Annotated in this window: 58 protein-coding genes and 1 tRNA gene (2 of these 59 running past the window's edge); 27 read left to right on the top strand and 32 right to left on the bottom strand. The window is 66.9% G+C overall.

The window, feature by feature from the left end; genetic code table 11:
* Positions 1-1,135 carry the 5' portion of an oligosaccharide flippase family protein gene (locus WDM91_12415; protein ID MEI9995392.1) on the bottom strand. It extends 404 nt beyond the left edge of the window, so only the first 1,135 of its 1,539 coding nucleotides appear in the window; the start codon lies at positions 1,133-1,135; the stop codon falls past the left edge of the window.
* Between the two features lie 136 nt (positions 1,136-1,271).
* Here WDM91_12415 and WDM91_12410 point away from each other — a divergent pair, with 136 nt between their 5' ends.
* Positions 1,272-1,934: a hypothetical protein gene (locus WDM91_12410; protein ID MEI9995391.1), complete on the top strand. Its 663-nt coding sequence runs from the start codon at positions 1,272-1,274 to the stop codon at positions 1,932-1,934.
* Between the two features lie 3 nt (positions 1,935-1,937).
* On the opposite strand, the gene WDM91_12405 is transcribed toward WDM91_12410, so the two are convergent.
* Positions 1,938-3,065: a DegT/DnrJ/EryC1/StrS family aminotransferase gene (locus tag WDM91_12405; GenBank protein ID MEI9995390.1), complete on the bottom strand. Its 1,128-nt coding sequence runs from the start codon at positions 3,063-3,065 to the stop codon at positions 1,938-1,940.
* A 200-nt stretch (positions 3,066-3,265) separates the two neighbouring features.
* Between WDM91_12405 and WDM91_12400 the strand changes: the two genes are divergently transcribed.
* Positions 3,266-4,603, top strand: a complete 1,338-nt coding sequence (locus WDM91_12400) for a hypothetical protein (protein ID MEI9995389.1) — start codon at positions 3,266-3,268, stop codon at positions 4,601-4,603.
* A gap of 7 nt (positions 4,604-4,610) precedes the next feature.
* Here WDM91_12400 and WDM91_12395 read toward each other — a convergent pair whose 3' ends face one another.
* Positions 4,611-5,582, bottom strand: a complete 972-nt coding sequence (locus WDM91_12395; protein MEI9995388.1) for a glycosyltransferase family 2 protein — start codon at positions 5,580-5,582, stop codon at positions 4,611-4,613.
* A gap of 79 nt (positions 5,583-5,661) precedes the next feature.
* Between WDM91_12395 and WDM91_12390 the strand changes: the two genes are divergently transcribed.
* Positions 5,662-7,098, top strand: a complete 1,437-nt coding sequence (locus tag WDM91_12390; GenBank protein MEI9995387.1) for an O-antigen ligase family protein — start codon at positions 5,662-5,664, stop codon at positions 7,096-7,098.
* Here WDM91_12390 and rfbA read toward each other — a convergent pair.
* The 6 genes from rfbA to WDM91_12360 form a co-directional block, all read right to left on the bottom strand.
* Positions 7,080-7,946, bottom strand: a complete 867-nt coding sequence (gene rfbA, locus WDM91_12385; GenBank protein ID MEI9995386.1) for a glucose-1-phosphate thymidylyltransferase RfbA — start codon at positions 7,944-7,946, stop codon at positions 7,080-7,082. The two genes, WDM91_12390 and rfbA, sit on opposite strands and share 19 nt — an antisense overlap.
* On the bottom strand, positions 7,943-8,866 hold the full coding sequence (gene rfbD, locus WDM91_12380; protein ID MEI9995385.1) for a dTDP-4-dehydrorhamnose reductase: 924 nt from the start codon (positions 8,864-8,866) through the stop codon (positions 7,943-7,945). Before rfbD ends, rfbA begins: the two co-directional genes overlap by 4 nt.
* 4 nt (positions 8,867-8,870) lie before the next feature.
* Positions 8,871-9,431: a dTDP-4-dehydrorhamnose 3,5-epimerase gene (gene rfbC / locus WDM91_12375; GenBank protein ID MEI9995384.1), complete on the bottom strand. Its 561-nt coding sequence runs from the start codon at positions 9,429-9,431 to the stop codon at positions 8,871-8,873.
* Positions 9,428-10,504 (bottom strand): dTDP-glucose 4,6-dehydratase, encoded by a 1,077-nt coding sequence (gene rfbB / locus WDM91_12370; GenBank protein MEI9995383.1) that lies wholly within the window; start codon positions 10,502-10,504, stop codon positions 9,428-9,430. Before rfbB ends, rfbC begins: the two co-directional genes overlap by 4 nt.
* A 355-nt stretch (positions 10,505-10,859) precedes the next feature.
* Positions 10,860-11,111, bottom strand: a complete 252-nt coding sequence (locus tag WDM91_12365) for a hypothetical protein (GenBank protein MEI9995382.1) — start codon at positions 11,109-11,111, stop codon at positions 10,860-10,862.
* A gap of 366 nt (positions 11,112-11,477) precedes the next feature.
* Positions 11,478-11,551, bottom strand: a tRNA-Gly gene (locus WDM91_12360).
* A gap of 1,143 nt (positions 11,552-12,694) precedes the next feature.
* Here WDM91_12360 and WDM91_12355 point away from each other — a divergent pair.
* The 4 genes from WDM91_12355 to WDM91_12340 all read left to right on the top strand — a co-directional run bounded on the left by WDM91_12355 (position 12,695) and on the right by WDM91_12340 (position 15,071).
* Complete coding sequence (locus WDM91_12355) at positions 12,695-12,853, top strand: hypothetical protein (GenBank protein MEI9995381.1); 159 nt, start codon at positions 12,695-12,697, stop codon at positions 12,851-12,853.
* Positions 12,854-12,936: 83 nt separating this feature from the next.
* On the top strand, positions 12,937-13,869 hold the full coding sequence (locus WDM91_12350; GenBank protein MEI9995380.1) for a transglycosylase SLT domain-containing protein: 933 nt from the start codon (positions 12,937-12,939) through the stop codon (positions 13,867-13,869).
* A 199-nt stretch (positions 13,870-14,068) separates the two neighbouring features.
* Positions 14,069-14,512 carry a DUF1036 domain-containing protein gene (locus tag WDM91_12345; protein ID MEI9995379.1) on the top strand — a complete coding sequence of 148 codons (444 nt, stop codon included), beginning with the start codon at positions 14,069-14,071 and terminating at the stop codon, positions 14,510-14,512.
* A 181-nt stretch (positions 14,513-14,693) separates the two neighbouring features.
* On the top strand, positions 14,694-15,071 hold the full coding sequence (locus tag WDM91_12340) for a hypothetical protein (GenBank protein ID MEI9995378.1): 378 nt from the start codon (positions 14,694-14,696) through the stop codon (positions 15,069-15,071).
* A 39-nt stretch (positions 15,072-15,110) separates the two neighbouring features.
* Here WDM91_12340 and WDM91_12335 read toward each other — a convergent pair whose 3' ends face one another.
* From WDM91_12335 to WDM91_12325, 3 genes are all read right to left on the bottom strand, one after another.
* A complete protein-coding gene (locus WDM91_12335; protein MEI9995377.1) occupies positions 15,111-15,632 on the bottom strand; it encodes a GNAT family N-acetyltransferase in 522 nt (173 codons plus the stop codon).
* Between the two features lie 5 nt (positions 15,633-15,637).
* Positions 15,638-16,081: a hypothetical protein gene (locus WDM91_12330; protein MEI9995376.1), complete on the bottom strand. Its 444-nt coding sequence runs from the start codon at positions 16,079-16,081 to the stop codon at positions 15,638-15,640.
* Between the two features lie 704 nt (positions 16,082-16,785).
* Positions 16,786-17,928 carry a 2'-deoxycytidine 5'-triphosphate deaminase gene (locus WDM91_12325; GenBank protein MEI9995375.1) on the bottom strand — a complete coding sequence of 381 codons (1,143 nt, stop codon included), beginning with the start codon at positions 17,926-17,928 and terminating at the stop codon, positions 16,786-16,788.
* Positions 17,929-18,168: 240 nt separating this feature from the next.
* On the opposite strand from WDM91_12325, the gene WDM91_12320 reads away from it, so the two are divergent.
* Positions 18,169-18,741 (top strand): cytochrome P460 family protein, encoded by a 573-nt coding sequence (locus WDM91_12320; GenBank protein MEI9995374.1) that lies wholly within the window; start codon positions 18,169-18,171, stop codon positions 18,739-18,741.
* An 18-nt stretch (positions 18,742-18,759) separates the two neighbouring features.
* Here WDM91_12320 and WDM91_12315 read toward each other — a convergent pair whose 3' ends face one another.
* Entirely contained in the window at positions 18,760-21,516 is a 2,757-nt protein-coding gene (locus WDM91_12315; protein MEI9995373.1) for an ATP-dependent DNA helicase, read from the bottom strand.
* Between the two features lie 519 nt (positions 21,517-22,035).
* A complete protein-coding gene (locus WDM91_12310; protein ID MEI9995372.1) occupies positions 22,036-24,150 on the bottom strand; it encodes a HAMP domain-containing sensor histidine kinase in 2,115 nt (704 codons plus the stop codon).
* A 66-nt stretch (positions 24,151-24,216) separates the two neighbouring features.
* Between WDM91_12310 and WDM91_12305 the strand changes: the two genes are divergently transcribed.
* Both WDM91_12305 and WDM91_12300 read left to right on the top strand, forming a co-directional pair.
* Positions 24,217-25,836, top strand: a complete 1,620-nt coding sequence (locus WDM91_12305) for a lysine--tRNA ligase (GenBank protein MEI9995371.1) — start codon at positions 24,217-24,219, stop codon at positions 25,834-25,836.
* A 143-nt stretch (positions 25,837-25,979) separates the two neighbouring features.
* Entirely contained in the window at positions 25,980-26,753 is a 774-nt protein-coding gene (locus tag WDM91_12300) for a hypothetical protein (GenBank protein MEI9995370.1), read from the top strand.
* 148 nt (positions 26,754-26,901) lie between these two features.
* Here the strand turns inward: WDM91_12300 and WDM91_12295 are convergent, their stop codons facing one another.
* Complete coding sequence (locus WDM91_12295) at positions 26,902-27,531, bottom strand: helix-turn-helix transcriptional regulator (GenBank protein ID MEI9995369.1); 630 nt, start codon at positions 27,529-27,531, stop codon at positions 26,902-26,904.
* Positions 27,532-27,639: 108 nt separating this feature from the next.
* On the opposite strand from WDM91_12295, the gene WDM91_12290 reads away from it, so the two are divergent.
* The 3 genes from WDM91_12290 (at position 27,640) to WDM91_12280 (ending at position 29,682) form a co-directional block, all read left to right on the top strand.
* Positions 27,640-28,686, top strand: coding sequence for a quinone-dependent dihydroorotate dehydrogenase (locus tag WDM91_12290; protein MEI9995368.1), 1,047 nt, complete (start codon positions 27,640-27,642; stop codon positions 28,684-28,686).
* Between the two features lie 139 nt (positions 28,687-28,825).
* Complete coding sequence (locus tag WDM91_12285; GenBank protein ID MEI9995367.1) at positions 28,826-29,260, top strand: hypothetical protein; 435 nt, start codon at positions 28,826-28,828, stop codon at positions 29,258-29,260.
* A gap of 26 nt (positions 29,261-29,286) precedes the next feature.
* Positions 29,287-29,682 (top strand): DoxX family protein, encoded by a 396-nt coding sequence (locus WDM91_12280; GenBank protein MEI9995366.1) that lies wholly within the window; start codon positions 29,287-29,289, stop codon positions 29,680-29,682.
* 33 nt (positions 29,683-29,715) lie between these two features.
* Here the strand turns inward: WDM91_12280 and WDM91_12275 are convergent, their stop codons facing one another.
* Together WDM91_12275 and WDM91_12270 are read right to left on the bottom strand one after the other, a co-directional pair.
* Positions 29,716-30,150, bottom strand: coding sequence for a PaaI family thioesterase (locus tag WDM91_12275; GenBank protein ID MEI9995365.1), 435 nt, complete (start codon positions 30,148-30,150; stop codon positions 29,716-29,718).
* 2 nt (positions 30,151-30,152) lie between these two features.
* Positions 30,153-30,602, bottom strand: coding sequence for a PaaI family thioesterase (locus tag WDM91_12270; protein MEI9995364.1), 450 nt, complete (start codon positions 30,600-30,602; stop codon positions 30,153-30,155).
* 325 nt (positions 30,603-30,927) lie between these two features.
* On the opposite strand from WDM91_12270, the gene WDM91_12265 reads away from it, so the two are divergent.
* From WDM91_12265 to WDM91_12255, 3 genes are read left to right on the top strand one after another with little or no spacing between them, the layout of a single operon-like run.
* On the top strand, positions 30,928-31,587 hold the full coding sequence (locus WDM91_12265) for a TetR/AcrR family transcriptional regulator (protein MEI9995363.1): 660 nt from the start codon (positions 30,928-30,930) through the stop codon (positions 31,585-31,587).
* A gap of 10 nt (positions 31,588-31,597) precedes the next feature.
* Complete coding sequence (locus WDM91_12260; GenBank protein ID MEI9995362.1) at positions 31,598-32,566, top strand: NADPH:quinone oxidoreductase family protein; 969 nt, start codon at positions 31,598-31,600, stop codon at positions 32,564-32,566.
* Complete coding sequence (locus tag WDM91_12255; GenBank protein ID MEI9995361.1) at positions 32,563-33,243, top strand: phytanoyl-CoA dioxygenase family protein; 681 nt, start codon at positions 32,563-32,565, stop codon at positions 33,241-33,243. Before WDM91_12260 ends, WDM91_12255 begins: the two co-directional genes overlap by 4 nt.
* On the opposite strand, the gene WDM91_12250 is transcribed toward WDM91_12255, so the two are convergent.
* From WDM91_12250 to leuD, 4 genes are all read right to left on the bottom strand, one after another.
* A complete protein-coding gene (locus tag WDM91_12250) occupies positions 33,240-33,491 on the bottom strand; it encodes a hypothetical protein (protein MEI9995360.1) in 252 nt (83 codons plus the stop codon). The genes WDM91_12255 and WDM91_12250 overlap by 4 nt on opposite strands.
* A gap of 11 nt (positions 33,492-33,502) precedes the next feature.
* On the bottom strand, positions 33,503-34,609 hold the full coding sequence (gene leuB, locus WDM91_12245; GenBank protein ID MEI9995359.1) for a 3-isopropylmalate dehydrogenase: 1,107 nt from the start codon (positions 34,607-34,609) through the stop codon (positions 33,503-33,505).
* Between the two features lie 147 nt (positions 34,610-34,756).
* Positions 34,757-35,497 carry an enoyl-CoA hydratase/isomerase family protein gene (locus WDM91_12240; GenBank protein MEI9995358.1) on the bottom strand — a complete coding sequence of 247 codons (741 nt, stop codon included), beginning with the start codon at positions 35,495-35,497 and terminating at the stop codon, positions 34,757-34,759.
* A gap of 40 nt (positions 35,498-35,537) precedes the next feature.
* Positions 35,538-36,143 carry a 3-isopropylmalate dehydratase small subunit gene (gene leuD / locus WDM91_12235; GenBank protein MEI9995357.1) on the bottom strand — a complete coding sequence of 202 codons (606 nt, stop codon included), beginning with the start codon at positions 36,141-36,143 and terminating at the stop codon, positions 35,538-35,540.
* Between the two features lie 102 nt (positions 36,144-36,245).
* Between leuD and WDM91_12230 the strand changes: the two genes are divergently transcribed.
* Positions 36,246-36,674, top strand: a complete 429-nt coding sequence (locus WDM91_12230) for a hypothetical protein (GenBank protein MEI9995356.1) — start codon at positions 36,246-36,248, stop codon at positions 36,672-36,674.
* On the opposite strand, the gene WDM91_12225 is transcribed toward WDM91_12230, so the two are convergent.
* Genes WDM91_12225 through trxA form a run of 7 tightly spaced genes read right to left on the bottom strand, consistent with a single transcriptional unit; the run spans position 36,658 to position 42,034 of the window.
* The gene (locus tag WDM91_12225; protein MEI9995355.1) at positions 36,658-37,563 is read right to left on the bottom strand and encodes a hypothetical protein; all 906 of its coding nucleotides are present in this window, start codon (positions 37,561-37,563) and stop codon (positions 36,658-36,660) included. The genes WDM91_12230 and WDM91_12225 overlap by 17 nt on opposite strands.
* 31 nt (positions 37,564-37,594) lie before the next feature.
* A complete protein-coding gene (locus WDM91_12220) occupies positions 37,595-38,977 on the bottom strand; it encodes an O-antigen ligase family protein (GenBank protein MEI9995354.1) in 1,383 nt (460 codons plus the stop codon).
* Positions 38,914-39,819, bottom strand: a complete 906-nt coding sequence (locus WDM91_12215; GenBank protein MEI9995353.1) for a hypothetical protein — start codon at positions 39,817-39,819, stop codon at positions 38,914-38,916. Before WDM91_12215 ends, WDM91_12220 begins: the two co-directional genes overlap by 64 nt.
* A gap of 58 nt (positions 39,820-39,877) precedes the next feature.
* Entirely contained in the window at positions 39,878-40,231 is a 354-nt protein-coding gene (locus WDM91_12210; protein ID MEI9995352.1) for a DUF971 domain-containing protein, read from the bottom strand.
* Entirely contained in the window at positions 40,228-40,419 is a 192-nt protein-coding gene (locus WDM91_12205; protein MEI9995351.1) for a Trm112 family protein, read from the bottom strand. The genes WDM91_12210 and WDM91_12205 overlap by 4 nt, the downstream gene beginning before the upstream one ends.
* A gap of 3 nt (positions 40,420-40,422) precedes the next feature.
* A complete protein-coding gene (locus WDM91_12200) occupies positions 40,423-41,073 on the bottom strand; it encodes an LON peptidase substrate-binding domain-containing protein (GenBank protein MEI9995350.1) in 651 nt (216 codons plus the stop codon).
* A gap of 7 nt (positions 41,074-41,080) precedes the next feature.
* Positions 41,081-42,034: a thioredoxin gene (gene trxA, locus WDM91_12195; protein MEI9995349.1), complete on the bottom strand. Its 954-nt coding sequence runs from the start codon at positions 42,032-42,034 to the stop codon at positions 41,081-41,083.
* A gap of 119 nt (positions 42,035-42,153) precedes the next feature.
* On the opposite strand from trxA, the gene WDM91_12190 reads away from it, so the two are divergent.
* From WDM91_12190 to WDM91_12180, 3 genes are read left to right on the top strand one after another with little or no spacing between them, the layout of a single operon-like run.
* A complete protein-coding gene (locus WDM91_12190; protein ID MEI9995348.1) occupies positions 42,154-42,846 on the top strand; it encodes an RsiV family protein in 693 nt (230 codons plus the stop codon).
* A gap of 53 nt (positions 42,847-42,899) precedes the next feature.
* Positions 42,900-43,844 (top strand): DUF3298 domain-containing protein, encoded by a 945-nt coding sequence (locus WDM91_12185; GenBank protein MEI9995347.1) that lies wholly within the window; start codon positions 42,900-42,902, stop codon positions 43,842-43,844.
* The gene (locus WDM91_12180) at positions 43,844-45,409 is read left to right on the top strand and encodes an NAD(P)/FAD-dependent oxidoreductase (protein ID MEI9995346.1); all 1,566 of its coding nucleotides are present in this window, start codon (positions 43,844-43,846) and stop codon (positions 45,407-45,409) included. The genes WDM91_12185 and WDM91_12180 overlap by 1 nt, the downstream gene beginning before the upstream one ends.
* Positions 45,410-45,444: 35 nt before the next feature.
* Here the strand turns inward: WDM91_12180 and WDM91_12175 are convergent, their stop codons facing one another.
* Positions 45,445-46,038: a GNAT family protein gene (locus tag WDM91_12175; GenBank protein MEI9995345.1), complete on the bottom strand. Its 594-nt coding sequence runs from the start codon at positions 46,036-46,038 to the stop codon at positions 45,445-45,447.
* 281 nt (positions 46,039-46,319) lie between these two features.
* Between WDM91_12175 and WDM91_12170 the strand changes: the two genes are divergently transcribed.
* Positions 46,320-48,515, top strand: a complete 2,196-nt coding sequence (locus WDM91_12170) for a TonB-dependent receptor (GenBank protein ID MEI9995344.1) — start codon at positions 46,320-46,322, stop codon at positions 48,513-48,515.
* Between the two features lie 50 nt (positions 48,516-48,565).
* On the opposite strand, the gene WDM91_12165 is transcribed toward WDM91_12170, so the two are convergent.
* Entirely contained in the window at positions 48,566-49,084 is a 519-nt protein-coding gene (locus WDM91_12165) for a prolyl-tRNA synthetase associated domain-containing protein (GenBank protein ID MEI9995343.1), read from the bottom strand.
* 41 nt (positions 49,085-49,125) lie between these two features.
* Positions 49,126-49,989 carry a polyamine aminopropyltransferase gene (gene speE, locus WDM91_12160; GenBank protein MEI9995342.1) on the bottom strand — a complete coding sequence of 288 codons (864 nt, stop codon included), beginning with the start codon at positions 49,987-49,989 and terminating at the stop codon, positions 49,126-49,128.
* A 357-nt stretch (positions 49,990-50,346) separates the two neighbouring features.
* On the opposite strand from speE, the gene speD reads away from it, so the two are divergent.
* From speD to WDM91_12135, 5 genes are all read left to right on the top strand, one after another.
* The gene (gene speD / locus WDM91_12155) at positions 50,347-50,835 is read left to right on the top strand and encodes an adenosylmethionine decarboxylase (GenBank protein ID MEI9995341.1); all 489 of its coding nucleotides are present in this window, start codon (positions 50,347-50,349) and stop codon (positions 50,833-50,835) included.
* Between the two features lie 81 nt (positions 50,836-50,916).
* Positions 50,917-51,195, top strand: coding sequence for a hypothetical protein (locus tag WDM91_12150; protein MEI9995340.1), 279 nt, complete (start codon positions 50,917-50,919; stop codon positions 51,193-51,195).
* On the top strand, positions 51,077-51,775 hold the full coding sequence (locus tag WDM91_12145; GenBank protein ID MEI9995339.1) for an RNA polymerase sigma factor: 699 nt from the start codon (positions 51,077-51,079) through the stop codon (positions 51,773-51,775). The genes WDM91_12150 and WDM91_12145 overlap by 119 nt, the downstream gene beginning before the upstream one ends.
* Complete coding sequence (locus WDM91_12140) at positions 51,772-52,125, top strand: hypothetical protein (protein ID MEI9995338.1); 354 nt, start codon at positions 51,772-51,774, stop codon at positions 52,123-52,125. The genes WDM91_12145 and WDM91_12140 overlap by 4 nt, the downstream gene beginning before the upstream one ends.
* Before the next feature lies 1 nt (position 52,126).
* Positions 52,127-52,594 carry a periplasmic heavy metal sensor gene (locus tag WDM91_12135; protein MEI9995337.1) on the top strand — a complete coding sequence of 156 codons (468 nt, stop codon included), beginning with the start codon at positions 52,127-52,129 and terminating at the stop codon, positions 52,592-52,594.
* Between the two features lie 5 nt (positions 52,595-52,599).
* Here WDM91_12135 and WDM91_12130 read toward each other — a convergent pair whose 3' ends face one another.
* Entirely contained in the window at positions 52,600-53,685 is a 1,086-nt protein-coding gene (locus WDM91_12130; protein ID MEI9995336.1) for an extracellular solute-binding protein, read from the bottom strand.
* Positions 53,686-53,797: 112 nt separating this feature from the next.
* On the opposite strand from WDM91_12130, the gene WDM91_12125 reads away from it, so the two are divergent.
* Positions 53,798-54,971, top strand: partial view of a glutamine synthetase family protein gene (locus WDM91_12125; GenBank protein MEI9995335.1) — the 5' portion only. It continues 227 nt past the right edge of the window; only the first 1,174 of its 1,401 coding nucleotides appear in the window; its start codon is at positions 53,798-53,800; its stop codon lies off the right edge, out of view.

Below are 54,971 nucleotides of genomic sequence, written 5' to 3'. Positions count from 1 at the left end.
GCCGCAGATCGCCATACGCATATTGGATGTAATAGGCGAAGGCGTTCAGGATCACGAAGCCGTTGCCGATGGCATAGAGGCGCAGGATCGGCGCCGCCTGCTCCGCGATCGACGGGTTGCCGGTCCAGGCGCGTAGGATCGGCCCGGCGAAGAAGCACAGGATCGCGACCGCGGGGAACGCCAGCACCGATGCGACCTGGGTCGCGTCGCCGTAGAGCTGGACGGCGCGCCCCGTGTCGCGCTCCGCGACCAGCTTCGTCAGGCGCGGCAGCAGGGCCTGTCCCAAGGGGCCGCCGATCGAATTGAGCGCGCCCGCGGCGACGGCGGCGAGGGAGAACACGCCGTATCCGGCAAGCGGCAGGAGCTTGGAGAGCACGAGCTTGTCGGTCTGCGAGATCACCACCCAGATGGTCGCGGTGAAGGCGATGGTGAGCGAAAACGCGACATTCGCCCGCAGCGGCTTCCACGAGAACGGCTCCCGGGGGCCTGCCCCGAAGGCGACGAGCCTGTAGGTCATCGCGGCGAGGCCGAGCATTTCGGCGAGGGCGACGATCAGCTGATAGGCGAAGAAATTCACCGGCGAGGCGCCGAAGACGTGGAACACGGCCAGCACGCCCACGAAGCGGCAGGTGGCGATGACGATGTTGTAGCTCGCGAGCCAGACCTGCCGCTCGAAACCGGCGACCACGCCGCGATAGAGGCCTGCCACCCAGCGCAGCGGCACCGTCAGCCCCATCAAGACGATGGCCTGGGACACCTCGGCGAGCGGCAGCACCTTCACCTGGAGCCATTGCGCCGCGATCTGGTCGGAGAACAGGATCATGACGGCGGCGCCCAGCACCGAAACGGCGCCGAAGATCGCCTCCAGCGCCCGGAGATAGGAGCGCAGCGTGCCGGCGCCGATCACCCCGCCGCGGAACCGCGCAGTCTCGCGCACCAGCGTCGGCGTCAAGCCGATGTCGAGCAGCTGGAACCACGACGTCATCATCGTGAAGAAGCCGATGAGGCCGTAGGCCTCGGCGCCCATATAGGACAGGTAGACCGGCGCCATCACGATTCCGACGGCGACCAGGTAGACCTGGCTCACATAGTTCGCGGCGATATTGTATCGCAGGGTGTATTTCGGCGGCGACAAACACGAACTCCCTTGCGTGCGCCGTCCGGCGGCGCCAGGTGGACCCGCCGCGCCCGCGACCGGCGCCGCAACTGGAAACCCTACGGGAAAGTGCGATACCCTGTCGCAAACTCGCGCGACGGAGCGGATATTGCAATTGGCCATCTATGGCGCAGGCGGGTTCGCGCGCGAAATCCTCGGGCCGGCGCGGCTGCAGTGCGGCGAAGCGGGCGGGGCGTCCGGCGAAAGCGTGGTGTTCGTCTCCGACATTCGCGACGACCTCGCAAAGCCCCTCGACGATGTGCGGGTGATCGCATTCGACGCGCTCACCGGGCCTTCGCATCGCGCGCGGCAGATCGTGATCGCCATCGCGGACGCGGCGGTCCGTCGCGCCGTCGCGGCGCGTTGCAAAGCGGCCGGCATGCGGTTCCTGCCTGCCCTCAGGGCGCCGACGCACCGTACCGCCCAGCCGGAGTCCAATCTGGGCGAGGGTGCGATCTTCTGCGATTTCACCATGGTGACCGCGGCCAATGTGCGGATCGGGGCGCACTTCCACTGCAACATCTATTCCTATGTGGCGCATGATTGCGTGATCGGCGATTTCGTCACGTTCGCGCCCAGGGTCTGCTGCAACGGCAATGTCGTCGTCGAGGACGACGTCTATGTCGGGACGGGCGCGGTCATCAAACAGGGCCGCCCCGGTGCGCCGCTCGTGATCGGAAAAGGCGCCGTGATCGGGATGGGTGCCGTGGTGACGAAAAGCGTCGCGCCCGGTGCCGTCGTCGTCGGCAATCCGGCCCGCCCGATGCCGCAGCGCTGAAGGCTACCGCCCGCGTCCGGCGTCGCGCACGATCCCGGCGATCCGGCGCGCCGCGTCGTGTTCGAGCTCCGAGAAGATCGGCAGGCAAAGCACCTCCTGCGCGATCCGGTTCGCGACGGGCAGCCGCTCCGCTGCGGCCGAGGGCAGCGCGCGATACATCGGCATGCTGCTGATCAGCGGATAGAAATAGCGCCGGGCATGGATGCCGTGCTTGCGCAGCGCCTCGTACAATCCGTCGCGCGACAGCCCATAGCCGGGCTCGACGAATATGGGAAAATAGGAATGGTTCTGCGTCACATCCGCGGGCGGCGCGGCGAGACAGCGGATCCCTTCGACGCCGTGCAATTCGGCGGCATAGATCTCGGCGATCCCGCGGCGCGCCGCGATCGCCGCCGCGAGATGCTTGAGCTGCAGAAGGCCCAGGGCGGCCTGGAACTCGTTCATCTTTCCGTTGATGCCCGGCGCGGTGACGGTCACCTCGTCGGCAAAGCCGAAATTCTTCAGGTAGTCGATGCGCTGCTTGGTCTGCGCGTCCGGGCAGATGATGGCGCCGCCCTCGAAGGTGTTGAAGACCTTCGTCGCGTGAAAACTGAGGACCGACAGGTCGCCATGGGCGAGGACGCTCTCGCCGCCGCGGCGCACCGCAAAGGCATGCGCGGCATCGTAGATGATATGCAGATCGTGCGCGTCTGCGATCCGCTGGATGGCGTCGACGTCGCACGGCGTGCCATAGCAATGCACCGGCAGCAGGGCTGTCGTCCGGGGCGTGATCGCGGCTTCGATCGCGGCGGGATCCATGTTGCAGGTGCCCGGATCGATGTCGACGAACACGGGCTGGAGATTGTTCCAGAGCAGCGAATGCGCGGTCGCCACGAAGGAATAAGGCGTGGTGATCACCTCACCCGTGACCTGCAGGGCCTGCAGCGCCACCATGAGGCCGATGGTTGCGTTCGACACGAGCGCAAGATGGCCGACGCCGAGATATTCGGCGAGCCGGACTTCCAGCTGCTGATGAAACGGCCCGCCATTGGTGAGCCATTTGCTGTCCCAGATGCTCTCGAGATAGGGAAGCAGTTCCGCGAGCGGCGGAAGCGAGGGCTGCGTCACGTAGATCGGTTTGTTGTCGGTCACGCCGAAGTCCTGCCCTATGCGCCGACCGAGCGGGTCCGGAACATGTCCGTCTGGTAGCATATCCGCGCGCGCAACGTATACGGCGGCGGCAGAGGCGGCCTGTCCTTGGCAAGGAATTCCGGATAGAACGCAGCGTCGATTTGAGGCTGCTGAAGCTGCTTAACGTCAAGAACGGCGCCTCGCGGCGGTTGCATCCTTTGATGGCGGGACCCGCCGCGGCGCCCGGCTTGATGCGCCGCCTTGCGGTGGCGCCGCGCCTGGCGGCGTGGCGCCACGGACGCCGTGTCGCGCTGCCGGTGGCTGCCTTCATCGCCTCGTTGGTCTGGCCCGCGAGCCTCGCGATCGTTCTTTTCGGGCTCTTCCTGCCGCTCTACCGGATCGCGCTGCTCGTCCTGCTGCCGCTCTCCGTTGCGCGGCTTGCGCGCCTGGGGGCGAGACTTTCGGCGCCGGACCTCTTCATCGCGGGATTTGCGGTCCTGCAGGCGGTGTCGCTCCTCATCCATCATGGGCTGTTCGCCGTCGTCAGCTCGGTGGATTCCCTCGGCGTCAGGTCGCAGACCAATGTCCTGCTGAACTGCGGCACGGTCATGCTGGAAACCCTCGGGCCCTATTTGCTGGCGAGGGCGTTCATCCGGACGCCGGCCGATGTCTCCGCGGCGGCCCGGTTGTTGATCCTGATCGTCGGCGTTCTGGCCATCGTGGCCCTTGTCGAGTCGGTCTCGGGCCGGCAGTTGTTCGGCGGGCCATCCTATCTCGGCACGCTCAGCCGCTTCGGATTTCACAGGGCGGCGGGCCCGTTTCCCCACCCGATCCTCTGGGGCGTGTTCGCGGCCAGCATCTTCGCTCTCGCCCTGTCGCGCGACGTCGTTTCCTCGAGGCTGCCCGTCCGCGTCGGAGCCGCCCTGGTCGTCCTGGCCGGTGTCGCCACTTCGATCTCGTCCTCTGCCTTCGCCGTCGTCGCAGTGCAGGTGCTGCTGCTCGTCTGGTTCATCTCCACCAGGCCGTTGCGGCATCGGCTGGCGATCTTCATTGCGGGTTGCGTCGGCATCTATGTCTTCATCGATGTGTTTTCCAACCGCACGCCGGTGCAGGTCCTGTTCGACTATGCGGCGCTCAATCCGTCGACCGGCTTCTACCGCACGATCATATGGCAGGTCGGCTGGAACGATTTTCTCGGCTCGCCCATCACGGGCATCGGATACGACAATTGGGCGCGGCCCGTGTGGCTGGGCCCGACGGTCGATGCGTTCTGGCTCGTGATGCTTCTCCGTTACGGTCTTCTCGCGGTTGCGCCGTTCATCCTGGGCGTGGCGACGAGCCTGTTGCGCGCGGTGCGGGATCTGCCTTCGCCGGCACAGGCGAAGCATCTCCACTTGGCGTATTTCTGGCTCGCTTCGGTGATTTCGCTCATTATTGCCGGCTTCACCGTGCATTTCTGGCTTCAGAGCTATGTCGAATTCTTCTTCCTGCTCGGCATGTGGGGCGCTTTCGCCGCGCCGCAGACCGTAAGGCGCATGGCGCAGCCGGTCCGGCGCTGAAGCAGCGTCAGTTGGATTCGAACTTGCCCAGCATCCAGGTCTGCCGCGCGCGCCACACGTCGCGCCAGACGGCGTCGCGCCGTCCGAACAGGAGGCGCATGATGGCCGGCCGCAAAGCCAGCAGCGCGAGCGCCAGGGGCTGGATGGGCCGCGACAGGTGGCGGCGGATCAAGAGCGCCTTCGCCGCGAGAAGGCGCTTGTTCTTTCGCGCATTGTCTCTCTCGGTCGCGCCGCCGTAATGCACGATCGTTGCCTCCGGCGTGATCGCCGGGCGGGCCCCGTCGGCACGCGCCCGCAGGCAAAGATCGGCGTCCTCGCCATACATGAAGAATTCCGGCGCGAAGCCGCGCAGCCGCCGCCAGGTCTCGGTCTCGATCATCAGGAAGCATCCCGTGACGATGTCGACCTCGCGCTCGCTGTCGCGCGTCCAGCCGCCATAGGCCTCCGAATGAAACACCGGCGAGTCGGGAAACGCCTTCGCCAGTCCGACCGACCGGCACAGCAGGTTCCAAAGGGTCTGCCGCCGCCAGCACGACGTCGGATTGAGCGTGCCGTCGCCGAACAGCGTCCGTCCGCCCCAGATGCGCGCTTGCGGCCGGCGCCGCGCAAAGGCGACGAGCTCGTCGACCGCGCGATCCAGCACGACGGTGTCGGGATTGAGCAGCAGGAGGTAGCGTCCGCGCGCCCGCTCGGCCGCGAGATTGTTGGCCGCGGCGAAGCCGAGATTCGCGGTCTGCGCCAGCAGCAGGAAATCCGGAAACTGCGCGGCGATCGCTTCTGCCGACCCGTCCTTCGACGCATTGTCCACGACGATCACCTCGTAGCCGGCATCCCGGGTCTCGGCGACGACCGAACGGAGACAGGCCAGGGTCATCTCCCGCGTGCCGTAGCTGACGACGATGATGGAGACGACCGGCAGCGGACCGCCGCTATCTGGAGATCGCGTCCCGGACGTGCTGACATGCTCGGACGGACTCACGATCCCTCATACTCGGCGACGGCGGCGTCTCGGCGCGGCCGGCCTGATCGACGATAGCAAACCATTGGACAGTATACCCATGACATTTGATCAGCGCCTCGTGATTTCGCGCCGATTGGAAAATGCCGCCTTCTATCTGCTCCTGCTGGTCGTCGCGCTCGCGCCGCTGCCGTTCGGTTCCAACGGACCGGAGAGCACCTGGATCCTGTCGGGGGCGTCCGGCGCCGTCCTGCTGCTGGTCGCCCTTGCCGGCGTGCTCGATCCGGCCCGCTATCCGTCCTTCGGGGCGCCGCTGCTCGTCGCGGCGCTCGCCTGTTTTGCCGCCGTCGGCGTCTGGGCGCTGGTGCAAATGATGCCCGGACTTCCGGCGCCGCTGCCGCATCCCTTATGGGCCGAGCGCGCCAGGATTCTGGGCATCGAGGCCGGCGGGACGATCTCGATCGATCCGGACCTGACCCTCGCCGCCCTCGCCAAATCCGCGGGCTATTTCGCCATCGGAGCCGCGACGCTGTTCCTTCTGCGCGACGCATCGCGCCGGCGGACGGCCTGCACCGTGCTGGCGATGGCCGGCGGCGTCTATGCCGCCTACGGCCTGGTCACGTGGGCCGCCGGCGATTGTTGCGTCGTCTGGCAGAAGAAGACCGCCTATCTCGGCGTCGTCACGGGTCCCTTCATCAACCGCAACAGCTTCGCGACCTATCTGGGACTGGTCGCGCTCGTCCCGTTCGGTCTTCTGCTGCGGGGGCTCGGCGAGCTGCGCCGCGTCGCCGCCGCGTCCGTATTTCGTCGCTTGGCGACGCGGCTGCAACTGCTCCTGGTCGATCACTGGGCGATGATCGTCGTTCTGCTGCTGCTGGTCGACGCCTTGCTCTGCACCTTGTCGCGCGCCGGCATCACCTCGGCGATCCTCGGCGCCGCGACGCTCGTCCTGCTGGCGTCGCAGGCCGGCGTCTTCGGGTCGAAGCGCCGCCGCGTCCTGCACCTGGCGGCCTTTGCCGGCATCGTTACGCTGACGCTCGCGATCTTCGGCGGCGCGCTGCTCGGGCGCATCGCCGACGAAGGGGTCGAGGACGTCGACCGCACCCAGTCCTGGAAGATCATCGTCAGCGGGATCGAGGCGTCGCCCTGGCTGGGGCACGGCTTCGGCACGTTTCCGGAGGCCTTCCCGCTCTATCGCGACGACCGCCTCGCCTCGCGGCGCTATTGGGACAAGGCGCAGGACACCTATCTCGAGCTGGCGCTCGATCTCGGCGTACCGGCGACGGCGGTCCTGCTCGGCGGCTTCGCCGCGCTCCTGGCGCAATGCGCCAAGGGCTTGTCGCGGCGCCGGCGCGAGCGGCGGATCTTCCCGGCCATCGGCATCGCCGCCACGGTGCTGATCGCGGCGCATTCGGTCTATGATTTCTCGATGCAGATCCCGGCGGTCGCGACGACCTTCGCCTTCATCATCGCGATCGCGCTCGCCGAGAGCGGGCTCTGGCGCGGGCGGGGCGCCGATCAGTCTTCGGCGACCTGAAGCAGGTATTGGCCGTAGCCGCTCTTCTCCAGGCCGCGCGCCAGCGCGACCAGCTGCGCACGGTCGATGAAGCCCTTGCGATAGGCGACCTCTTCGGGACAGCCGACCTTCAGGCCCTGGCGCATTTCCAGAATGCGGACGAACTCGCCCGCCTCCATCAGGGACTCATGCGTGCCGGTGTCGAGCCACGCCATGCCGCGGCCCATCACCTCCACCGACAGCGAGCCGTCTTCGAGATACATGTTGTTCAGGGTGGTGATCTCGAGCTCGCCGCGGGCCGACGGCTTGATCCGGGCCGCGAAATCCGCGGCGCGCCCGTCGTAAAAATAGAGGCCCGTCACCGCGTAATTGGATTTCGGCATGGCCGGCTTCTCCTCGATCGACAGGGCGCGGCCCTCGCCGTCGAATTCGACCACGCCATAGCGCTCCGGATCGCGCACCCGATAACCGAACACGGTGGCGCCCGCGGGCCGCGCGGTGGCGCGCAGCAGCATCTCGGGCATGCCGTGGCCGAAATAGATGTTGTCGCCCAGGATGAGGGCGCTTGGCGCCCCGCCGACGAACGCGGCCCCCAGGATATAGGCCTGGGCGAGTCCCTCGGGGCGCGGTTGAACGACATAGGACAGGCGGATGCCCCATTTTTCGCCGGTTCCGAGCAGGCGGCGGAAGGCGCTCTCGTCCTCGGGCGTGGTGATGACCAGGATGTCCCGGATCCCCGCCAGCATCAGCGTCGACAGCGGGTAATAGATCATCGGCTTGTCGTAGACCGGCAGGAGCTGCTTGCAGGTCGACAGCGTCAAGGGATAGAGCCGCGTACCCGACCCGCCCGCCAGCACGATCCCCTTCATGTCCGGCCCTCCCGACGCGCGATCCCGATCTCGTCCAATACCAGCGCCAGCGAATCCTGCCAGCGCGGCCGGGCGATGCCATAGACCCGCTCGATCTTCGTGCAGTCCAGCCGCGAATTCAAAGGCCGCCGCGCCGCGGTCGGATAATCCGCCGAAGCGATCGGCACGACACGCGCCTTGATGCCGGCCGAGGCCGCGCATTGCGCGAAGATCGCCTCGGCGAAGCCGCGCCAGGTGACCTCGCCGCGGTCGGCATAGTGGAAGGTGCCGAACCGGGCCGGCGCCGGGTCGCGCAGCATCGCCCGTGCCACCGCCAGGACCGCCTGTGCCAGGCTGGCAGTCGAGGTGGGCGCGCCGTGCTGGTCGTCGACGATCCGCAATTCGTCGCGCTCCGCGCCCAGCCGCAGCATGGTCTTGACGAAATTCGTGCCGTCCGCGCTGTAGATCCAGGAGGTGCGCAGGATCGCATGCGCGGCGAGCGCCGCGCGGATCGCCTGCTCGCCGTCGCGTTTGCTGCGGCCATAGGCACCGAGCGGATGGACCGGATCGTCTTCGCGGTAAGGCGCCGCCTTCAGGCCGTCGAAGACATAGTCGGTGGAGACGTGGACGAGCCCGATACCCCGTGCGTGGCAGGCCTGCGCCAGCGCGCCGACCGACTCGGCATTGACCGCCTGTGCGACGACTTCTTCGCTCTCGGCCTTGTCGACCGCGGTGTAGGCGGTCGCGTTCACCACCAGGTCGATGGCGCCGCTTCCCAGGACGGCGTCGCGCACCTGCTCCGGCCGGCGGAAATCGGCGTCCTGCCGGGCGAGGACATGCAGCCGGACGCCGTCTTGCGCGGAGGCGGCGCGCTGCAGGGCGCGGGCAAGCTGCCCGGTCGCGCCGAACTGCAGGATCGTGATCGGTTTTGCGTCCTGCACAGGATCAGCGCGAGAAGGGCGAGGCGAGATCGGCGAAGAGCGGCAGCATCCGGTCCCGGTCCGACAGGGTGCCGCCGGCGAAATCGGGCCAGGCGATCTTCAGCGCCGGATCGTTCCAGCGGATGCCGCCTTCGGCCTCCGGCGCCCAGTAATCCGTCGTCTTGTAGATCACCTCAGTGCCGGGCTCCAACGTGCAGAAGCCGTGGGCGAAGCCGATGGGAATGAGGATCTGCAGCCAGTTCTCCGCGCTCAGCTCGACGCTGCCGTGCCGGCCATAGGTCGGCGAGCCGCGCCTTATGTCCACGAACACGTCCAGAATGCGCCCGCGCGGCACGCGCACGAGCTTGGCTTGTGCCTGCGGCGGCGCTTGGAAGTGCAGCCCGCGTACCGTGCCGCGTTCGGCGGAGGACGAATGATTGTCCTGCACGAACGCCAGGTCGATGCCGGCCTCGGCCAGGGCGCGTGCATTGTAGGTCTCGGAGAAAAACCCCCGCGCATCGCCGAACCGCTTCGGCGCGACGACCAGAGGTCCGTCGATGGCGAAGCTGCGGATATCGAGCGTCATGGCCGGCCGCTCGCGGTCTTCGCACCCAATCCGATGCGTCCCGCGTCGAAGCCGCGCGCCCGGATCGCCTCGCACCACCAGCCATTCTCGAGATACCACGCGACGGTGCGCCGGATCCCTTCGTCCAGCGTCATGCTCGGGCGCCAGTCCAGCTCGCGCTCGATCTTGCTGGCGTCGATCGCATAGCGCAGGTCGTGGCCCGGCCGGTCGGAGACATAGGTGATCAGCTCTTCATGCGGCCCGTTGCGCCTGAGCGGCACGAGGTCGTCGAGCGTGCGGCACAGCAGGCGCACCAGGTCGATGTTGCGCGCCTCGTTGCGGCCGCCGACATTGTAGCTCTCGCCGATCCGGCCCCGCTCGAGGACGGCCAGGAGCGCGCGGGCATGGTCCTCGACGAACAGCCAGTCGCGGATATTGGCGCCGGCGCCGTAGACGGGGATGTCCCGGCCCTCGACCGCCGCGAGGATCACGACCGGGATGAGCTTCTCCGGAAACTGGTAAGGCCCGTAATTGTTCGAGCAATTGCTGACGACCACCGGCAGGCCATAGGTGTGGTGCCAGGCGCGCACCAGCATGTCGGAGGCGGCCTTGCTCGCCGAATAGGGCGAGCTCGGCGCGTAGGGCGTGGTCTCGCAGAAGAAGCCGTCCTCGCCGAGCGAGCCGAAGACCTCGTCGGTCGAGACGTGGTGGAAGCGGAAGCGCGCCTTGCGCGCGCCGGACAGGCTCTCGAAATGCCGCCGCGCCGCTTCCAGCAGGACGAAGGTCCCGTTCACATTGGTCTCGACGAAGGCCTTCGGCCCGTCGATCGAGCGGTCGACATGCGATTCCGCCGCGAGGTGCATCACCGCGTCGGGATCGTGCGTCTCGAACACCCGCCGCACGCCCTCCGCATCGCAGATGTCCACCTGCTCGAAGGCATAGCGCGGACTGGGAAGGACCTCCTTGAGGCTGTCGAGATTGGCGGCATAGGTCAGCTTGTCGAGATTGACCACGTGATGTTCGGTATCGCGCAGGCAATGGCGCACCACTGCCGAGCCGATGAAGCCCGCTCCGCCGGTGATCAAGAGGCGCATACTGTCCCTTCACGCATCGCCGATTGCCCCGCCGTCCTTCGACTGCGGGAACGCCGGACGATGATCGGATAGAAACGAATCCCGCACAACCGGGGCGTTTCTGCTCAAAAACCCGTCACGGAGCTGACATGCACGTCGCGATGCCGGCACCCGAGGGATGCGCTAGGGTCCGTACGCAACAAAAATAGGTGTCATGACCCGCGAATGCGGGCCACCCGGGTGAACCCTGCGAAATCCAACAACAGTCAGTCTGATTTTGTAAAACGAATTGCAGCCTGCAGAACCCAACTGGATGGTCCGCATTGGCGGCCCATGACACGTTGTTGCCTAGGTTGACGCCAATCGAATCCGGACCCTAATACAACATCCAGAACGCGGCGATGCAGGCGATCCAGAACAGGCCGCAGCTGACGACGACGAAGCGCAGCGATGTCCGGATGTCCCATTGGGGCGGCGACAGCGCATCGACATCCAGAGCCGGGATCAGTTCCGACAGCCGGTGTGTGGGTCCGGCGTCGCCGCCGCGCAGGCTGGACGCCGCGAGGCCGCCATAGGCCACGGCGGGCGGAAAGGAGGATTGGGACAGGACGTTCGCATTCTGCGCCATCGGTTGATTCTCGACCGGAGGACTTCGAAGGTTCCCAGGTTCCCAGCAAAACGTTAACGGTGCATAAACGGGTAACCGCGGCTTGCTGCAGCGCAGCAAGCCGTCATGTCGGGAGTTTCCCCGAGAGCCATCGCGCCGTTCGTGATTGGGCGTCCGCGGCGCGGTCGACCTCCTCGATCGTCGGCCGGTGCCGGATGGGTGTTCTGGATCGCGCACGGGCTCGCCTTGGCGCAGCCTGCTTGATCACTTCGGCAAGTGGGTTCGATCTATCGGCAGTTCCGGCGCCGGACGCCGGCGGGCATCTGGGACGTGCCGCCGGCGGCCCCAACTCGCATGGAAAATCGAGACTAAGCTATTGAAAGAAATTGGAGCGGGCGAAGGGAATCGAACCCTCGTATGAAGCTTGGGAAGCTTCCGTTCTACCATTGAACTACGCCCGCGAACCGCGACGGATAGCACAGTTTCGAGGCGGTTCGAAGCAGGAATGCGCCGCGTTTCGCCGACTCGCCGGGTGGACACCGCAGAGTCGATCCCCTTGCATTGGCGCGCATGGAAAGGCGTTGCCGCCCGGCACATTGTGCGGCGTCTATGGCATCGCGCCCGGATCGGGCATCGGCCGACATCGGCGCGATTCTCGCGCACTGGCATTCCATGGGCCTGCTCGCATCCGTCGGCGCACCCGATGTCGAAGCCGCCCCGCCGTCGGACAGGTTCGATCCGGCCGGCGCGGCATTGTGGTCGGCCTGTTTTTTGGTTCGCGGGCACCGGTTTCAGATGGAAGTCTCCGACCCCGTTGTGTGGCGTTACATCGCGCGAATTCTGCATCCCTATCGCTGCACCGGGTCCGGCAAGGCGACGGTCGTGTCGGTCCGCGGCGGTTCGGCGCTGACGCCCGGCATCGACGGCATGGAGCGCCTTCGGACCGCGGAGCGAACCGCATCGGCAGATGCTCACCGGCAACGCGCAATCTCTGCTTCCTGCGGCGAACGCATTTCGCGATGCCCGAAGCGTGGGCGGCGCGGGTTTCACGGTCAAAATTCCCAGTCCGACCGACCGCTTCGTCCACGCGCTCGCGCATACCCAGATCCAGGACAGGAATTATTTCTGGCGGACGCCTGCTCTCGGCCAAATGCTCGAACTGGCCATGTTGATGCAGCGTGCCGGAGAGCCGATCGATTGGAATCGGCCAAGCGAAAGGTTTCGAGCTGAAGGAAGTTCGAGATCCTGCAGCACACGCTCGAAATGGTCTCCGGTCTTTTTCATATCGGGCTTCCACCGGAGATCGGCTCCTCCGGACGGGATTCGCTGGCCGCGGTTCGCGATCGGCTCCAAAAGACGTATCTGTTTCCGATCCGTCTGTTCGCGAGACATGCGAGCGACGTCGTGGGCCGTCCCGGAAAACTGCTCAGCTTCTCGATCCTGAAACGCGACGTCTCCTGTTGTCCGAGCTTGCCGAAACCTATCGGCGCTCTCGCCGGACCGGGCGCGCTCTGCATCGGCGCGGCCTCGATGCGACCGTTCGGAGCCCTCCGGCGTTATAGCCTGGAGATGCGGGCACTCGCGGCCCGCGGGAAGGGAGCGCCATGCAACTCGTGGAGATTTTGGCTGGGCTGGTCTTGGCCGTCATCCTGTTCGTGGTCCTGAAGATTTTCGGCTTGGTGCTGAAATTCGCGCTCATCGCGGCCGTGTTGGGCTTTCTTGTCGGCATCCTGCTTCCCCGCCTGTTCCGGCGCGCCGGCTGACCCGCCCGGGCCGCTTGATCGGCCCCCGCTGCGTTACTACGTTTGGCGCGGGGCGTTTCGCGGCAATTTCGGATCGAGCGCGCATGTCATTCGGCGCCTGGAGCCTGCGAGACCTGCTGCGGCATGCCACGGCCCTGCCGGTTGCCGTGGTCCTGTCTGCCACGCTGACCGCCCTGCTCGCTGCCGGAGTGCTTTCGCTCGCGGTCCTGCCGCGCCTGCCACTGCATGGCGCCGGACCGCACGCCGTCCGCCACGCTCCGCCCGGACATCTCGCGTTGCGCCATCCGCCGGCCACGAAACCGATCCCCAAGCCGCAGGCCAAGCCCGCGGCGCCCTCCGCCTTCGCGCTCGAGCAGGCGATGGGCTATCGCGAATTGCTCGACCGCTGGACTCCGCTGATCCAGGAAGCCGCGCGCCGCTACAAGATCTCGCCGCAATGGATCCGGGCCGTCATCGTCCTCGAAAGCGGCGGCCGCACCATGCTGGCGGAGAACCGGCCCATCGTCTCCATCGCCGGCGCCATGGGCCTGATGCAGCTCATGCCGGAGACCTATCGCGAGATGCGGATCGCCAACCGCCTCGGCGCCGATCCGTTCGACCCGCACGACAACATCATGGCGGGTACCGCCTATCTGCATCTGCTTTACGGTCAGTATGGCTATCCGACCATGTTCGCCGCTTACAATGACGGTCCCGGCATGCTCGAGGCGCACCGTGCGCTCAGCCAGCCCGTGCCGGAGGAGACCGCCAATTACGTCCGCGACATCGCTTCGATCCTGTCCACCGGCGTGCGCCACCGCGCGGGCGGCAAGGCGGCCCTGGCGCGGCTCACCCGGCCCGACGGGACCGCCGTACTGATCGATGCCGGTGCCGTGGTCTCGATTCGCGCCGCGCTGCCCGGCGAATATGCCCCCGGCGTCCAGTCCGTCATCGCGGTCGGCCGCCTGCGCCAGGGCGTCCGCGAGGATGCGCGCGCCGCCACGGCCATCGTTCGCGGCCATGGCGGGCTGATCTGATGCGTGGCTGCGGCGCGAGAGGGCCGGCATGTCGAAGTTCCCGTGCACGATATTTTGCGACAGGTCTTCCATGACAAACCGTTAATCTGCCAAAATACCGCCTAGAATCCGGCCTAGCCTGGGTTTGTCGTTGTTGTTGTCTCAACTTTCGCCGCTGCCTGGGATATGTTCCTGGCCGTGCCATTCGAGGGGGTACCCAATGTCATCACGATCAAAATTCGGCCTTGCAGCGATTCTGGGTCTGGCAGGTCTCGGCCTGGTCGGGCTCTCAAGCCCTGCCAGTGCTGCCAGCGTCGTCACGCTCCGTGCCTGCAATCACACGAGCGATACCGTTCTGGTGGCCGGCAGCTTCATTCCGGTCGGCGCGTCCGACTGGCGCAACAAGGGCTGGACGCGCGTCAGCGCCGGCGCTTGCGAAGACATCTTCAAGACCGGCAACCGCACCTTTTACGCGCGCGCCGAGGTGAAGGGCGATTCCGAGCAATATTGGGGCAGCGACATCAAGCAATGCGTCGAATATCCCGGTCCGTACGACTTCTTCACGCGCTCGGAAGACACGACCTGTCCGGAGGGTGAGCCCGCCGACTTCACGACCTTCCATTCCGACGGCCGCGCCGTCTATGTCTGGAACCTCAATCCCTGACCGGATGCCGTCCGTCTGAAGCGCAAGGCGCGTCCGGCCACCGGACGCGCCTTTTGCTTTTTCGGCGCCCTCGCATTCGGTTCAGCTTGGGTTCATGCAGCGATCGTCATGGTGATCCTCAGAAAGGCGCAATGACGCGCCGCTGCGGAAAGACCCCGCATTATCGAAGGGCATGAGCATCATGAAACGCATCATCTGCGCCGTACTGGCGCTTTCGCTTCTCGGCACCACCGCCGCCGAGGCGCGCGGCTGGGGCGGCTATCACGGCCACTATCATCATGGCGGCCGCGGCGACGTCGCGCTCGGCTTCGGCCTGGGCTTCCTCGCGCTGGGCATCCTCGCGGCAGAGAGCGCGCATCACGACCGCTACGACCGCGATCGCGACTATTACGATCGCGGCCGCGGTCCCGACGGCGCCTATGACCGGGACGGCGACCGCGGCGACGGCGCCCGTACTTATGATCGCGGCCGCGACAGCGGCTATGACCGCGACAACGGCGCGCCCGGCCGCAATGATCACGGTCCGGCCGACCGCCATGACGATGGCGGCGACGAGTAGTTGGATCGGCGCCCTGTCCTCCGGGAGAGGGCGCCGCCTCTATGTCCGGTCGAGCCCGTACAGCACGCAGTCGCGCCGCACGCCGTCGCGCAGGACGTGCCGGTGCAGCATCCCCTCATAGCCGAAGCCGAGCGCCTCGAGCAGGCGGCGCGACGGCTCGTTCCCCGCGTGGACCCGCGCCCATAGCCGCTCCAGTTCGAGATCCGCGAAAGCATGGCGGATCACCCGCGTCATCGCCTCGCGGGCATAGCCTTGGCCCCAGGCGGAGCGGCGGAAGAGAAAACCCACCTCGGCCCGCCGGTGGTGCAGGTCGATGTCGCTGAGATCGCATTCGCCGATCGCGGCGCCGCGCGGCGTGAGCGCTGCGACCCACCATTGCGTCGCGCCGCCGTCGATCTCCGCCGCATGGGCCCGGATGACGTCTCGCACCGCGTCCACGCTCGTCTGCGCCGGCCAGTCCCAGTAGCGCATGACCTCGTCGTCGCCGCGCGCCGCGAAGACGTCGGCCGCGTCGTTGAGCTGGATCGGCCGCAGGTGCAGCCGCCGGGTCTGCAGGTTCATCGCACTCAAAGATGCCCGTTGAAGGCGAAATGCGAGAACGCGCCGCTGGCGGGATCGTACTCGACTCCGAACGCGAGCGCGCCGCCGTCGCAGATCGAGATCGGCGTGCTCCGCCAATCGCCATGCACGATCGCGTTGCGCGCGCCGTTCACATAGACGATGCGCCGGCCGCCGACGACCAGCCCGCCATATTGCCGATAATAGGCGCCGGGCTGGACCTGCTGGGCCGCCAGCGTCCGCGCCAATCCGGGTTCGAGCCGCGCGATGTCGCCGGCCGCCGGCTGCCAGACGCCCTCGGCCGACGGGGTGCTGCGCGAGCACTGCCGCGCCAGCAAAGGGGCTTGGGCGGCGGGGAAAATGACCCCCCAATTCGGGTTGAGCGGCGTGGTCCCGGCCCAGGCGGCGGCGCAGAGCAGGGCGGCGGCCACAACGGCCGAAACGATTCGCATACGGAAGACCTTCGCTTGGGGCCCTGATCGTAGCGCGGAACAAGGCCGGAATGCGCCCGGGACCGGTCGGTCCGGTCAAATTGAAGCGAAGGCGTGGTCCGAAGCGAAGCTGTTGGGGTAGGGCTGAAAATCATGAGGCGGCCGGCACTTCCGCGCCCCCCCGGGGCCGACAGGCCCCCATCGAATAAAGCGAAGGCGTGGTCCGGAGCAAAGCTGTTGGGGTAGGGCTGAAAATCATGAGGCGGCCGGCACTTCCGCGCCCCCCCGGGGCCGACAGGCCCCCATCGAATAAAGCGAAGGCGTGGTCCGGAGCAAAGCTGTTGGGGTAGGGCTGAAAATCATGAGGCGGCCGGCACTTCCGCGCCCCCCCGGGGCCGACAGGCCCCCATCGAATAAAGCGAAGGCGTGGTCCGGAGCAAAGCTGTTGGGGTAGGGCTGAAAATCATGAGGCGGCCGGCACTTCCGCGCCGTAGCCGCCTCACGCTGCCCCCTTCAATGCGGACCCTAGTAACCGCGAGGCTTAGCCCCCAAGCCGTTCGGACCCGCGGCATAGGTACATTGACGGGTCGGGCGGACGACGCAACGGCCTTGCATGGCTGTCATGCGCATAAAATCCGCGTGTTGATTTGCAGCAACAATATTCGTGACCCCGCCGTCAGGAAGTTCCCGGAAAACCGGCGTAGTTTAAAATGCTTCGAGACTGGTCAGGGCAGTTTGAAGTGCTTGGACAGCTTCAGGCCCTGGCGCTGATAGTTGGAGCCGATGCCTTGGCCGTACATCTCCGGCGGCGGATCGGTCAGCCGCTCGAACATCAGTCGGCCGATGACCTGTCCGTGTTCCAGGATAAAGGGCACTTCGCGCGAGCGCACCTCCAGCACGCCGCGCGCCGAGGGCGGCCGGCCGGGCTCGAAGCCGAAGCCGGGATCGAAGAAGCCGGCATAGTGAACGCGGAACTCGCCGACCAGGGGGTCGATGGGAACCATCTCCGCGGCATGGTCCGGCGGGATCGCGATCTCCTCGCGGCTGACCAGGATATAGAACTCGTCGGGATCGAGCACCAGCGTGCCGGCTGCGTTCGCCTCGATCGAATCCCAGAAGGCGTGCGGGTCGAGCGCGTCCCGCTTGTCGACGTCGATCACCCCGGTGTGCCGCTTGGCGCGCCAGCCGATGCGCTGCCCGCCGACGCCTTTGAGGTCGATGGAAAAGCCGAGCCCGTTGTCGATATCGGCCGTGCCGCTCACCAGGGGGCTTTCGGCGTGCAGCCGCCGCAGCTGCGTGTCGGTGAATTGCGGCGTGCCGCGCCGGATGCGCAGCTGGTTGAGCTTGGAGCCCTTGCGCACCAGCACCGGGAAGGTCCGCGGGCTGATCTCGGCGAACAGCGGCCCGCGATAGCCGGGCTCGACCCGGTCGAACATCGGCGCATAGTCGGTGATCAGCCGGGTGAAGACGTCGATCCGCCCGGTCGAGCTCTTGGGGTTGGCCGTGCCCGACACCCGGGCGGAGAAATCGGCGGCTTCCAGCAGCGGCACGATATAGACGCAGCCCGTCTCCAGCACCGCGCCCTGGGTCAGGTCGATCTCGTGCATGAAGACGGAGGGCAGCTTGTCCTGCACCTTGGCGTTCGGCCCCGGCAGGAAGCTCGCCCGCACACGCCACGCGACCGATCCCAGCCGCAGGTCGATGCTGGCCGGCTGGATCTGCGCCTCTTCGATGTCTTCGCTCGCGATGAGTTCGTGGCGCGACCGGATCAGCCGCTTGAGCACATGGCTGGGCAGGATGCCGGTCGAATAGCGGCCATAGGAATCGGCTTCGGCGTCGCCGAAAAGGGTGTCGTCCTGGGCGGGCATGCGAGACTTATAAGGCCGCGCGGCGGGCGGGGCACGCGGAAAAACGGGTTCCGGCCGATGGGCCTGTGCAGCGATTCCGCTCGGTCCGGCACGGCACGGGCCGCGCATTTTTTCGTGGTGTCCTGAATATTGTCGAATACAATAATACAGGACAAAATCGAAGTAATCATGTAGTGTAGACGGACTTCAATTGCGGGGGCTTCCATGAGGGTGCGGGCTGGTATTTGTCTGGTCTTGGGCTTGGCCGGTGCGGCCGTGCTTTTGGGCGCCGCCGGCCCCTCGGCGCCGGCCGACGATCCCGACGCCCCGCATTACGATGCGAACGGCAATCTCGTCTTTCCGGCCGGCTATCGGGAATGGGTGTTCCTGAGCGCCGGGCTCGACATGACCTATGCGGGCGAGAAGAATCTGCCGAAGACGAGCGCGCATCTCTTCGAGAACGTCTTCGCGCCGCCGTCGGGCTATCGCTATTTCGCGAACACCGGGACCTGGCCGGACAAGACCGTGCTCTTCATGGAACGGCGCGCCGGCGAGACCAACGTCTCGATCAACCTCAAGGGTTTCGTGCAGACCGGCGTCCAGGGCTACACGGCGCATGTGAAGGACACCGCGCACGACAAGAACAGGTACGGGTGGGCTTTCTATCTTTTCGGCCCCGACGACAAGACGGGAAAGTTGGTCACCGACCCCTCGCTATGCGCGGAGTGCCACGAGAAAAACGGCGCCGTGGACACGACCTTCGTGCAGTTCTATCCCACGCTGATCCCGATCGCGAAGGAGCATGGGACGTATAAGCCGCCGCCCGGCGACTGAGGCGCGGCCGGACGGGCCTCATCGGGCGTCCTGCGCGAGGAACACGCGAATGTCCGCGATCGTCTCGGCGAGGCCTGAGCGCTTGACGGGCGCCTCGGGCGGGAAGGCGCTGAGCAGCCGCGACGGCGTCGCGGGCTCCAGGATCACGAAGCAGCCCTTGTCGCCTTCGCCGCGGATCAGCCGCCCGAACGCCTGCTTCAGCCGGAAGCGCGTCAGCAGATCGTCATAGCCCTTGCCGAAGCGGGCCCGCCGCGCCTTGTGCAGGATCGTCGGCTTGGGCCACGGCACCTTGTCGAACACCGCGAGGCGCAGCGAGCGCCCCGGCACGTCGACGCCGTCGCGCAACGCATCGGTGCCGAGCAGGCAGGCATTCTCCTCGGCCCGGAACAGGTCGACCAGCGCGCCGGTGTCGAGCTTGTCGACATGCTGCGCATAGAGCGTGACGCCCGCATCGGCGAGCGGTGCCGCGATCCGCTGCTCCACCGCGCGCAAGGTGCGCACCGCGGTGAACAGGCCCAACCCGCCGCCGCCGCTTGCCAGGAACAGCTCGCGGAACGCCGCCGCCACCTGGTCCATGTCGCGCCGGTTCACATCCTTCACGATGAAGATGCGCGCCTGGTCGGCATATTTGAACGGCGAGCCGAAGCTCGCGCGCCGTGCCGGCTCGGGCAGATGGCCCGCGCCGGTGCGGACCTCCGCGCTCTGCCAGTCGTCGACGCCTTCGCCGCTGTCGCGCAGCGTGGCGGAGGTGATCAGCGCGCCATGCGCCGGCCCCAGCACGGCGCGCGCCAGCGGGATCGTGGGATCGACCCAGTGCCGCTCGAGCCCGACATCGACGTCGCGCCCATCCTCGCGCGCGATCTCGAACCAGTCGACGAACTCCTCCTCGCGCGTGCCCTCCAGCGCGTCGAGCATCGCGATCCAGTTCGGCACGACATATTTGCCGCGCCACACCAGGCCCCGCGCCGCCGCCTCGATCCGCGCCCGGGAGAAGCTTTCCAGCTCCTCGCTCTTGGCGTCCATCTGCTTGCGCAGCAGCGCGGCCAGCCGGATCAGCGGTGCCGCCAGACGCTTGAGCCCGCGCGACAGCTCCCGCGCCGCCGCCAGCAGGTCATCGCCCAGCGGCTGCGTATCGGCCTCCAGCGTATAGAAGCTGTCGGCATCCGCGCTGCGGGCGCGCACATGCTGATAGGCGGCTGCGAGGAAGACCTCCGCCGGCCCGCGCGCCCCGCCGCCATGCAGCCGCGACATCCAGCCCTCGGCGCTCAGCACGCCCGACGCGTTGATGCAGGCGCCCAGCGCGTCTTCCGCCTCGCGGTCGTCCTGGGTGAGATCGCGCAGGCGCTCCTGCAAGCCCCGCATCCGCGAACGCGCCCGGCCTTCCGGGCCGCGGATCCAGCGCCGCAGGTCCTGCATCTCGGCGCCGGAGACCAGCGGCGCGAAGCCGCTGTCCGCCGCGTCGAACAGGTGGTGGCCTTCGTCGAAGACATAGCGCACGCGGCGCTCCGGCGGCGCGTCCGTCGTCTCGTCGACGCCGAGCCAGTCCTGCGAGGCCTGCGCGATCACCAGCGCATGGTTCGCCACCACGATGGGGGCATGCCGCGCCCGCCTTATCGCGCGCTCGATGAAGCAGGTGCGGTAATGCGGGCAGGCGGCATAGACGCATTCGCCGCGCCGGTCGGTGATCTCGCCCAGCGGCATCGAGCTTCCGAGGAAGGCGGGAAAGCCGAAGCCCGAGACGTCGCCGTCCGGCGTCACCCCGACCCAGCGCGAGATCAATCCGACCGCCACGGTGCGCTGCCCGGGGGCCAGCGCCTGGCGTTTCGCCGCTTCCTCGAAATTCAGCAGGCAGAGGTAGTTCTCGCGCCCCTTGCGCACCACCGCCTTCTCGGCGCGTTCCGCCGGATCGGGATAGAGATGGCCGATCTCCTGCACGATCTGGCGCTGCAGGTTGCGGGTATAGGTCGAGATCCAGAGTCCCGGGCCGTTCTTCTCCGCCCACAGGCTGGCGGGCGCCAGATAGCCGAGCGTCTTGCCGACGCCGGTGCCGGCCTCCACCAGCGCGACCCGCGGCGCGCCCGCCGTCTCGCGCGCGCTGAACGCATAGGACGCGGCGTCGCTGTATTCGGCCTGTTCGGGCCGCATTTCGCCCATGCGATGGACGAGCTGATGCAGCCGCGCCCGCGCCTCCTCCGCCGACACCGGCAGCGAGCCTGGTTTGTCCGGCACCTGGCTGTCCTCCCATTCCGGCAAGCCGCGCCAGGTCTCCATGCCCGAGATCGGCGAGGCCTTGTCGTCGCTGCGGCCCAGCACGTCGAGGATCGGCTCCGCCCAGCGCCAGCCGGCGCGCTGCAACGTGCCCGCCAGCGCCCGCATCGGCGCGCGCGCCGCTTCCGGCGCATGCTGCAGCAGGTCGATCAGCGAGACCGCCGCCTCGCGCAGCGTCGCCGCGTGCTCTTCGGGAGAATGGGGCAGCCCGAGCCCCAGGGCCCTTGCCAGTCCGAGCGCGCTGGGAATGCACGGACTGCCCGGCTTCACGAACGCGAACAGTTCGAGCAGATCGAACAGCGCCGCGGCCGGCGGCGTCTTCAGCCGGCCCGAGACGAACGCGGTATGGGCGACGAACACATTTCCCGCGCGGAACAGCCGCCGCGCCTCGTCGAGCGCGACGCGCCTGCACGCCCCATCGCCGTCGCACACCACGGCGCCGCCCGGCGCCGGAACCAGCGCAGGCAGATGGCGCCAGGAGCGCGCGGGAATCGGAGCGGAGGACATGCGCTGCAGTTTATCTGCAATCGCATTTCGTCGCCGAAAAACTGTGAAGGGGCTTAAGTGCCTCGAAAATCAATTACAAACCGCCCATCCCTCAAGAGTCCTTTGCAACTTAAAGGTGGCGGAGCGCCTGCCTGACGTTCACGGTTCGAAGCAACAGCTTTATCATTGTGCAGGCATTGTGCAGGCATGGCGATCACACGGACTGCGGCGCGGCGCGGCGGGCACGCGTCAAGCTTTTCGCGTCAATTCTGACGACGCACGGCTATGCCGTGCTGGGCTTTGCGGTCATACAGCCGCTCCTGTCCGGTCTTCCGAGGTTCACCGCGATACAGGGTGTGGGGGCTGTCTTCGGTCTGGCCCTGCAAGCCTTCTCGATATACCTTACGCCTTACGGAGAACAGCCGTGACGCCATTGGAAATCATGGTCTATGTCGTCAGCCCGCCCTTGCTGATCGCTGCCGCCGTCACGTCTTGGATCGTCACGCGCGCGGAGCGCAGGCCGCCCGAACGGCCGAAGCCCTAAGCCACCAGGTCCGGATACAGATTGCTCAGCGCCTGCCGCGCGCGCTGCTGCTCGCCGACCACCATCTGTGCCGCGTTGCACAGCTCGTGGCGGTTCTCGCCATTGCGGGTCTTCTGGGTGAAGCCGCGCGCCGCCGCGGTCACCGCGATCAGGCCGAGCCCGCCGGCCGCGCCGGCGATGTCCTGCGCCAGGCGCTGCGCCTCGTCCCACTTCTCGCCCTGGCAGGCCTCGTTGAGGCCGCTGCACAGGAGCTCCGCATTCTCGATGTAGGACTGCAGGATCCCCAGCAGCGATTTCAGCCCGACCGATTTCTCCAGCGCCGCGAAGGCGTCCGCGTCGATCGGTGCCAGCGTCTCGGGCTGCGGCTCGGCTGCCGGATGGGCATTGCCCTCGGCGCGCTCCTGCAGCGTCGCCAGCACCGCGAACAGGTCCTGTGCCGTGGCCGGCCAGCGCAGCACCTCGCTGGCGGTGACCGGGGCGCGCTCGCCGCGTCCCAGCAGCGCCAGCACCGGCGCGGTGACGCCCGGCGCCGCCGCCCAGTTGTCCGCGTCGCGGGCGCTCACGATGATGGCGTCATAGCTGCCGCGGCCCGACTGCGCGACGGCATCGGCGAGATTTGCCGCGTTGTGGATCTGGTTGCCGAACGGCTCCAGGTAATGCGCGATCTGCGCGTCGTTCTTCGGATCGTGGGTGAACAGCAGATAGCTGCGCTTGGATGGCGGCACAGCCGCCTCCCCGGACGGCGCCTCGTTCCGCCCGAACTCGGTCGCGCCGGTGAGCGGGATGGTGAACCAGAAGGTCGAGCCTTCGCCCGGCGCGCTCTCGAACCCGATCTCGCCCTGTGCCGCGTCCACGATCCGCTTGACCACGGCAAGCCCCAGCCCCATCCCCTGCTGGCGCCGTGCATAGGAGGCGTCGCCGGGCGAGAACGGCTTGAACAGCGACGGGCCCACCTCGCGCGGAATGCCCTGGCCGGTGTCGATCACCGCGAAGCGCACGCGTTGTCCGTCGGCCTCGGCACGGATCTCCACGCCGCCGCGCTCGGTGAATTTGAGCGCATTGTCGACCAGCTTGAGCAGCGCCTGACGCAGCCGCCGTCCGTCGATCGCGACATGCGGCAGGCTGCCCGACACGGTCACCGTCAGGCGCAGCCGCTTCTCCCATGCCCGCGGCTGCAGCAGCCGCGCGACGGCGCGTGCCGCCTGGGCCGCGTCGCTGGCCACGTCGGTCTGTTCCTCGTTGTCGTCGCGCGCCAGCGCGATGACGTCGTCCAGCAGCATCTGCAGGGCCTTGCCGGCCTCCAGCATCACCTTCACATGGTCGCGATGCGGCCGCTCGAGCTCGGCGCGGTCGAGCAGCTGCGCCATGCCGAGCAGCGCGTTCAGCGGCGTGCGCAGCTCGTGGCTGATATTCGCCAGGAAGGACGACTTCACGCGGCCGCTGGCCTGCGCCGCGTCGCGCGCCGCCTCCGCCACCTTCTTCTCGCGCGACAGCGTCGCCACCAGGCCGACATTCTCCAGCCGCAGGAAAATGCTCTCATCCAGCAGCCGCGCCATGCCGTTGCAATAGGTGAACAGCACGCCACCGAACAGCGTCACCAGCACCGCGGTCAGGATCTGATAGAGCCCGCCCGCCAGCAGCAGCACCGCGACCAGCGGTCCCAGCGAGAAGATCGCATGCATCAGATAGGCGGGGCGATAGGCCGAGCGCGCGATGAACTCCGTCGCCGTCATGCCGAGGAAGGCGAGCGAGAGATAGGCTTGCGCCGGGAACGAGTTCGGGACGAACCAGAACAGCACGCCCACGCCCCAGGTCGCGCCGGCGATCGCCGACACGAAGGCATAACGCCAGGCCCAGAATTTCGGGTCGTCGCCGCGGTCGCGCTTCTTATAGGCGGTGGTGAGCTGCTCGGCCGCGATCACCACCGCGATCTGCAGCACCAGCGGCATCAGTGGCAGCCAGCCGGGTTCACGCCCCGCGAACAGCGTCGCCGGAATGCAGAGCGCTGCGAATGGCAGCGACAGATAATGTCGGCCGAGCGCGAACAGGATATCGATGCGGCCTGCGAAGACCGCATTCCTGCTGCGCCCGGACTCCTCGGTTCCGGTCATTGACGCCTTCCCGGCCTCAGCCTAGCTTCGGCGCCCTTTCCCAACGATTAAGCGTGAGCCTTTTCAATGCCTTCCGGCACGTCCCTGCTTTACCAACCGGAACTCGGCCGCGCGGCGCGCGCCTGGCCGTTCGAGGAAGCGCGCAAGCTCGTCGCCCGCATTGAAAAGCGCGAAAAAGCTGGAGAAAACGTAACGGAGGTGCTGTTCGAAACCGGTTACGGTCCGTCCGGCCTGCCCCATATCGGGACATTCGGCGAGGTCGCGCGCACCACCTGGGTGCGCAATGCGCTCAAAACCCTGTCGCCGATTAAGTCGCGATTAATTGCGATTTCCGATGACATGGACGGCCTGCGCAAGGTCCCCGACAACCTGCCGCATCCGGAGATGCTCGCGGCGAATCTCGGCAAGCCGCTGACGTCGATCCCCGATCCGTTCGGCACGCATGAGAGCTATGGCGCGAACATGAACGCGCGGCTGCGCGCCTTCCTCGACACCTTCGATTTCGACTACGAATTCCGCAGCTCGACCGAGATGTACAAGGCGGGCGTGTTCGACGCCGCGCTGCTGCGCGTGCTGGCGAAGTACGACCGCGTCATGGAAGTGATGCTGCCGACGCTGGGCGAAGAACGCCAGCAGACCTATTCGCCGTTCCTTCCCGTCAGCCCGCGCTCCGGCAAGGTGCTGCTCGCCAAGGTCGTCGCGCACGACGCGGCGAAAGGCACGATCACCTATATCGAGGAGGACGGCAGCGAAGAGACCGTCCCGGTCACCGGCGGCCATTGCAAGCTGCAATGGAAGCCGGACTTCGGCATGCGCTGGGCCGCCTTCGGCATCGACTACGAGATGTACGGCAAGGATCACCTGCCGTCGCAACCGCTCTACGACCAGATCTGCACCATCGCCGGCGGCCGGCCGCCCGAGCATTTCGTCTACGAGCTCTTCCTCGACGAGACCGGCCAGAAGATCTCGAAGTCCAAGGGCAACGGCCTGACCATCGACGAATGGCTGACCTATGCGCCGCGCGAGAGCCTGTCGCTCTACATGTTCCAGAAGCCGCGCGTCGCCAAGCGACTCTATTTCGACGTGATCCCCAAGGCGGTCGACGATTACATCGACTTGCTCGAGAAATATCATTCGAACGAGACCAGCGAGGCCGAGCGTCTGGAGAACCCCGTCTGGCACATCCATGACGGCAATCCGCCGAACGAGCGTTATCCCGTCAGCTTCGCACTTTTGCTCACGCTGGTGACGGCGTCGAACGCGCACAATCGCGACGTGCTATGGGGCTTCATCCGTGCTTACGCGCCGCATGCCTCGCCGGAAGCGAACCCCGGCCTCGCCAGGCTCGCCGATTTCGCGATCCGCTACTACGAGGATTTCGTCAAGCCGACCAAGCAATACCGCGCTGCGACCGACAAGGAGCGTGCCGCGATGGAGGATCTCGCGACGCGCTTCGAGGCGATGGCCGGCGAGCGCGACGGCGCCAAGGTGCAGGACGAGGTCTACGCCGTCGGCAAGGCGCATCAGTTCGAGCCCCTGCGCGATTGGTTCAAGGCGCTCTACGAAGTGCTGTTCGGCCAGAGCGCCGGGCCGCGCTTCGGTTCCTTCGCGGCGCTGTTCGGCTGCGCCGAGACCGCCGCCCTGATCCGCCGCGCGCTCGATGGCGAGTTCGTGAAAGCGGCGTGATGCAACCCCAATTGTCATCCCCGGCGAGCGTCGCGCGCTTGCGCGCGGCGCGAGGGAAGGGGACCCAGGTCGGAAATGCCAGGGTGGTCCTTCAGACCTGGATACCCTTCTCCTCGCGCCGCTCTCGCGGCGTTCGGCCGGGGATGACAAAGAGCTTTTTCGTCATAGCGATCGCCGCGCTGTGCGCCACACTCGCCACCGCCGCCCCCGCGCCCACCCCCTACGACCTCTACGCCGCCGGCCGCTATGCCGACGCGATGAAGGCTGGCGTCGCCGCCAATACCGCGCAAGGCTATCTTGCCGCCGCTCGCGCCGCGCTGGCCGATGCGACGACCCGCCCCGCACCCTGTCTCGATTGCCTGCGCCATGCCGAGGCCCTGGCGCGCAAGGCCACCGCCGCCGATCCGCATCTTGTCGACGCGCATGTCTATCTCGCCGTCGCGATGGGCTATGAGGCGCGGGTCGTCGGCCCGGTCTGGGCACGGGCCCACAACTATCCGGGACAGGCGAAACGCGAGCTCGACACCGCGCTCGGCCTCGAGCCGAAGAACCCATGGGCGCTCGGTGCGACGGGCGGTTGGAATGTGGAGATCGTGCGCACCGGCGGCGATTATCTCGCAAGCTGGCTCTATGGCGCGACGGTCGACAAGGGGCTCGCCGCCTTCGCCGCCGCGTTCAAGGCCGCGCCCGACAATCTCGCGATCCGCTATCAATATGCGCTGTCGCTCTCCGGCTACGATGCCGACCGTTTCGGCCACGAGATCAGGGATGCCTTCGCGCGCATCGCGAAGGAAAAACCGGCCAGCGCCTATGAAGGCGTGGCCAAGACCCGCGCCGCCGAACTCCTGATCCTGATGAACAAGAACGACGTCGACGGCTTCAATGCCAGGGTGCGGAAGTATCAGGGGTATCCCTGACTTTCCTCCCCCCGTTGTTAGGGGAGGGGGACCAAATCGCAAAGCGATTTGGTGGAGGGGGCGGTTGCACGGTCGGTACCGGCCCCTCCGTCACGCCGCTGCGCGGCGCGCCACCTCCCCCGTGAACACGGGGGAGAAAAACGCGTTGTCACTGGCTCGCCCAGATGATCCGGTGCATGAAGGCGATCTCCGACAGCGCGAAGCTGCGGTCCTCGAAGGCGGGATTGAACGACTTCAGCTCGATGCGCTGCGCGGTCTGCCGCGCGAGCTGCTTGGCCATCACCTCGCCGCCATGGGTGCGCACCACGACGCGGTCGCCGCGCCGCACCTGCGCCGCCGGCGAGACCAGCACGCGGTCGCCGTCGCGGTAGACCGGCATCATCGACTCGCCGGTGATCTCCAGCGCATAGGCGTGCTCGTCGGCGACTTCGGGGAACGGGATTTCGTCCCAGCCTGCGCCGACCGGAAAGCCCGCATCGTCGAAGAAGCCTTGGGAACCCGCCTGCGCCAGGCCGATCAGCGGCACGCTGCGGCTGAAGCTGCGCCGCGAAGTTCCGATCAGCGCGACGAATTCGTCGAGCGTCGCGCCGGTCGCCGCCAGCACCTTCGACACGCTCTCGGTCGAAGGCCAGCGCAGCTTTCCATTGGCGCCGCCGCGCTTGCTTTTGTTAAAAGTCGTCGGGTCGAGCCCGGCGAGCTTGGCGAGGCCGGACGCGGAAAGCCCGTGCCGCGCCGCCAGGGCGTCGATGGCATGCCAGATTTGTGTATGGGTCAGCATCCGATTATCCGTGAGAAGCTGGTCCGGTTATCAGGGTAATTGTTCCTAGAAATAAGGTAAGTGTAGGAATTACCACTCTAACTGCCGTATGGTCTAGGGGGTCAAAGCATGATTTTGGACTTTGCCACACAAATCCTGCGGCTTCTTCCGGCAGAAACCGCGCATCGCGCGACGATGTCCCTGGCGAAGACCTTCACACCGCTGCTGGCCGCCCCGGCGGCCGACGACCCGCGCCTCGCCGTCGAGGCCTTTGGACTTCATTTCCCCAACCCGGTCGGTCTGGCAGCCGGTTTCGACAAGGATGCACGGATTCCCGTCGCGATGCTGCGGCTGGGCTTCGGCTTCGTCGAATGCGGCACCGTCACGCCGCGGCCGCAGGCTGGCAATCCGCGGCCGCGGCTTTTCCGTCTGACGGAGGATCGCGCGGTGATCAACCGGATGGGCTTCAACAATGGCGGCATGGAGAGCGCGGCGGAGCGTCTGGGCGCCCGGCCGAAAGGCGGCATCGTCGGCATCAATATCGGCGCCAACAAGGAGACCGCGGACCGGATCGGCGACTACCGCACCGCCTTCGCGCGGCTCGGGCCGTGGGCCGACTATGTCGCGATCAACGTCTCCTCGCCCAACACCCCGGGCCTGCGCGGACTGCAGAGCCGCGACGAGCTTGAGCGCCTGCTGGGCCATCTCACCGGCGACCGCACGCGACTGTCGCTGCGCGCGCCGCTGCTCCTCAAGATCGCGCCGGACCTCGACGAGGCTGCGCTCGACGACATCGCCGACGTCCTGCGCGAGGCGCATATCGACGGCCTGATCGTCTCCAACACCACGATCGCGCGTCCGCCGTCGCTGAAGAGCGCGCAGGCGAAAGAGCAGGGCGGGCTCTCCGGCGCACCGCTGCTCGCGCCGTCGACGCGCATCCTGCGCGAGATGCGCCGCCGCGTCTCGCCGCGTCTCACCCTGGTGGGGGTCGGCGGGATCGCGAACGGCGCCGACGCCTACGCCAAGATCCGGGCCGGCGCGAGCCTTGTGCAGCTCTATTCCGCGCTCGCCTATGAAGGCCCCGGCCTCGTCGCGCGCATCAAGCGCGACCTGCTCGCCTGCCTCGCCCGCGACGGCTTTGCGCGCGTGGCGGACGCGGTCGGCAAGGACGCGTAGCGCCCAATTTCCGTTCGCTCTGCACGCGCGCTAGGCATCAACCATCGCGCAGACAAAGCCGCGCGCTGCGCCGCCGCCGCATGGCGGCCCGGCTTTTTTCATGCACAATACGGGCAGGGGTGAGTTGGGGTATTGGCCGATGCATGAGGCCGGTTGGGTGGACGTGTGGCATCTCGCGCTGGGCGTCGTGGGGCGTCAGTCGCCTTTTGTGGCGATCATGATCGCGGCGGGCGCGGTGTTTTTCCTGGTCATGGCGGTGGAAGGCGTGCGCACCAGCCTGCTTGCGATCTGGCATGACCACCGCGCCGCGCCGGCGCATGCGCCGCCGAAGGAGGCGCCGGTCGCGCTCGCGGCACCCGCACCCGTCATGCCCTCACGCAATTTTTCCGCGCCGCGTGTCCCGCGCGCCGCAGTGCTTCCGGCGCGCAAGCGCAAGCCGTTAACCGTGAGCGCCCGCCAATTCCGCAGCCCACGGCCGAAAATCCGCCGCTATCCGGCGCTCGAATTCCCCGCCGCGCCCGAGATGCCGCTTTATACGGCAGACCCTGCAGTCCTGGCGCCGGAAGGCGTATAGTCCCTCCACACGCATGGGGGGAAAACATGCAGGAAGATTTCGGAAAACTCGTCGTTCGTCTTGGCGTCGGCGGCTTGCTTCTGCTGCACGGCGTTCACAAGCTGCTCACCGGCATCGCGCCGATCAAGGCGCTGGTCGTTGCCGCGCATCTGCCAGACCTGCTCGCCTACGGCGTCTATCTCGGCGAGATCGCCGGTCCGATCCTCGTGATCCTCGGCCTGTTCTCGCGCATCGGCGGCCTGCTCATCGTGGCGAACATGATCGCGGCGATCGCGCTTGCGGGCGTGGCGAGCCTCGGCAAGCTGAATCCGATGGGCGGCTATGCGCTGGAGCTGGAGACCTTCTACCTGCTCGGCGGCCTCGCAGTCGCGCTGCTGGGCGCCGGCCGCGTGAGCGTGAACATCGGCGGCCGGTGGAATTGACGTCGTGTCCCCCTAACCGCAGGGAGGAAAACGTCACCCCTTCAGCAGGAAATGCCCGCGCAGCGCGGCGATCGGCTTGGCCTCGTCCTCCTGCCACATCCAGGCATGCACATTGACGACCCGCCGTCCCTGCCGCGCCAGGCTTGCGGTTGCGAAACTCGTCACCGATCGTCCCGTGCGCAGATAGTCGATCGTGATGTCCACCGGCTTGGGGATCGCGGCGCTCCTGGTGTCCCGGACCGCCTGCACGATCGCTGCGGTCTCCAGCAGCGAGCCGATCACCCCGCCATGGATCGCCGGCAGCACCGGATTGCCGACCAGCTTCTGCGCGAACGGCATCTCGAGCACGATGCGCCCGTCCACGAGCCGTGCTGTCACGCCGAGAAAGGCGCAATAGGGCACCGCGGCGACCAGCGCGCCGATGTCGGGGGCCGTGCCGGCCTGCGCCGCGCGCTCCAGTAACTCCATGCTCAGCTCCCCGGCTTGATATCGGTGATGATGAAGGTGCCGGTCGCCGCGGCGATCGGATCCTCCTCGCTGTCCTGGTAGGCGCGGCCGCGCGCGAAGGCGATCTGGCGCGTGATCTTCACGCATTCGCCCGTGACGAAGATGTCGGCGCCGGGCTTCGCCGCTTTCATGTAGTCGATCCGCAGATCGAGCGTCGCGATGCTGCGCAGGCCGCCGGCCGGTCGCTCCAGGCCCAGTGCGGAACCTACCGCCATGCCGCAGGCTTGGTCGAGCATCGCCGTCACCGCGCCGCCATGCACCACGCCGCTGTCGGGATTGCCGACCAGATGCGGCGCATAAGGCAGACGCATCAGATTCCTGCCCACCGTGGCGGAGACGATGACCGCCCCCAGCGCGTTGAGGAACGCCGTCCCGCCCATCGCGGTCGCCAAGACCGCCACCTTGTCATCCACACCATCGCTCATCCCATTAAGGGAGAACGCGCCTTCATCCCTGTCAAACTCGACACTTGCAAACCAATATGCCAGTCACCATCTGCTGCCTGCCGCCGCTCCAAGCCGTCGCTGCGGTCGTTGTATTTTCCTCCGACTTTCGGAGGTTCGAACGCCGGAAATTCCCGGTGGGGGCATACAATGTGCGGATTCGCGCAAGACGAAAACAATACGATGTGTTTGCCGGCCATTGGAACCACTACATATAGTGGATCTGGGCACCAGGGAAAATTGACGCTCAGTCACGGATCGCTAGAATCCGCTGGTCACTTCACCTGAGAGCGTCATGGAATCGTCATTGGCCAAGCCCACCCGCGCCGAGCCCCTCGGCAAGCGCGAGCAGACCAAGGCCCAGAACCGGGAGCTGATCCTTGAAGCGGCCCGCCAGGTTTTCGGCGAACTCGGCTTCGGCGCCACCACGGTGCGCGACATCATCCGCGCCACCCCGCTCGCTTCGGGAACCTTCTACAACTACTTCAAGTCCAAGGAAGAGGTGTACCAGGCGATCCAGGACGACGTGGCCCTGGCGATCCGCCCGCGCCTGCGCGATCAGCGCAAGATGGCCAAGTCGGTCGAGGAGTTCATCTCCGGCACCTTCCTGACCTTCATGCAGTTCGTGGCCGAGGATCACATCAATTTCCGCACCATCCGCCACACCGCCGACACCACCCGTTTCCGCGTCGACACGCCCGAGGTCGTCGCCGGCTTCGAGGAGCTGCGCGAGGATATCGAGAAGGCGATCCAGGACGGCCTGTTCCCGCCGATCGACGCCGACTACCTGATGGCCGCCATCGTCGGCGTCGCCTTCGAGGTCGCCGAACGCATGGTCCAGCGCGAGCATCGCGATCCCGCCGCCGCGGCGAATTTCGCGACCGCGCTGTTCCTCGGCGGCATCCGCACCTTGCCCGACGCCGGCCATCCCGACGCCAAGACGGGCCTGGCGTGAGAACACCCCGATGAAGGCTATCGTCTGCCGCGCCATCGCGGACGATATCGGCACGCTGCGGCTCGAAGACGTCGATCTGCCGCCGCTGCGGCCGGACCAGGCGCGCATCCGCATCCGTGCCGCCGCCGTGAACTTCCCCGACATCCTGACAGTGCAGGGCAAGTACCAGCACAAGCCGCCGCTGCCTTTCACGCCCGGCAGCGAGGCGGCGGGCGACGTGATCGCGGTCGGTGAGGCCGTGACGACCGTCAAGGTCGGCGACCGCGTGATCTGCGGTGGGCTCGGCGGCTATGCCGAAGAGATGCAGGTCGCCGCCGCGAGCCTGCGCACGATCCCGCAAGGCATCGGCTATGCCGAAGCCGCGAGCTTCACCGTCGCCTATCTCACCGCCTATGTCGCGCTGGTCCGCCGCGCCCGGCTGGAAGCGGGCGAGTGGCTCCTGGTGCACGGCGCCGCCGGCGGCGTCGGTCTCGCCGCGGTCGATCTCGGCCGTCATCTGGGCGCCAAGGTGATCGCCACCGCCTCGACGCAAGCCAAGCGCGACTTCCTCAAGACCTACGGCGCCGACCACGTGCTCGAATCGAGCGGCTTCCGCGAGGCGGTGAAGGAGATCACCGGCGGCGAAGGCGCCAACGTGGTCTACGACCCCGTCGGCGGCGACGTGTTCGACGAGTCGACGCGCTGCATCGCCTTCGACGGACGCATAACCATTATCGGCTTCACCAGCGGCCGCATCCCATCGATCTCTGTGAACATGCCGCTGATCAAGGGCTACTCCATCCTCGGCGTCCGCGCCGGCGAATACGGCCGCAAATTTCCCGAGAAAGGCCGCCAGAACATGTTCGCGATCACCAAGCTGCTGGCCGAAAAGAAAATCCACCCGCACATCCACGCGCGCTTCCCGCTGGCGCAGGCGGTGGACGCGATGCGCACGCTGGAGGACCGCAGCGTGATCGGCAAGGTCGTGATCGAGCCGTGAGCCTGGAGCGCGACGGTTTCGCGATCATCCCGAACGTCGTCGACGCTGCGTCCATCGCGTCGCTCATCGCAATTATCGAAACCTCAGGCTTCGCGCGCTCCATGCGCGGCGAAGACGTCTACGGCGCGCGCAACATCCTGGACGAGCCGAAGATCGCAGCGCTGGCGCGAAGCGCCGGCGTGTTCGGCCTCGCGGCATCGTTCATCGGCCCCGATGCGCGACCGGTGCGCGGCATCTTCTTCGACAAGACGCCCGGCGCCAATTGGCCCGTCGCCTGGCACCAGGACCGGGCGCTCGCCGTCGCGGAGCGCCACGAGATTGCCGGCTGGAGCAATTGGTCCGTCAAGGCGGGTCTCCATCACGTGCAGCCGCCGTCCGATATCCTCGACCGCATGGTGACGCTGCGCATTCATCTGGACGATTGCGGCGCGGAGAACGGCCCGCTCCGCGTCTTGCCTGGAACGCACAAGATGGGACGGATCAAGGCCGACCGGATTGCATCCCTGCGCGCGGAAATCCCGGAAGCCGTCTGTCTCGCGCCAGCGGGCTCGGCACTCGCCTTCAGGCCACTCCTGCTGCACGCGTCGTCGCCCGCGAAGGCGCCGAAACACCGTCGCGTGATCCATCTCGAATACGCGCCGCAGGATTTGCTGCCGCCCACGCTGCGCTGGCTTTAGCGCCTCCTCTTGGATCCGAACGTCCTGGAAAATATCTGCACCATCCCCCAAAGGGCGATGGGCATCAAAAGGCAGATCGCCAGGATGAGGGCGAGCGCCTCCAGCAGGCCAAGCGGATGGATCTCGATATGGCCTTTTATGGCACCGCCGATCAGGACGACAAACAGCACGCCGCCGGTCATCGCGAAGGCGCCGTACGACGCGATCTTCACGTATTGCCTTGCTCGATACCACCAGCTCTGGCGCATATCGCGGCCTCTTAACCGGCCAGCTTGTCCAGCGCCTTCAAGATCGCGCCGGTCATCTCGCTCGTCCCCACCTTGTTCATCCCCGTCTGCATGATGTCCGGCGTCCGATAACCCTCCGCCAGCGTGCGCTCCACCGCCTTCTCCAGCAGCGCCGCGTCCTCGCCGCGCCCCAGAGAATAGCGCAGGCACATCGCGAACGACAGGATGCACGCGATGGGATTGGCGACACCCTTGCCAGCGATGTCCGGCGCCGAGCCGTGGATCGGCTCATAGAGCGCGTGCTGCCGCCCGTCCGCGCCCTTAGCCCCCAGCGAGGCGCTGGGCAGCATGCCGAGCGAGCCGGTGAGCTGCGCCGCCTCGTCCGACAGGATGTCGCCGAACAGATTGTCGGTCACGATCACGTCGAACTGCTTGGGGCCGCGCACCAGCTGCATGGCAAGCGCGTCGGCAAGCATGTGCGTCAGCGCGACGTCGGGATATTCCCTGTCGTGCACCGCCTGCACGACCTGCTTCCACAAGACGCCCGAGACCATGACGTTGTTCTTTTCGGCCGAGAGAACGCGATTGCCGCGCAGCCGCGCCAGCTCGAACGCCACCCGCGCGATGCGCTCGATCTCGCTGGTGGTGTAGACCTGCGTGTCGACCGCGCGCTGCTGGCCGTCGGCCAGGGTGGTGATCTCCTTGGGCTCGCCGAAATACACCCCGCCCGTCAGCTCGCGCACGATCAGGATGTCGAGCCCGGCCACCAGCTCGGGCTTCAGGCTCGAGGCATCCTTCAGCGCGTCGAAACAGATCGCCGGCCGCAGATTGGCGAACAGGCCGAGATCCTTGCGCATCCGCAGCAGCCCGCGCTCCGGCTTCTTCTCGAAGGGCAGGGAATCCCATTTGGGGCCGCCGACCGCGCCGAACAGCACGGCGTCGGCGCGCTTCGCCTTGGCGACGGTCTCGTCCGGCTCCGACGTGCCGAGCGTGTCATAGGCGATGCCGCCGATCGGGGCCTCCTCGGTCTCGAAGGCGATGTTGCGGTTCTGCTCGAACCAGCCGAGCACGCGCCGCGTATCGTCGATCACCTCGGGTCCGATCCCGTCGCCGGGGGTGAGAAGGATTTTGTAGGTCATACGCGTGTTCCCATCAGATTGTCGTCGCTTTCCGTGCGTGCTTCGAGGCTCGCTTCGCTCGCACCTCAGCATGACGAGAGCAGAGCTTTGAATTGCCGTCACCCTGAGGTGCTCCGCGCAGCGGAGCCTCGAAGGGCGACGGCGCCGCTACTTCCGCATCCTTGCCAATCGTTCCGCCGTCTCCGGCCCGCGGCCTTCGCTGCGATGGACCTCGTGCGCGAGGCCGGCCTTCAGCGTCATCCCATCCGTATCATCCACCAGCTTCTTGATCGCCCGCGACGAGCGCCAGGAGTTCGCCAGCACGTCCGTCACGAACGCCGCCACCGCCGCGTCCAGCTCGGCGTCGGGCACGCAGATGTTCGCAAGGCCCATCTCCGCCGCATGCGCGCCGGAATAGAGCCGGCCGCTGAACGACATCTCGAGCGCCTTGGCGCGGCCGATGCGGCGCGGCAGGCGCTGGCTGAGGCCCCACACCGGCACGAGGTCCCATTTGCCATGCGTGTCGGCGAAGCGTGCGCTCTCGTCCGCGATGATGATGTCGGCGGCGAGCGCCAGCTCCAGCCCGCCCGTCATGCAGTGCCCGTGGACCTGCGCCACCACCGGCATCGGCAAGGCGGCCAGCCGCTCGACCGTGTCGCTGCGGAATCGGGAATTGTCGCCGTCGTTGAACACCCCGCCGAGATCGCCGAGGTCGTTGCCGGCGCAGAAGCTGCGCCCCGCGCCCTTGATGAGCACGCAGCCCACCGTCGCGGTGTTCGCCGCCGCGTAGTCCACCGCCGCGGCCAGCGCCTGGAAGCTCTCGAAGCTCAGCGCGTTGAGCTTGTCGGGCCGGTTGAGCGTCAGCGTCAACAGCCCGTCCTTGACCTCGCGCAGCAGGGCTTCGCCCATCGTCTCACCTCGCTGACCCAGCCCTTGCGGGAGGGTGAGTTTACGCCCAGGGCGTGTCGCGCTTGCGCTTGGTCTCGAAATCCGAGATTTCGCTCTCATGCCGCAGCGTCAGGCCGATATCGTCCCAGCCGTTGAGCAGGCATTGCTTGCGGAACGGATCGACCTCGAACGAGATGCAGCCGCCGTCCGGCCCGCGGATCTCCTGCTTCTCCAGGTCGACCGAGATCACCGCGTTGGCGCCGCGCTCGGCGTCGTCCATCAGCTTGTCGATCTCCGCCTGCGGCAGGGCGATCGGCAGGATGCCGTTCTTGAAGCAGTTGTTGAAGAAGATGTCGGCGAAGCTCGGCGCGATCACGCAGCGTATGCCGAAATCCAGCAGCGCCCAGGGCGCATGCTCGCGCGATGAGCCGCAGCCGAAATTCGCGCCCGCGACCAGGATCTGCGCCTTCTGATAGGCTGGCTTGTTGAGCATGAAGTCGGGGTTCTGGCTGCCGTCCGGGCGCGTCCGCATCTCGTGGAACAGCGCGCTGCCGAGCCCGGTGCGCTTGATGGTCTTCAGGAATTGCTTGGGGATGATCATGTCGGTGTCGACATTGATCATGTTGAGCGGCGCCGCGACGCCCTCGAGCTTGGTGAATGGTTCCATGGCGCCGCGACCATAGCGATGCGACCTCATGCCCTCAAGCTGGAATTGTTCCAGTTTGCGCTTCCGCGTTAGCATCCTGTCGGGGCAAGGGTGGGGTGTGCGATGTTCGGGCTATTCCGTCGCAAGGCCGCGGCGGCTGCGGCAATCGATCTCAAGGCGGCACTGCCGCCATCCGAGCCGGCGCCGCCGCCCGCCGCGCCGGCGCCTGAGCCGCCGCCGCTGTCGGGCGGCGATCTCCATATCCCGCGCGCGCGGCTGTCCAAGAAGAACCTTCACCTGCACTACGCCATCGACTCGTTGCGCGAAGAGCTGGAGGCGGTCGACTGGTATCGCCAGCGCGCCGACGACACGGACGACGAGGAGCTGAAGGCGGTGCTGCTGCACAACGCCGACGAGGAGATCGAGCATGCCTCGATGATCCTCGAATGGATCCGCCGCGCCGAGCCGCGTTTCGACAAGGAGCTGCGCGAATATCTCTTCACCGACGGCCCCATCGTGGCGATGGAGAAGCGGATCATGGGCCGGGCGTGACCGGCTCGGTGTCGTGGAAGCAGGTGAGGTCGACGACCCGCTGCCCGGCCGGCGAGACGGAGATCACGTCCACGAAGCGCCGGCCCCACACGATCTCCTCCGCGGCATAGGAATGCCGCGCATAGATGCGGTCGGCCAGCGTCTCGTCGACGCCGCTCAGCATGGCCACGATCTCGGCCTGCTGCTCGATCAGCATCTGCGGCGTCAGACCGTAGAGCGGGCTGGAGCGGTCGATCCGGTGCATGATCGTCCAGGACAGCGCGAACAGCGAGCTGCGCTCCCGCATCGGCTTGATCTCCTCGAAGCGCCGCATGACCATGCCCTCGCGCGAGGTCTGCTGCCGTGCCAGGGAAAGCCGGATCTCGGCGTCCAGCACCGAATTGCCGCGCTGGTTGGCGGTGCGGAACATCAGCGTCGGAACGCCGTCGAACGGGATGATCACCGCGCATTTCGAGAACACGACGCGCGCGAAAGGCCGCGAGAAGCGCGCGAAGATGATGCCGGTGAACAGCGCGATGGTCAGGATGCCGAAGAACGCCTCGATCGAGACGAGGATGTTGGCGTAGATCGTCTGCGGCACGAACACGGTGTAGTTGATCGAGCCGATGGTCTCGACGCTGAAGAGATAGGCGTCCCAGAAATTGCCGTGCCGCGCATGCGCCAGGGAATTGGGATCGCTGAGATAGAGCAGCGCGAAGACGGCGTTTATCGTGACGAAGAAAAGCGCCAGGCCCAGGAAGAACAGCCACCATGGCGCGGTCAGCACCGCGTGGTAGACGTCGGTGTAGCGGGTGCCGTCCTGGCCCTTGACGATGGCGATGCGCTGCCCGGGCCGCGTCCGCATGACCGGCGTCGCGGCAAAGCTCGGTGGGTCGCGGTCTTTGCTCAAGCTCGTTCTCCGAAGGCGTCCCGGCGCCGTCTCACCGTCCGCCGAGGGGAATGGGATGGGCGACGGCGGCGTTCCGGGCATGCGCGCCATTGGTTTGCGCCGAGGGGTGGTTGCGTGCCGCCGCCAGTCCCAGCAACAGGAACAGCGTTTTGCCGTCGACCACCGACAGGCTCAACTGATGACGGAAAAAGCTGTCCAGCAGCGCACAGAACACGAAGCCGGAGGTCCAGTCGAGCGGCTTGCGGAACATGGCGCGCAGGCCCGCCAGCGCGATCGGCAGGAATCCGGCAAGGAACAGGGCGAGGCCGACAAATCCGGTGTTCACCAGGATTTCCAGCTCCAGGTTGTGCGGCACGTCGTCCGTCGCCGGATCCAGAGTGCGGACGATCCTGCTGTTGGACAGCGGAAAGAAGGCGCCGAGGCCGTGACCGAACACCGGCGCCTGGGCGACCAGGCGGGCGGCTTCCTGAAAATGGTCCAGCCGGTCCAGCGTTGCGCCATCCGTCGTGACGGTGCCGTCCGCGGCGAAGTTGGTCGTTATCCGCGTCACGCCGCGCAGGATTTCCGCTCCGCCATCCGTCGACAGGACGCCCAGGCCGAGCACGACGATGCCGCCGGCGACGGACACGGTCCCCGCCAGCCGTCCGATGCCGCCGGCTGCCAGGCGCCGGACCAGCAGGACGGCCAGGGCGGCCGCAGCTCCGGCGAATACGCCGCGCGTTCCAAGGGACACGGCAATCGGCAGGACAAGAAAGACGAGGAACGCCGCGACGCCGGCAAAGGCTTTCCGGTTCCTCGTCTCGCCGAGGATCAGGAAGGCCAGGCAGCCCACGATCGGCGTGTCGACCAGGACACTCGCGCCCACCGCATTGAGGCTGCCCGAGAGCCGCATCGTCGATACACCGCCTTGCAGGATGAAGCCGGGCTCGCACAGCAGCAGCGCGGCGGAGCAGGCCAGCAGGAAATCCGTCACGAACCGCGGATGGTCGCCGAAGGCGCGGCCGTAGAGATAGCTCGACAGCGCCAGGCCGATCAGCATCGCGGCATGCTTGACGGCGTTGTCGACGTACCAGCTGTAGAAGAGGCCGAGCAGGCAGAGTGCCACCCAGCACAGCAGCGCGGCCTCGGCCGCCAGGATGGGCCGCTCCACCCGGCGCGCAAGACGTGCGGCGCTGACCAGAAGGGCGAACAGACCGGTCAAGGTGCCGATCGGGCCGAAATAGATCGAAAGGCTGTACGCACCCAGGATGACGCCGGCGAAAAGACCCGGCCGGTCGTCGATATGAAGCACCGCAAACGCGATGCCGGCGAAGGCCAGGAGCGCGAATGCCAGGAGCGCGAATGCCAGGATCATGGCACCGGCGGCGCCCGTCGCGCCCGGAACGGCGAAAGCCTCCGGTCGCCGATCAGCCACGCCAGCCCGATGCCGAAACCCAGGCCGAACAGCAGCCCGACCGCCAGCACCAGGCCGGGCTTGGGATATGCCGGCCGGCTCGTCGCCGCCGGTGGCTGCAGCAGCACCGCGCCGACCGGCGTCTCGAGCTGCGCTCCGAGGATTTGGCTGTTGGCCGTGGCCAGCGCGGCACGCATCGTCGTCCGCATATCGGGATCTGTGGTGGCCGGCAGCGTCTTGTCGACGTAATCCCGCGTCCTGACGGCCTGTTCGAGCCGGATCTGCCGCAGCCTGTATTCCGCTTCCCGGTGGCTCGCCGCAAGCAGTTGAACGCAAAGCTCGGGTCTGCTCGAGGCGCAGGTGACCGTGGCGATGCCGGAGATGTCGTCCCTGGTGATCGTCACCATCTCGTTCAAGGACTGCTGGACGTCGTCGGCCGTCGGCCGCGGCGCGCTCGGAATCGAGAACAGGCGGTCGAGGACCTGCGCGATGCCGGGCGGGCGGGCCTTCCAGTTTCCCGACGCCGGATCGACCGAACCGGCGAACAGAAGCTTGTCGATATGATCGCGATCGAGGAGAAGCTGCGCCAATTCGCGTGACGGCAGAAGTTTCAGATAGGCCGGCAACGTCCCGCTCAGCGAGCTCAGGCCTGGCAGGCTGATGGTGATGCCGCTCGAGCCCACGTCGTGGTCCTCGGCCGATTTCACGATCATCGACGCCGTGTAGAGGGGGCTTCGCGTGGTGGCGAAGAGGATCGCGCCGCCGAGCCACAGGACCACGCTGGCGATCACGATCGGAAAGTGCCGCCATGCCGCGCCGGCGACGGATTTCATGAGGTCGATCAACTGGCCAAATGTCTGCATCGCCTTCCCCCGCTGCGGCTGTGCCGGCCCGGCAGCGCGGGCCTGCGGCACAGCCCGATCACGTCCTGCCGCTCGCCTTCAGATAGGCCACCCATCTGGCGCGTTGCTCGCGGCCGAGCTCATGAAGATAATCCCAGGAGAACAGCCCCGTGTCGTGGCCGTCATCGAAGACGATGCGCACCGCATAATTCCCCACCGGCTCCAGCGCCCGGATGCCGACATCTTCCTTGCCCGTGACGACCTGTTTCTGTCCGCTGCCATGGCCCTGCACCTCGGCGCTGGGCGACTCGACGCGCAGATACTCCGCGGGCAGCACGAAGCGCTCGCCCGTGTCGTATTCGACGGTCAGTTGCGTTTTGGCGGCGTTGAGCTTCAGCTCGACCGGCCAGGGCCGCTTGGCGCCTTCCGTCATCGCGCGTCGCGCTCGGCGTCGGTCAGCTCACGCGCCTCGCCCGCCAGCATGATCGGCACGCCGTTGCGGATCGGATAGGCCAGCCCAGCCTGCCGGCTGATCAGTTCGCCGCGTTCTCGGTCGAAGCGCAGCGGCCCGCGGGTGAGCGGGCAGACCAGCGTCTCGAGCAGCTTGGGATCGGTCTCCATGCCTCAGTTCACCGTGTTCGAGCCCGATACCGTGCCCGCCATTTCGAGCAGGGCGAGCAGCGTGCTGACCCGGTCGGTCCATTCCGGCGCCTCGAGCAGCGCTTGCTTCTCGTTCGGCTCGAACGGGCAGAGCATGGCGAGCGCATTGACCAGCGTCTCCGCCGGCGCGTTCATCACGCTCTTCCAATCCGCCTTCAATTCGCGCCGCTGCAGATATTCGGTAAGGGCCGCGAGCAGGCGCTCGCGCGGAAAATCGCCGTCGTCGCGCTCGGCCAGGTCGCCGGCGAAAGGCCCGAAATCCGGCTTCACGGCGCGGAACGACGCCGGCGTATCGAGTTCCTCGACCACGCGAAAACGGCAGATGCCGGTCAGCGTGATCAGGTAGCGGCCGTCCTCGGTCTCACGATAGCTGGTGAGGCGCCCGGCGCAGCCGATCGCCGACAGGGCGGGCTTGAGCGCCTTCTCTTCGTTCTCGGTCGGTTGGATCATGCCGATCAGCCGGCTGCCCGACAGTGCGCTCTCGACCAGTGCGAGATAGCGCGGCTCGAACACGTTGAGCGGCAGGTGCCCGCGCGGCAGCAGCAGCACGCCGGTCAGCGGGAAGACGCCCAGCGTCCGCGGCAGGTCGTCGATGCCATGATAGCGGCCGGCCATGCGGACCTCACGCGAACAGGATGGAAGAAAGCCGGCGCCGCGCGTCGAGGGTGCGCGGGTCGGTCGGGCCCATGGCCTCGAACAAGGTCACCAGATGCTTGCGCGCGGCCTCGTCGTTCCATTTGCGGTCGCGCCGGACGATCTCCAGAAGCTCGGTGAGCGCGCCCTCGCGGTCATCCGCTCCATCCAAAGCGAGCGCGTAATCGTAACGCGCCTGGTGATCCTTGGGATCGGCCTCGATCTTGGCCTTCGCGGCTTCCAGCCCGCTCGCGGCGGCGGCCGATTGCTCGCGCAGCTTGAGCTCCGCCTCGACCGCGCGGATCGCCTCGTCGGTCGCGCCGTCGGGCCGCACCAGCTGCAGCGTCTGCTTGGCGCGCTCGATATCGCCGCTCTTCAGGTAGCAGCGGGCGAGCCCCGCGACCGCCTTGGGATGGCCCGGCTCGTCCTGCAGCACATGCGCATAGGCCTGCGCCGCCTGCCCGACATCGCCCGCGTTGAACGCCTCTTCCGCGATGGCGAGGACTTCCTCGGCATGGTCGTGTCCGCCATGCCCGCCGCCGGCCGCCAGTCCGGCCACGAACTGGCGCACCTGGCTCTCGGGGATCGCGCCCATGAAGCCGTCGACCGGCTGGCCGTCCTTGAACGCGAACACCGCGGGGATCGACTGGATGCGGAGCTGCCGCGCGATCTCCTGGTTCTCGTCGATGTTCACCTTGACGAGCCGGACTGCGCCCTTCGCGTCGTCGACGACCTTCTCCAGCGTGGGGCCGAGCTGTTTGCACGGTCCGCACCACGGGGCCCAGAAATCGACGATCACCGGAACTTCGCGGCTGGCTTCCAGCACGTCGGCCGCGAAAGTCTCCAGGCCGCTCTCCTTGACATAAGGGCTGGAAGACGCGGTCGGCTCCGTCGCCGGTTTCGCCGAAGTGACGGGTCTTCCGCCCGGTCCGATCAATGCCATGGGTCCGTTTTTCTCCTGGTCAGATGGGAAAGATGGGCGCTGCCGCCCCGAAAGAAAAGCGTTTTCGCCCCAATACGGTCGCGATCCGGTTCCAGATTGGAAATGCCAGGGGGATTTCCATGTCGTCGCGTGCCGCCGGTCTTGGGCTGCTGTTGCTTGCCAGTGTTGGCGCGGCGTCCGGCGAGCCATTGGCGCTGTCGTCCCGGTCGGTGGTCTTCAAGGATCGCAACGTCGACATCGCAGTCGCCTATCCCCACACCGGCAACGATGTCATTGACGCGGCGCTCGCCGCCTATGCGGACCGGAACGCCGCCGATTTCCGCAAGCAGCGCCCGGACTTCGCGCATGGCGACCACCGCCATGTGCTGGACGTGACCTACAGCATCGAGCGCAATGATGGCGACCTGCTGGCGGTGCACTTCACGGTCTATGAGGACATGGGCGGCTTGCACGGCGACTCGGCCTTCGAGACCTTCAACTTCGTTCTCCCCGCCGGCCGCCGGATCGGCCTGGCCGACATCGTCGACGGTCAGCGCGGCGTCGACCGCGTCAGCCAGCTCGCCATCGCCGATCTGACGTCGCAGCTCGCGCAGCCGGATCATGTCTCCGACGCCGACTGGATCCGCGACGGTGCAGGGCCGGAGGCGGAGAATTTCACCAATGTGATCCTCGAGCCGCACGCCCTGCGCATCTGGTTCGCGCCCTACGAAGTCGCGGCGCATGCCGAAGGCCCGCGTATGGTGGAAATCCCGTTGAGCGCGCTGGACGACGTGCTCAGCCCGAAATGGCGCGACCGCAGCAAGCCGCCTTGAAGCCGTCGCGTTCCCTCTCCACCATGTCCGGCATCGTATCCGGGGAGTCGCTCATGCCGTTCCGCGCCGTCCTGCTGGCCTTGATGCTGCTCGTGCCGCTGGGGGCATCCGCCGCCGGATTGCCGGTGGCCAAGAAGACGCTCGCCTTCACAAGCAAGGCCATGGATATCTCGGTCGCCTATCCGCAGACCGGGAACAAGGCGATCGACGGCACGATCCTGGACTATGCCCGCAAGAGCGTCGCGACGTTCAAGGCCTTCGAGCCCGACCTTTCCGCCGGGGACCATCCCTATGCCCTGGATACGAGGTTCGAGGTCGTGCGCAACGATGGCAGGATGTTCGCGGTGCTGTTCACCGAATACGCCGACACGGGCGGCGCCCATCCCAACACCGACTATCACACCTTCAATTTCCTCTTGCCTGACGGCGCGGAGGTCTTCTTGCCCGAGATCGTGAACGGTCCGCGTGGACTCAAGCGGATCAGCGACCTTGCCGGAGCCTATCTGCTCAAGACCATCGGCACGGGACCGGACTCGCTGTCCGACAGCGATACGATCAAGTCGGGAACCGCGCCCGGCGCCTACAGTTTCCGGAATTTCGCGATCGCGGCGGATCGCCTGCACATCTATTTCCCACCTTATCAGGTCGCGGCCTATGCCGCGGGGCCGCAGGAGGCGGTCATCCCGTTGGCCGCGCTGAAGGATGTGCTGCGGCGCGACTGGCGCGCGCCGGCCGCCTCCTTCGACTGCGGCAAGGCGGCGACGACGATCGAGCACGCGATCTGCGCCGACGCGGCGCTGGCCCGCCTCGACCGCCAGACGGCCGAGGCCTATCAATACGCGGTCGCAAACGCCTATGGCGCGCCGGCCAAAGAGGCCGTGCGTCAGGTGCAGCGCGACTGGATCGCCAGGCGCAACGCCGCCTGCAGCGGCCCGTCGCCCGGGGCCTGTCTGGTGAAATCCTACCGCGACCGCATCGCGGTCCTCACCAAGCCCTGATGACGCTCAGCCGGCGGCATCTGCTCGGCGGTGGCGCGGCTCTGGCCTTGGCGCCGCTGCTGGCGCGTGCCGCGCCGCCAGACCTCGACGTCGCGATCGTCGGCGGCGGCGTGTCGGGCGCCTATGCCGCCTGGCGACTGGCGCGAGAAGCGCCGCATCTGCGCCTCCGCCTGTTCGAGGCCAGCGATCGCATCGGCGGCCGTCTGCACTCCGTCGCCTTCCCGCAGGCGCCGCACCTCGTCGCCGAGGCCGGCGGCATGCGCTTCCTCGAGGCGCATCGCCATGTCTTCGGGCTGGTGGGCCATCTGGGCCTGCCGTCGCGCGACTATCCCATCGACCGCGACGCGAACCGGATGATGCTGCGCGGTCGGAATTTCGCGTTGAAGGACGTCAACGCCGGTCGCGCGCGGTTTCCCTACCGCGTTCCCGACAAGGACCAGACGCCGCAAGCCGACTATTTCGGCCGCGCCATCGACCGCATCCTGCCTGGTGCCGCGCATATGACGCCTGCGGACTGGCGGAAGATCCGCGCCTCCTACCGCTACAGGAACCGTCCGCTGAACCTTTGGCGCAACCGCGACCTGCTGCGCGAAGGCATGAGCGCCGAGGAGCTTGCACTCGCCCAGGACTCTTCCGGCTATGACGATTGGATCGACGGCGAGACCGGCCTGGACGAGATGGATTATTTCTTCGTTCACGACGATGAGAGCAAACCCTTCCGCACCCTGGCCGGCGGCTATCAGCGCCTGCCACTGACCCTGGCGGAGCAGGCGCGCAAGGCCGGCGCCGGCATCGCCGCCGGCACGCGCCTCGTCAGCCTGGTGCCGCAGCAGGCCGGCTACCGTCTCACGGTCCACGACGTGTCGAACCGGCAGACCGTGCTCACGGCGAAGCGCGTCATCCTCGCCCTGCCGCGCCGCGGCCTCGAAGGCATCGCCGATTTCCCGGAAGCCCGCGCCGACCGCAATTTCGCGCGGCTCATCGCCGGCGTGACGCCGATCCCCGCCTGCAAGAGCCTGCTGCTCTACCGGCGCCCTTGGTGGCGCGATCACGGCATCGTCGAGGGACGTAGCGTCACCGACATGCCGGCGCGCCAGTTCTATTGCCTGGGCTCCGAGACGGCGCGGCTGCCGAGCGAAGACACCAACGGCTATGGCGTGCTCATGGCCTATAGCGACATGCGCGCCGTTGCGGGTTGGAAGCATCTCGTCGCCCGGCTCGATCCCTCCGGTTTCACCGCCCTGCCGGGCGATGCATCGCTGGCGCGCGAAGTCCACCGCGAGGCCCAGCTGGTGATCGGCGGCACCGCGCTCCAGCCGCTTGCCGCCTATTTCCAGGACTGGAGCGCCGATCCTTTCGGCGGGGGCTGGCATTACTATGCGCTCGGCCATGACGGCGTCGCGGATTCCGCGGCGATGCTGCAGCCGATGCCGTCGCGCGGACTGTATGTCTGCGGCGAAGCCTATTCGCAGGCGCAAGGCTGGGTCGAAGGCGCCCTCGAGCGCGCCGAGACCATGCTCCAGCGTCACTTCGGACTGCGCGCGCCGGGTTGGCTGAAGAGCTAATATCCGGACTCGAAGATGACGGCGCAGGCAACCCTTCAGCCGAACGCCGCCAATCGGGCCTCCAGCCGCGCCTTCACCGCCGGCCACTCGCCGGCGAGAATCGAGAAATAGACGGAATCGCGGAAATAGCCTTGCGGCACCCACATATGCCCGCGCAGCGTTCCTTCCTCCATCGCGCCCAGCTTCCTGAGCGCCGCGCGGCTGCGCGCGTTCCTTGAATCGGTCTTGAACTCGATCCTGTTCCACCCGCGCGCGAATGCGCGATCGAGCAGCAGCAGCTTCGCCTCCGGGTTCACCGCGCTCGCCTGCGCCTGCGCCGTATACCAGGTCGAGCCGATCTCCGCCTTCGCATGCTCGGGCGCGATGTTGAGATAGGACGTCGAACCGATGATCGCATCATCCGCCAGCCGGCGCACGGCATAGGTGATCATGCCGCCGCGGACATTCTCCCGGACGATGTCCTGCAGCGGCTGCTCGAACCCGCGGCTCATATCGAACGGCATGTGGGCAAAGATGCCTGGATCGGCCGCGGCCGCGAGCAGTCCGGCATGATGATGCGGCTCGAGCGGCTCCAGTGCGACGAAGCGTCCGGCCAGCCTCTGGCCACCCAGATGTTCGGTCCGATTCATGTCACGCCTCCGGTGGTAAGCGGTGCTGCGGCATGCTGACCGTTGGCCGTGCCATCGGCCAGCACCGTGCCCGAATGCGGGCTCTGCGCGACATCGCAGAGCGGCAGCGTGACCCTCGCACCACAGTGCGATGCAATCGAGTCACCGCGCCTGCGAACTTGTTGACAAAAATTCAGCGCGCCGTCACGTAAGCGTCAAACATAATACAGTTGGGGAAACGATCGAGACGGGTTCGCGACAATTCGCGGCCGCCGGATTCGGCCGTTCACTAGGGGATTTCGATGTCGATTCGCTTGAAGACCGCTTGCCGTGCCACCACGGCGCTTGGCGCGCTGGCGCTGTTCTCTTCCGTCGCGCTGCCGGCCTATGCGCAGCAGATCGAAACCATCGTCGTGACCACGGAGCGTCGCGCCGAAGACCTGCAGACCGTGCCGTCCTCGGTCACGACCCTGTCGGACGACGAGGTCCGCTCTTTCTTCGAATCCGGCCAGGACATCCGCGCCCTTGCGGCGCGCGTGCCCAGCCTCTACGCCGAATCCTCCAACGGCCGCGTCGCGCCCCGCTTCTACATCCGCGGCTTGGGCAATGCCGATTTCGATCTCGCCGCCTCCCAGCCGGTCTCGATCATCGAGGACAACATCGTTCAGGAGAACGTCGTGCTGAAGAGCGCGCCGCTCTACGACATCGGCGCCGTCGAGGTCGATCGTGGCCCGCAGGGCACGCTGTTCGGCCGCAACACCACCGCCGGCATCATCAAATTCACCTCCGTCGCGCCCGGCGACCATCTCGAAGGCTATGCCAGCGGCTCCTATGGCGAGCTCGGCACCGCCAATGTCGAGGCTGCCCTGACCGTGCCGCTCGACGACACGCTGTCGGTCCGCGCCTCGGGCCTCTACCAGCATCGCGACGACTACATCGACAACGCCTTCACGGGCGTCAAGGATGCGCTGGGCGGCTATGACGAGCGCGCCGGCCGCGTCCAGGTCCTGTGGAAGCCGACCGACGATTTCTCCGTGCTGCTCAACGTCCATGGCCGGTCGCTGGACGGCACCGCGGCGGTGTTCCGCGCCAATATCATCGGCCCGGGCAACAACCATCTCAACGGCAACTACGATCCGGACAAGGTGTATTTCGACGCCGGCGCCAACAATCCGCAGAAATACGACGGCATCGGCAGCAACGCGACGGTCGAATACGATTTCGACGGCCTGAAGCTGACCTCGATCACCGGCTACGAGTCGACCCATGGCTTCAGCCGCGGCGACATCGACGGCGGCAACCTGACCGGCCCCGGCCTGATCTTCTTCCCGTCCGAATCGCAGGACGGCCTCGACTATCTGCACCAGTTCACGCAGGAGCTGCATCTGGCGTCCGACACGACCTCGCCGTTCTTCTGGCAGGTCGGCGGCTTCTACTTCAGCACCAAGTACCAGGACACGACGACCATCGCCTTCGGTCCGAACGTCTCGACCTCGGTGCGTCAGTCGAACGTCTCCTGGGCGGCCTTCGGCCAGGCCAGCTATCGCGTGACCGACGCCTTCACACTGACGGCCGGCGTGCGCTGGACCTCCGACGTCAAGGCGATGACCGCCTCTGGCGGCGCCCTGACGATCCCGATCGTCACGCCGGCGAAGACGACCGGCGCCAATGTGAGCTGGGACGTGAGCGGCGAATACGCGCTCGACGACGACGTCAATCTCTACGCCCGCGTCGCGACCGGCTTCCGCGCCCCGTCGATCCAGGGCCGCAACCTCGCTTTCGACGAGGGCTACTCGACAGCGCGGTCGGAGACGATCACCTCCTATGAGGCCGGCATCAAGTCGGAGCTGGCGGACCACACGATCCGCCTCAACTTCGACGGCTTCTACTACTATCTGCAACATCCGCAGCTCTCCGCCATCGGCGGCGCCGGCACCAATTCGGTGATCCTGATCAATGCCCGCGGCGGTCTCGCCTACGGCCTCGAGGCGGACAGCGAGTGGGCGCCGGACGAGAACTGGCTGTTCACCGCCGGCGCGTCGTGGAACCACACGGAGATTCGCGATCCGGGCCTGACCACGGCGGTCTGCGCCCAGTGCAATGTGACCAACCCGACGACGGTGGTCGCCGGCACGACCGTGGCGTTCCTGAACGGCAATCCGTTCCCGCAGGCGCCGGATTACATCGCCAACCTCTCGGCGAAGTACACTTGGCCGCTCGACAGCGGGGCGCAGCTTTACGCCTACACAGACTGGTTCATCCAGGGCTACACCAACTTCTTCCTCTACAAGTCGGAGGAGTTCCACTCCAACGGCAATTACGAGGGCGGCCTGCGCATCGGCTACATCGAGCCGAACAAGGTGTGGGAAGTGGCGCTCTATGCCCGCAACATCACCGACAAGCAGAACCTCCAGGGCGGCATCGACTTCGACGACAATACAGGCTTCGTCGGCGATCCGCGCATCATCGGCTTCGAAGTCGCGGCGCATCTGCGCTAGGACGTTCGGATCGTCTCGTAGCGCCGGCGGAGGAGACTCCGCCGGCGTTTTCACGCCCGCTCCGGAATGTCCGTGATCACCGGCTCATGGCCGCCGGCGCGGGCGAATTTGAGCAGATCCGCCGCCGCGACCGCCGTCGTCCGATCGTTGCGCAGCGGGTGGAAATTCAGCGGCTCCAGCGCCAGCAGCCCGGCGTCCAGCACCAGCCGCACCTTGCCCGCCGGGTCGTTCATCACCGAGAACGGCGTCACCGACCCCGGCTCGATCCCCAGCGTCGCGACCAGCAGCTCCGCCGAGCCGAACGAGAAGCGCGGCGCGCCCAGCACTTTGGACAGCGCATTCAAATCGACCCGCAAGGCGTCGCGCAGCGTGACGAGCCACAGCCCGTCCTTCTTGTCCTTCAGGAAGAGGTTCTTGGAATGCCCGCCCGGCTGGCCGCCGTAGAGCGCCGACGCCTCCTCGACGGTGAACACGGCTTGGTGCTCATAGGTCTTCCACGCGATGCCGAGCTCGCGGAGCCTCGCATAGAGCGCGGCCTCGCGCGTGTCGGGAGAAGAGAGCATCGTCATTTACCGAACCTGCCGTCCCGCGCCAGAGGACAAAAATCTCTCTACGGCACCAGCCGCTTGATCCACTCCGGCAGCGCGAAAGCCGCGCCGTGGATTTCGGCATTGTAATAGTCCGTCTTGATCCGCGATTTCTTGTATGCCGCGGCCGCTTTCCGGACGCCGGCCGGCGTCCCGAGCTTCTTGGCCCCCTTGCAGGCCCAGCTCAGCGCCATGAAGCCGCCGATATAGGTCGGCACCACGCTCAGATAGAGCCCCGACTGCGGGAAGAATCCTGCGAGTTCCTCGAGCGCCTCGGTGATCTCCCAGGGCTGGTAGAACGGCACGCCGGTCTGGAACGTCGCGAAGCCGCCGGGCTTCAGGGCGCCCTTCACGCGGTCGTAGAAGGTCTCGCCGAACAGCGCCTTGCCGGGCCCGACGGGATCGGGCCGGTCGGCGACGATCAGGTCGAAGCGGTTCTTGCTCTCCTTGCGCCCGAGATATTCGAAGGCGTCGGCGACCTCGATCTTGAGCCGCTTGTCCTTGAACGCCTTGGCGTTGATCGCGGCGAAATGCTCCTTGCACAGCTCGATCACCCGGCCGTCGATGTCGACCAGCACCACTTCCTTGACGCCCTTGTGCTTGAGCGCCTCGTCGGCGATCGAGAGATCGCCGCCGCCCACGATCATCACCCGCTCGCCTCGGCCGTGCTCGAACAGCGGCAAATGTGTCAGCATTTCGGCATAGGCGCTCTCGTCGCGCGTGGTGATCTGGACGATGTCGTCGAGCGTCATGACACGGCCATTGGCGACGCTGTCGAAGATCCGGATGCGCTGGAACTGGCTCTTTTCCTCTACGAGCGGCTTGCCGACGATCTCGATCGACTGCGCGTAGCCCTTGTGCAGGCGCTCCTTGAAACTGTTCGCCATCTTCGTCGCTCCGGTTTGTGACACTGCGTTGCGTGGAAATCGCGCGCCTTCTACGGCGCGTTCGCCACGAAGTCGAGAGCGCGCTGCAGACGGCGAAACACGCGGAGCCGTAGCACAGTGCGCGCGACACGCGAGGTCGCTCAGCGCCTGCGTGACGCCGCGAAGCGGCGATGCCACGCGCGAGGATTTTTTTTACGCTCAGGTGACAAAAATTCTTGCATGGGGGGTCAGCGTGCCTATATTGCCCCCGTTAGCGGCGCGGCGGCCTTACCGTCCGCCGCTTTCTTCTTGAGACGCGTCCGGAAGTCCGTAAGGCCAAGGCGCAGGTGTCAACTCTTAACTGGGTAGGTGCCCGAAATGGCTAGACTCGAACTTGTTGCGGCGACCAAAGAAGCAAGGGCTCCTCGAGTCCGCACTTCCGCGAAGACCGTTCGTCCTGTTGCCCCCGTCATGACCACAGCGGTCAATGACGACCAAAAGGATCACTTCATAACCCGCAATGGCCTCACCTATGCGGGCTCACACCTGATCATCGACCTGTGGGAAGCGGATGGCCTCGGCGACCGCGACCGGATTGAACAGGCGCTGATCGATGCGGTGAAAGAGGCGGGGGCGACCCTTCTTCACATTCACCTGCATACCTTCACCGATGGCGGCGGGGTTTCCGGCGTCGCGGTGCTGGCCGAAAGCCACATCTCCGTCCACACTTGGCCGGAGAAAGGTTACGCGGCATTCGACGTGTTCATGTGCGGCGACGCCCAGCCCCGCAAGGCGATGGACGTTTTCAAACGGGCTTTCAATCCCGGCCGTGTCGTGATCGGCGAGCACAAGCGCGGCGTTCTCTAGGCACGCGTTCAGACCTTATTACCCGAAGGGCGGAAATGGCGTAAAAGCCGTTTCCGCCCTTCGACGTTTGGTGGCATCGCGATGAAGCACGCCGGCCCCGCCGCCCTTGACCGTCTCGAGCCGCTGCTCGTCCAGCTGCGCAAGCACGCCGTCCTCAAGGAGAAGTCGCGCGGCTGTTTCTATCTCGGCGGCCGCAGCGTCCTGCATTTCCACGAGCACGGCGAAGGTGAGCTTTACGCCGATATCGGCCTCGGCGGCGATTTCGAGCGGCTTCCCGCCAACACCGCCGCCCAGCGCAGGATCGTCCTTCAGCGCGCCGCCAAGGCGGTCGCCGACGGAACGCGCCGGCCCGCGCGTTGAACGCTCCGCATGCCTTGGCGACACGCGGCCCGGAATGATGCTTGATCCGGACGCCGATCTCGTCGCGCGGGCGGGGCGGGGCGACCGTGCCGCGGCGCAGGCCCTGATGGCGCGCCATCTGCCGCGGCTCCTGACGCTCGCGCGGCGCATGCTCGGCGATCCCGCCGAAGCCGAGGACGCCGTGCAGGACACCTTCATCCAGCTCTGGACCCATGCCGCCCGCTGGGAGCCCGGCCGCGCCCGGTTCAGCACTTGGCTCTACCGCGTCGCGCTCAACAAATGTTACGACCGCCTGCGCCGCCGTCCGGCCGCGCGGCTCGACGAAGCTGCGGAGATCGCCGATCCGGCGCCCGGCCCGGACGCCGGTCTCCACACTGCGGCGCTCTCCGCCCAGGTCGAAGCCGCGCTCGCGGCGCTCCCCGAGCGCCAGCGTGCCGCTATCCAGCTGTGCCATTTCCAGGACTGCGGCAATATCGAAGCGGCGGAAATCCTCGGCGTCAGCGTTGAAGCCCTGGAATCGCTGCTGGCGCGGGGGCGCCGCGCGCTGCGGACGAAGCTGGAACACCTGAGAGACACGTGACAGACCGGGGCATGGAGCAGATGGATAACGATGACGACGCCTGGCTCGACGGCCTGCTGGCTCGTGCGGAAGATGTGCCGGTCTCCGCCGCGCTCGAGCGCCGCGTCCTGGCGGATTTCGACCGGATCGCCACGCGCTGGACGCCCGGCAGATTGCTCCGCCGCGCGATGGACGCCGTCTGGCCCGGCGCGCCGCTCTGGCAGCCCGCCGCGGCTCTGGTCTTCTCGCTGCTGATCGGCGCCGGAGCCGCTGCGCTGGTGCCGCTCGAGATCGCGGAGCAGGACGAGACTGCGCCAGGCGCCTTTGCGCTCGATGCTCCGGGCAGCTTCGACATCGGACAGGAGACCTAGGATGAGCGATACGCCCGCGCCCCGGCGCCGCAATTGGCTCCTGATCGTCTCGCTCTGCCTCAATGTCGCGCTGATCGCGGCAGTCGCGATCGGCGTGGTGCGTTTGCGGCACCCGCCCGGCCCCCTCGTGCCGCACGCCCTGATCGCCGCCGTTCCCGAGGAGCGGGACAACATCCAGGCGATCATCGATGCCCATGCCGCCCGGATCGCGCTGCTGCGCAAGGCTTCGGCCAATGCCCGTCATGCGGCGTTCAACGTGTTCGTCGCCCCCGATTATTCCCCGAGGAAGATGTCGGATGCATTGGCGGCCGTCGTCGCCGCCGACACCGCGCTGGAGACCGAGAGCGTCGCGGCGCTGGGCGACAGCCTCTCCGCCCTGACGCCCGCCGAGCGCCAGGCCTTCGCCGATCGCGTCCGCAAGCGCAGCCGCTCGTGGCTGTTCCGGATGTTCCGCCCGCGCGAGCGGTAAGGCGTCTAAAGCTTCGCCTTGATCTCCGTCCAGTCGTTGACGATCTGATCCTTGTTCTTGAGCCGGCGCTGGAAGATGCCGCTCTTGAGGAAGGTGTCGACGTCGCGGGTCAGGCCCAGCGCCTCGAAGGTGGAATTGGGCAGCGTCTTCATCGTCGTGGTGTTCGCCGGCTCGTCGCCGATCGCGTTGATCGTGTAGTTCGCGCCGGCATCCGACAGCGAGGAATCGATCAGCGCGAGCGCCTTCGCCTCGTCCGACGGGTCCTTGTGCATGACGAGGCCGCAGACATAGGTGAACATGCCGCCCGGCGGGTTCATGTACATCACCGGCTTACCTGCGACGTGCAGCGTCTTGTAGATGATGCGCCACGACATTGCCGCGACGATCTCGCCCGAGCCGAGATCCTGGGTCAGCGTGTCGTTGTCGCTGGAGATCACGCGTGCCTGCGCCACCACTTCGCGCAATTTCGCTTTCACCTGCTCGTATTGCGCCGGCGTCATGTTGTAGGCGTCGACGCCGATCATGTGCGCGATGAACGGCACGGTGTCGTCCACCCCGTCGAGCACCGAGATGCGGCCCTTGTATTTGGGATCGAACAAGATGTTCCAGCTCTGCGACTTGACGTATTCCGGCGCCAGGTCGGTGCGGAAGGTGACGGAGGTGTTGCCCCAGTAATGCGGCACGAACCACACCTTGGTGCCGCCCGCGCTGAGCCCCGGCATGTTGCGCAAGATCGGCGCGATCTTGTTCCAGTTCTTCAGCTTCGCCGTGTCGATCGGCTGGATCAGCCCGGCCTCCTTCCAGCGTGGGAATTCATAGTAGCAGGGCCCCATCACATCCGGCTTGTAGCCGGCGCGCATCTTGGCGAAGGCCTCGTCCTCGTCCGCGAAGATCGCGATGTTGGGCTTCTCGCCGCCATAGGCCTTCTGGTAATCGGCATAGAAGGGCGGATCCATGTAGTTCTGCCACTGGAACAGGGTCACCGGCTTCGAGACGCCGCCACCCGCCGTCTTGCCGCCGCCGCTCGGTCCGCAGGCGGCCAGGCTCAGCAGCAGCGCCGCCGCGACCGTGAACGTCACGGGCAATTTCATTGTCCCCTCCGCGCAGATACCGATGCGAAAGCTAGGGCGGCGCCGCTTTCCGCGCAATCCAGCGCCCGATGCATGAGTTTGCCGGCAAGCGCCGGCGGTCTATGATCTGCCTATGAACAAGGCATCGCCCGTTCCCAGCTTCGCACGTCCCGCCTTCGTCGACGTGGCGCGCGCCCAGTTCGACGCCCTCGTCGCGGCCGACCCCGCGATCGAATGCGTCGATGCGCTGGTGGTCGATATCGCGGGCACGATGCGCGGCAAGCGCCTGCCGCTGGCCGAGGCGCCGCGCCTGTTCGAGACCGGCATGCAGTTGCCGCGCTCCGTCTACCTGATGGACGTGAAGGGCGAGATGGTGAATCCCTTCGGCCGCGGCGTCGACGATGGCGATCCCGACGGCAGTGCCTGGCCGATTCCCGGCAGCCTGAGCCCCGTCTGGGGCGCCGGTCCGCGCCGGCTGCAGCTTCTCACCACCATGCGCGATGCCGATGGCACGCCGACGCCCGGCGAGCCCCGCGCCGCGCTGGAGCGCGTGCTCGACCGTTTTGCCGAGCTTCGCCTGACGCCGGTCATCGCGCTCGAGCTCGAATTCTATCTCCTCGACCGCGCCCGCGACGCGCATGGTGCGCCCTTGCCGCCTTGCGACCCCTTGAGCGGCGCACGCGAGAAGGACAACACGGTCTACAGCATCGACGATCTCGACCGTTTCTTCGCCTTCCACGAGGCGCTGTGCGCCGCCGCGCGGGTCCACGATCTTCCCATCGGCGCGGCGAGCTCCGAATACGCGCCCGGCCAGCTCGAGATCAATCTGCATCACCAGGCCGACGCGGCCAGGGCCGCCGACCATGCCGTGATCCTCAAGCAGATCGTGAAGGCTGCCGCCCGCGTCACCGGGTTCGACGCGACCTTCATGGCCAAGCCCTATCCGAACCGCGCCGGTAGCGGCCTGCACATCCATGCCAGCATCCTCGACGACGCCGGCCGCAACATCTTCGACGACGGCTCGGCCGAAGGCGCGCCCGCCTTGCGCCATGCGATCGGCGGCCTCCAGGCGCTGATGCCGGAGTCGATGGCGTTGTTCGCCCCTTCGCTCAATTCCTATCGCCGGTTCGAGCCCGACATGTTCGCGCCGGTGAACCGGCGCTGGGGGATCAACAACCGCTCCGCCGGCCTGCGCGTGCCCGTCAGCCCCGGGGCGGCCCGCCGGGTCGAGCATCGCGTCAGCGGCGCCGACGCCAATCCCTATTTCGCGGCCGCTGCGGTGCTGGCCGGACTGCATCACGGCCTGA

The sequence above is a fragment of the Rhizomicrobium sp. genome, from assembly GCA_037200385.1.
Taxonomy (GTDB): domain Bacteria; phylum Pseudomonadota; class Alphaproteobacteria; order Micropepsales; family Micropepsaceae; genus Rhizomicrobium.
This window is presented reverse-complemented; position numbering and strand designations above follow the sequence as displayed.

Coding starts and splice junctions, on each gene's coding strand:
- WDM91_12400 (MEI9995389.1), top strand. CDS start 3,266: ATGGCGGGACCCGCCGCGGCGCCCGGCTTGATGCGCCGCCTTGCGGTG.
- WDM91_12390 (MEI9995387.1), top strand. CDS start 5,662: ATGACATTTGATCAGCGCCTCGTGATTTCGCGCCGATTGGAAAATGCC.
- rfbA (MEI9995386.1), bottom strand. CDS start 7,946: ATGAAGGGGATCGTGCTGGCGGGCGGGTCGGGTACGCGGCTCTATCCC.
- rfbC (MEI9995384.1), bottom strand. CDS start 9,431: ATGACGCTCGATATCCGCAGCTTCGCCATCGACGGACCTCTGGTCGTC.
- rfbB (MEI9995383.1), bottom strand. CDS start 10,504: ATGCGCCTCTTGATCACCGGCGGAGCGGGCTTCATCGGCTCGGCAGTG.
- WDM91_12365 (MEI9995382.1), bottom strand. CDS start 11,111: ATGGCGCAGAATGCGAACGTCCTGTCCCAATCCTCCTTTCCGCCCGCC.
- WDM91_12355 (MEI9995381.1), top strand. CDS start 12,695: ATGCAACTCGTGGAGATTTTGGCTGGGCTGGTCTTGGCCGTCATCCTG.
- WDM91_12350 (MEI9995380.1), top strand. CDS start 12,937: ATGTCATTCGGCGCCTGGAGCCTGCGAGACCTGCTGCGGCATGCCACG.
- WDM91_12345 (MEI9995379.1), top strand. CDS start 14,069: ATGTCATCACGATCAAAATTCGGCCTTGCAGCGATTCTGGGTCTGGCA.
- WDM91_12340 (MEI9995378.1), top strand. CDS start 14,694: ATGAAACGCATCATCTGCGCCGTACTGGCGCTTTCGCTTCTCGGCACC.
- WDM91_12335 (MEI9995377.1), bottom strand. CDS start 15,632: ATGAACCTGCAGACCCGGCGGCTGCACCTGCGGCCGATCCAGCTCAAC.
- WDM91_12330 (MEI9995376.1), bottom strand. CDS start 16,081: ATGCGAATCGTTTCGGCCGTTGTGGCCGCCGCCCTGCTCTGCGCCGCC.
- WDM91_12325 (MEI9995375.1), bottom strand. CDS start 17,928: ATGCCCGCCCAGGACGACACCCTTTTCGGCGACGCCGAAGCCGATTCC.
- WDM91_12315 (MEI9995373.1), bottom strand. CDS start 21,516: ATGTCCTCCGCTCCGATTCCCGCGCGCTCCTGGCGCCATCTGCCTGCG.
- WDM91_12310 (MEI9995372.1), bottom strand. CDS start 24,150: ATGACCGGAACCGAGGAGTCCGGGCGCAGCAGGAATGCGGTCTTCGCA.
- WDM91_12305 (MEI9995371.1), top strand. CDS start 24,217: ATGCCTTCCGGCACGTCCCTGCTTTACCAACCGGAACTCGGCCGCGCG.
- WDM91_12300 (MEI9995370.1), top strand. CDS start 25,980: ATGACAAAGAGCTTTTTCGTCATAGCGATCGCCGCGCTGTGCGCCACA.
- WDM91_12295 (MEI9995369.1), bottom strand. CDS start 27,531: ATGCTGACCCATACACAAATCTGGCATGCCATCGACGCCCTGGCGGCG.
- WDM91_12290 (MEI9995368.1), top strand. CDS start 27,640: ATGATTTTGGACTTTGCCACACAAATCCTGCGGCTTCTTCCGGCAGAA.
- WDM91_12285 (MEI9995367.1), top strand. CDS start 28,826: ATGCATGAGGCCGGTTGGGTGGACGTGTGGCATCTCGCGCTGGGCGTC.
- WDM91_12280 (MEI9995366.1), top strand. CDS start 29,287: ATGCAGGAAGATTTCGGAAAACTCGTCGTTCGTCTTGGCGTCGGCGGC.
- WDM91_12275 (MEI9995365.1), bottom strand. CDS start 30,150: ATGGAGTTACTGGAGCGCGCGGCGCAGGCCGGCACGGCCCCCGACATC.
- WDM91_12265 (MEI9995363.1), top strand. CDS start 30,928: ATGGAATCGTCATTGGCCAAGCCCACCCGCGCCGAGCCCCTCGGCAAG.
- WDM91_12260 (MEI9995362.1), top strand. CDS start 31,598: ATGAAGGCTATCGTCTGCCGCGCCATCGCGGACGATATCGGCACGCTG.
- WDM91_12250 (MEI9995360.1), bottom strand. CDS start 33,491: ATGCGCCAGAGCTGGTGGTATCGAGCAAGGCAATACGTGAAGATCGCG.
- leuB (MEI9995359.1), bottom strand. CDS start 34,609: ATGACCTACAAAATCCTTCTCACCCCCGGCGACGGGATCGGACCCGAG.
- WDM91_12240 (MEI9995358.1), bottom strand. CDS start 35,497: ATGGGCGAAGCCCTGCTGCGCGAGGTCAAGGACGGGCTGTTGACGCTG.
- leuD (MEI9995357.1), bottom strand. CDS start 36,143: ATGGAACCATTCACCAAGCTCGAGGGCGTCGCGGCGCCGCTCAACATG.
- WDM91_12230 (MEI9995356.1), top strand. CDS start 36,246: ATGTTCGGGCTATTCCGTCGCAAGGCCGCGGCGGCTGCGGCAATCGAT.
- WDM91_12215 (MEI9995353.1), bottom strand. CDS start 39,819: ATGCAGACATTTGGCCAGTTGATCGACCTCATGAAATCCGTCGCCGGC.
- WDM91_12210 (MEI9995352.1), bottom strand. CDS start 40,231: ATGACGGAAGGCGCCAAGCGGCCCTGGCCGGTCGAGCTGAAGCTCAAC.
- WDM91_12205 (MEI9995351.1), bottom strand. CDS start 40,419: ATGGAGACCGATCCCAAGCTGCTCGAGACGCTGGTCTGCCCGCTCACC.
- WDM91_12200 (MEI9995350.1), bottom strand. CDS start 41,073: ATGGCCGGCCGCTATCATGGCATCGACGACCTGCCGCGGACGCTGGGC.
- trxA (MEI9995349.1), bottom strand. CDS start 42,034: ATGGCATTGATCGGACCGGGCGGAAGACCCGTCACTTCGGCGAAACCG.
- WDM91_12190 (MEI9995348.1), top strand. CDS start 42,154: ATGTCGTCGCGTGCCGCCGGTCTTGGGCTGCTGTTGCTTGCCAGTGTT.
- WDM91_12185 (MEI9995347.1), top strand. CDS start 42,900: ATGCCGTTCCGCGCCGTCCTGCTGGCCTTGATGCTGCTCGTGCCGCTG.
- WDM91_12180 (MEI9995346.1), top strand. CDS start 43,844: ATGACGCTCAGCCGGCGGCATCTGCTCGGCGGTGGCGCGGCTCTGGCC.
- WDM91_12175 (MEI9995345.1), bottom strand. CDS start 46,038: ATGAATCGGACCGAACATCTGGGTGGCCAGAGGCTGGCCGGACGCTTC.
- WDM91_12170 (MEI9995344.1), top strand. CDS start 46,320: ATGTCGATTCGCTTGAAGACCGCTTGCCGTGCCACCACGGCGCTTGGC.
- WDM91_12165 (MEI9995343.1), bottom strand. CDS start 49,084: ATGACGATGCTCTCTTCTCCCGACACGCGCGAGGCCGCGCTCTATGCG.
- speE (MEI9995342.1), bottom strand. CDS start 49,989: ATGGCGAACAGTTTCAAGGAGCGCCTGCACAAGGGCTACGCGCAGTCG.
- speD (MEI9995341.1), top strand. CDS start 50,347: ATGGCTAGACTCGAACTTGTTGCGGCGACCAAAGAAGCAAGGGCTCCT.
- WDM91_12150 (MEI9995340.1), top strand. CDS start 50,917: ATGAAGCACGCCGGCCCCGCCGCCCTTGACCGTCTCGAGCCGCTGCTC.
- WDM91_12135 (MEI9995337.1), top strand. CDS start 52,127: ATGAGCGATACGCCCGCGCCCCGGCGCCGCAATTGGCTCCTGATCGTC.
- WDM91_12130 (MEI9995336.1), bottom strand. CDS start 53,685: ATGAAATTGCCCGTGACGTTCACGGTCGCGGCGGCGCTGCTGCTGAGC.